This window comes from Sphaerotilus uruguayifluvii, assembly GCF_013294065.1.
GTDB lineage: Bacteria > Pseudomonadota > Gammaproteobacteria > Burkholderiales > Burkholderiaceae_C > Sphaerotilus > Sphaerotilus uruguayifluvii.
The window spans coordinates 1-57,334 of the sequence record NZ_JABSNM010000004.1 but is presented as its reverse complement, the minus strand read 5'-3'; the positions used below and the strand labels follow the sequence as shown (position 1 = coordinate 57,334).

The window sequence follows — 57,334 nt, the reverse complement described above, 5'->3', positions numbered from 1 at the left end:
GATGTGCGGCAGGCCGGCGGTGCCGAACATCAGCGCCATGCCGAAGCTGATCGCCGAGATCGGGTCCTTGATGAAGTTGCCCGGAGCCATCAGCGCCTGGCCGATCTTGGCCGGGTCCATGGCTTCGGCCTTCGAGGCGGCGGCAGCGGCAGCAGCGACGGCTTCCGGCGTCTGCGCGATGGCCGCGCTGGCGGCAGCGCCGGCGACGGCGGCGGCCTTGGCGTTGGCAGCGATCGCGGCCTTGACCTCGACCCCCTTGGCGAACAGCGCCTCCGGCGAGAAGCCGAACTGCGCCATCACCATGAAGGCCATGAAGGTCACGCCCGACAGCAGCAGCACGGCCTTGATGATCTGCACCCAGGTCGTCGCGGTCATGCCGCCGAACAGCACGTAGACCATCATCAGCGCGCCGACGATGACCACCGCCATCCAGTAGTCCAGACCGAACAGCAGCTTGATCAGCGAACCGGCGCCGACCATCTGCGCGATCAGGTAGAACGCGACCACCACCAGCGTGCCCGACGCGGCGAACGCGCGGATCGGGCCCTGCTGGAAGCGGTAGCCGGCGACGTCGGCGAAGGTGAACTTGCCGAGGTTGCGCAGGCGCTCGGCCATCAGGAAGGTGATGACCGGCCAGCCGACCAGGAAGCCGATCGAGTAGATCAGGCCGTCGTAGCCGTTGGCCATCACCGCGGCGGAGATGCCCAGGAAGGACGCGGCCGACATGTAGTCGCCGGCGATCGCCAGGCCGTTCTGGAAGCCGGTGATGCCGCCGCCGCCGGTGTAGAAGTCGGCGGCCGAGCGGGTCTTGGCCGCGGCCCACTTGGTGATGAACAGCGTGAAGGCGACGAAGACGGCGAACATGATGATCGCGGTCCAGTTCGTCTCCTGCTTCGCGGTGGTGCCGAGGTCGGCGCCGGCCGCCAGCGCGACACCGGCGCCGGCCACGCCGGCCACGGCCAGCAGAGTCTTCAAGGTACGGCTCACTTCGAGACCTCCTGCAGGATTTCCTTGGTCAGACGATCGAACTCGTCATTGGCACGGCGCACGTACACGCCGGTGATCACGATGGTGAAGAGGATGACGCCCATGCCGATCGGCACACCCAGCGTCGTGACGCCTTCGCCCATCTTCTGGCCCAGGAACTCCTTGTTGAACGCGATCAGCGCGATGTAGCCGTAATACACGACCATCATCAGCAGCGTCAGCAGCCAGCCGAAGCCGCTGCGCTTGCTCTTCAGTTCCGCATACTTGGGGTTTGCCCTGATGCGGGCGACCACAGGATCTGCCATTTGGTGCTCCGGATTGGAATGTTTGTCGAATATCCGGGGGGCAGTCTAGGAAGCGAGCCTGACCGAATACTGACCGTTTCAACATATTTCACGGAGATGACGGTTCAGGGTATTGGCCGGGTAATCCCTAATATTTGATGGCCATCAAATATTTGCCCGGACGCTTATCTGGCATGTCTCTGACGCCCGCCTGACGCAGCGCCGGACCCGCTCGGCGGCCCCGCCGACGCCCTGCGGGGAGCGCACCGTTCCGGGTCGTCCTCGCGCCTCCAGCCTGCCGTGATGGCCCTGTTTGCGTGCACATGTCACACCGGAAGGCGGCCGATCGGGGCTGTTCCCCCGTGGCTCGGGTATCGCCTGCGCGGCAGCGACTCGGATACAACCTGACGGCTTTTTCATTTCGAGTTCGACCCCTTCCGACGTCCGGCAGACCCGTGCCTGGCGCGCTGTCAGGAAGGATCGGCCGGGATGACCGCAGGAGGTCGGACCGCATGGCGCGGAAGCGGCCGTTGGGTTGGACGAACAAACAGGGTTTACCCGGATGAGTGCAATAAAGGTTTCCAGTGTGGCGGGGGTGATCACGGTGATATCGGGCAGCGACTCCGCAGAAACCCTGATCGGTGGTACCGGCGCGGACGAGATATTCGCCTACGCACGCAACGATTCGGTGCAGGGCGGCGACGGCGACGACACCTTGTGGGGCGGCTCGGGCAACGACACGCTCGAGGGTGGTGCGGGCGACGACCTGCTCGTGGGCGAGAGCAACGAGGACCTGCTCGACGGTGGTGCGGGCAGCGACACCTACCGGGTCAGCGGCACCTACGCCAGCGGCTTCAGCGGCTACGACAGCCTGCGCGACAGCGGCACGGCCGGCGTCGACCGGATCGTGGCGATCGGCAGCGGCGGCGTCGACATCGGCGTGCGCGGCGGCTTCGGCGCGGCGCTGACCGGCATCGAGCAGATCGACCTGAGCCAGGCCAGCGGCGAGGTGCGCCTGCTCGGCGAAGGCGCCTCGGAGACCTTCGACCTGCGCGATGTCGCGGTGCTCGGCGGCACGCTGGTGATCGATGCCGGCTACGGCAACGACACGGTGACCGGCTCGCGCGCGGCCGACATCCTGCAGGGCAACCAGGGCGACGACGTGCTCGACGGCAGCGACGGCGGCGATCTCTACCGCGCCGGCGGCACCAGCGCGCTGGGCTACCAGGGCAACGACATCTACCGCGACACCGGCACCGGCGGCGCCGACACGATCGCCGCCTATGGCGACGGCGACGTCGACATCGGCATCAAGGGCTTCGCCGACAGCGGCATCGAGGTGATCGACGGCCGCGGCGCCGCCGGCACGGTGCGCCTGATCGACAGCAGCGCCTCGAACCTGATCGACCTGCGCGCGACGACGCTGCTCGGCGACAACATCGTCATCGACGCCAGCCATGGCAACGACACCGTCTACGGCAGCCAGGGCGTCGACACGCTGGTGTCGAGCTGGGGCGAGGACGTGCTCGACGGCGCCGGCGGCGGCGACACCTTCCGGGTCACCGGCACGCAGGCCAGCGGCTTCCAGGGCTACGACAGCTGGCGCGACAGCGGCACCGACGGCGTCGACCGGATCGTGGCGATCGGCAGCGCCGGCGTCGACATCGGCACGCGCGGCGGCTTCGGCGCGGCGCTGACCGGCATCGAGCAGATCGACCTGTCGCAGGTCGGCGGCGGCGAGGCGCGGCTGCTCGGCGAGAACGCCGCCGAGCTCTTCGACCTGCGCGAGGTCGCGGTCACCGGCGGCACGCTGGTGATCGATGCCGGCGGCGGCCACGACACGATCACCGGATCGCGCGCGGCCGACATCCTGCAGGCGAACTCCGGCGACGACACCGTCGACGGCAGCGACGGCGGCGACCTGTACCGCGTCACCGGCAATGCCGCGTCCGGCTACCTCGGCCACGATGTCTACCGCGACAGCGGCAGCGGCGGCACCGACCGCATCGCCGCGATCGGCGCGGGCGACGTCGACATCGGCGTGAAGGGCTTCACCGGCAGCGGCATCGAGGTGATCGACGGCAGCGGCGCGGCCGGCACGGTGCGTCTGCTCGACACCGGCGACGCCAGCGTCATCGACCTGCGCGCGACGACGCTGGTCGGCGGCAACATCGTCATCGACGCCAGCTACGGCAACGACACGATCTGGGGCAGCGCCGGCGCCGACACCCTGGTGTCGGCCGGCGGCAACGACTGGGTCGACGGCGGCGAGGGCGGCGACACCTACCGCATCACCGGCAGCGAGGCCGGCGGCTGGTCGAGCTTCCAGAACCATGACATCTACCGCGACAGCGGCAGCAGCGGCGTCGACCGCATCGTCGCGGCGGGCGCGGGCGACGTCGACATCGGCGTGCTGGGCGACTTCAGCGCGGCGCTCTCCGGCATCGAGCAGATCGACGCGACCGGTGCCGCAGGCACGGTGCGCGTCTACGGCGACGGCAACGCCACGCAGCTCGACCTGCGCGGCGTGCAGCTGCTGGGCAGCAACCTGGTCATCGACTCGAACTACGGCAACGACACCGTCTATGGCAGCGCCGCGGCCGACACGCTGCTGGCGAGCTGGGGCGACGACACGCTCGACGGCGCCGGCGGCGGCGACACCTACCGCGTCACCGGCAGCACCGCCAGCGGCTTCCAGGGCTACGACACCTGGCGCGACAGCGGCGCGCCCGCCTCCGGCACCGACCGGGTGGTCGCGGTGGGCGGCGGCAATGTCGACATCGGCATCAAGGGCAGCTACGGCAGCTTCAGCGGCATCGAGGTGATCGACGGCAGCGGCGCGGCCGGCACGGTGCGCCTGCTCGGCGAGAGCGCCTCGCAGACGCTGGACTTCCGCACCACGACGATCCTCGGCACGAACGTGGTGATCGACGCGGGCAACGGCAACGACGTCGTCTACGGCAGCGCCGGCGCCGACACCTTCGTCAGCAACAACGGCGAGGACACGCTCGACGGCGCCGGCGGCGGCGACACCTACCGCGTCACCGGCAACACCACCAGCGGCTTCCACGGCTACGACACCTTCCGCGACAGCGGCAGCAGCGGCATCGACCGGGTGGTGGCGGTCGGCGGCGATGTCGACATCGGCATCCGCAGCTGGTCGGCCACCGGCATCGAGGAGATCGACGCCAGCGGCGCGACCGGCACGGTGCGGCTGCTGGCGCAGTCGAGCGCCGACCTGGTCGACCTGCGCGGCACCCGGCTGATCGGCTCGAACCTGGTCATCGACGCCGGCTGGGGCAACGACACGGTGCACGGCAGCGCCGGCGACGACCTGCTGCTGAACGGCTCGGGCGAGGACTTCTGGAACGGTGCCGGCGGCAGCGACACGGTGCGCATCAGCGGCACCGCCGCCAGCGGCTTCCAGGGCTACGACACCTATGCCGACGACGGCAGCAGCGGCACCGACCGCCTCGTCGCGGTCGGCTCGGGCGACGTCGACATCGGCGTGAAGGGCTTCGTCGGCACCGGCATCGAGGTGATCGACGGCAGTGGCGCGGCCGGCACGGTGCGCCTGCTCGACACCGGCGACGCCAACGTCATCGACCTGCGCGCGACGACGCTGGCCGGCGGCAACATCGTCATCGACGGTGCCTACGGCAACGACACGATCTGGGGCAGCGCCGCAGCCGACACGATCATCGGCGGCGCGAACAACGACGTGCTCGACGGCGGCGGGGGCGGCGACACCTACCGGGTCAGCGGCACCGAGTCCGGCGGCTGGGCCAGCTACCACGGCTGGGACACCTACCGCGACAGCGGCAGCAGCGGCGTCGACCGCATCGAGGCGGTGGGCAGCGGCGACGTCGACATCGGCCTGCTGGGCAGCTTCGTCGCCGCCAGCGCCGGCATCGAGGCGATCGACGCCACGAAGGCCGCCGGCACGGTGCGCATCTACGGCGACGGCAGCAGCTCGACGCTGGACCTGCGCGGGCTGACGGTCGTCGGCACGAACGTGGTGATCGACGCCAACTATGGCAACGACCTGGTCTACGGCAGCGCCGGCGCCGACACGCTCGTCGGCGGCCAGGGCGACGACACCCTGGACGGCGGCGAGGGCGGCGACACCTACCGCATCACCGGCAACACCGCCAATGTCGGCGCCGTCTTCCAGAACTACGACACCTGGCGCGACAGCGGCGGCAGCGGCGTCGACCGCATCGTCGCGCTCGGCGCCGGCGACGTGGACATCGGCTTCAAGGGCAGCTTCGGCGCGGCCAGCGGCATCGAGGTGATCGACGCCAGCGGCGCGGCCGGCACGGTGCGCCTGCTGGGCGAGAGCGGCGCGCAGACGCTGGACTTCCGCGGCACGACCCTCGTCGGCACGAACGTGGTGATCGATGCCGGCAACGGCAACGACCTCGTCTACGGCAGCGCCGGCGACGACACCTTCGTCAGCAACAACGGCGAGGACACGCTCGACGGCGCGGGCGGCAGCGACACCTACCGCGTCACCGGCAACACCACCACCGGCTTCCACGGCTATGACACCTGGCGCGACACCGGCGCCAGCGGCGTCGACCGCATCGTCGCGGTGGGCAGCGGCGACGTCGACATCGGCCTGCGCGGCGGCTTCAGCGCCGCGGCCAGCGGCATCGAGGTGATCGACGCCAGCGGCGCCGGCGGCACGGTGCGGCTGCTGGCCGAGGGCTGGATCAACGACACGCTGGACTTCCGCGGCGTGCAGCTGATCGGCGCGAACCTGGTCATCGACGCCGGCGGCGCCAACGACGTGGTGCACGGCAGCGCCGGCGACGACATCCTGCTCAACGGCTCCGGCGACGACCGCTGGAACGGCGCCGGCGGCAGCGACACGGTGCGCGTCAGCGGCTCGATCCCGAGCGGCTTCCAGGGCTACGACACCTATGCCGACGAGGGCGCCGGCGGCACCGACCGCATCGTCGCGGCGGGCAGCGGCGACGTCGACATCGGCGTGCGCGGCTTCACCGGCACCGGCATCGAGGTGATCGACGGCACGGGCGCGGCCGGCACGGTGCGCCTGCTCGACACCGGCGACGCCAACGTCATCGACCTGCGCGCGACGACGCTGGTCGGCGGCAACATCGTCATCGACGGCAACTACGGCAACGACACGATCTGGGGCAGCGCCGGCGACGACACCATCGTCGGCGGCATGAACACCGACTGGGTCGACGGCGGCGAGGGCAGCGACACCTACCGCATCACCGGCAACGAGGCCGGCGGCTGGTCGAGCTACCAGGGCAACGACACCTACCGCGACAGCGGCACCCGCGGCATCGACCGCATCGAGGCGGTGGGCGGCGGCGACGTCGACATCGGCCTGCAGGGCAGCTTCTCGGCGCTGGCCGCCGGCATCGAGGTGATCGACGGCACGAAGGCCGCCGGCACGGTGCGCATCTACGGCGACGGCAGCAGCTCGACGCTGGACCTGCGCGGCGCCACCCTGGTCGGCGCGAACCTGGTGATCGACGCCAACTACGGCAACGACGTCGTCTACGGCAGCGCCGGCGCCGACACCGTGGTCGGCGGCGGCGGCGACGACACGCTCGACGGCTGCGAGGGCGGCGACACCTTCGTCGTCACCGGCAACGAGGCCGGCGGCTGGTCGAGCTTCCGCAACCACGACACCTACCGGGACACCGGCAGCACCGGCATCGACCGCATCGTCGCGCAGGGCGCCGGCGCGGTCGACATCGGCCTGAAGGGCAGCTTCGGCGCGGCCAGCGGCATCGAGGTGATCGACGGCAGCGGCGCGGCCGGCACGGTGCGCCTGTTCGGCGAGAGCAGCGCGCAGCTGCTGGACTTCCGCGCCACGACGATCATCGGTGCGAACGTGGTGATCGACGCGGGCAACGGCAACGACACCGTCTACGGCAGCGCCGGCGACGACACCTTCGTCAGCAACAACGGCGAGGACCTGCTCGACGGCGCCGGCGGCGGCGACACCTACCGCGTCACCGGCAACACCGCCACCGGCTTCCACGGCTACGACACCTGGCGCGACAGCGGCAGCAGCGGCATCGACCGCATCGTCGCGCTCGGCGCCGGCAACGTCGACATCGGCATCCGCAACTGGCGCGACAGCGGCATCGAGATCGTCGACGGCAGCGGCGCGGCCGGCACGGTGCGCCTGCTGGCCGAATACACTTCGGACCTGATCGACCTGCGCGGCACGACGATCGTCGGCACGAACGTGGTGATCGACGCGAGCAGCGGCAACGACACCGTCATCGGCTCCGACGGCGCCGACACGATCCTCGCCAGCTCCGGCGAGGACCGCCTCGACGGCGGCGGCGGCGGCGACACCTTCCGCGTCACCGGCACCGAGTCGGCCTCGTTCTCCGGCTACGACACCTATGTCGACAGCGGCAGCAGCGGCACCGACCGCATCGAGGCGGTCGGCAGCGGCAATGTCGACATCGGCGTGCGCGGCGGGCTGGGCGCGGCCAGCGGCATCGAGGTGATCGACGGCCGCGGCGCGAGCGGCACGGTGCGCCTGCTCGGCGAGGGCGCGGCCGAGCGCTTCGACCTGTCGGGCATGACGATCCTGGGCAGCAACGTCGTCATCGACCAGGGCTGGGGCAACGACACGCTGATCGGCAGCGCCGGCAGCGACACCGTCATCGCCAGCTTCGGCGACGACTGGCTCGACGGCGGCAACGGCGGCGACGTCTACCGCGTCACCGGCAGCGAGGCGGCCGGCTGGTCGGTCTTCCGCGGCTACGACACCTTCCGCGACAGCGGAACCAGCGGCACCGACCGCATCGTCGCCACCGGGGGCGGCGCGGTCGACATCGGCGTGACCGACTGGGTCGGCACCGGCATCGAGCAGATCGACGGCCGCGAGGCCGCGGCGGTGCGGGTCGTCGGCAACGGTGCGGGCAACCGCATGGACTTCAGCACCACGACGCTGGTGGGCGGCAACATCACGCTCGACGGCGGCTACGGCACCGACACGCTGATCGGCAGCGCCGGCGACGACACGCTGGTCGGCGGCAACGGCGACGACTGGCTCGACGGCGGCGAAGGCAGCGACACCTACCGCGTCACCGGCAACAAGGCCGGGGGCTGGGGCGTCTACCAGGACCATGACCACCGCCAGGACAGCGGCACGACCGGCACCGACCGGCTGGCCGCCTACGGCAGCGGCGACGTCGACATCGGCACCTGGGGCTGGAGCAACACCGGCATCGAGGTCATCGACGGCCGCGGCGCGACCGGCACGGTGCGCCTGCTCGACACCGGCAACGCCAGCCTCATGGACCTGCGCGGCACCACGGTCCTGGGCGGCAATGTCGAGATCTGGGCCGACTACGGCGACGACACCGTCTACGGCAGCGCCGGCGCCGACCTGATCGTCGGCGGCGGCGGCAACGACACGCTCGACGGCGGAGAGGGCGGCGACACCTATCGCATCACCGGCAACGAGGCCGGCGGCTGGGGCAGCTTCCAGCGCTTCGACCTGTTCCACGACACCGGCGCCGGCGGCCTCGACCGGGTGGTGGCCTCGGGCAGCGGCGATGTCGACATCGGCCTGCAGTCCTGGGTCGACACCGGCATCGAGCAGGTCGACGCGACCGGCGCGGCCGGCACGGTGCGGCTGTACGGCGACAGCGGCCACAACCGGCTCGACTTCAGCGGCACGACGCTGACCGGCGCCAACATCGTCATCGACGGCAACTGGGGCAACGACACGATCATCGGCAGCGCCGGCGACGACACCCTCGTCGGCGGCTTCGGCGACGACGTGCTCGACGGCGGCGAGGGCAGCGACACCTACCGCGTCATCGGCGGCAGGTACGCGACCTCGACCTTCCAGGGCTGGGACACCTGGGCCGACACCGGCGTGCAGGGCGTCGACCGCATCGTCGCCAGCAGCACCGGCGACATGGACCTGGCGGTGAAGGACTTCTCCGCCAGCGGCATCGAGATCCTCGACGTGACCGGGGTGGCCGGCGTGGCGCGCCTGCTGGGCACCAGCTCCGACGACGTGATCGACCTCAGCGGCACGACGGTCGTCGGCGGCCTGGTGATCGACGCCGGCGGCGGCACCGACCTGGTGGTGGGCACGGCCGGCCGCGACACCCTCCTGGGCAGCGGCGGCGCCGACTCGCTCGCCGGCGGCGCCGGCGACGATGTCTACCGCGTCGGCCGCGGCACCAGCCTGGACGTGATCTGGGACTGGGACGACACCGAGGGCAACCACGATGTCGTCGAATTCGGGGCGGGCGTGGCGATCGACCAGCTCTGGTTCCAGCGCCTCGACGGCTTCCTGGAGGTCAGCATCGTCGGCACCTGGGACCGCATCTACCTGATGGACTGGGACAGCGATCCGGCTGCGCGCATCGAGGAGTTCCGCACCGCCGACGGTCATGTGCTGCAGGCCTCGCAGGTCGACACGCTGATCGAGGCGATGTCGGCCTTCGAGATGCCCTCGATCGGCACCAGCACGCTGCCGGCGGCCTATCAGGCGGCGCTGCAGCCGGTGATCGCAGGTACCTGGTCTTCATGAATGTAAAAACCATGTCCTGAGTGATGCATGTCAGGCAGATGTTCGCCGGGCGGGCCAAGATGTCCGTGACAAACGGACGCAAGGACCGGCCGCAGGCGGCATCTGACCGCTCTCCGCGCGCTGGCCGCAACCCCCTCGGGAGAGAAGGAGACAGGCATGGCAGCACTCGTGCATGACGAACCCTGGGCGGACTGGATGCAGTCCTGGTCGCCGGCCGCCAGCTGGCTGGCGATGACCGGACGGCCGCCCGCCGCCTCCGCCGACCTGGTGCGGCGGCGCCAGCGCGACCTCCTCGAGCATGCGCATGCGCGCAGCACCTTCTACCGCCGCCACCACGGCCGCCATCCCGGCGCGCTGATGCCGGCCTGGGAGGACGTGCCGCCGGTCGACAAGCCCACGCTGATGGCGAACTTCGACCACTGGGTCACCGATCCGGCGATCACCCGCGCCGGCGTCGAGGACTTCCTGGCCGACCGCTCGCGCATCGGCGAGGACTTCCTGCGCCGCTACGCGATCTGGACCAGCTCCGGCACCAGCGGCGAGCCGGGCATCTTCGTCCAGGACAGCGGCGCGCTGGCGGTCTACACCGCGATGCTCGAGAGCCGCATGGACCGCCGCTTCGCGACCCAGCGCTGGTGGCCGATGGCCGCCAGCGGCGCCTTCGGCCCGTGGGGGCTGCAGCCGCGCAGCGCGCTGGTGGCCGCACTCGACGGCCATTACGCCAGCGTCTCGTTCTGGCGCCGGCAGTGCCGCTTCAATCCGGTCTCCGGCAGCGCCTCGCGCGCCTTCTCGGTGACGCAGCCGATCGAGGAGATCTGCGCCGGCCTGCAGGAGTGGCGACCCGCCTTCCTGGCCAGCTACCCCAGCATGCTGGCCGAGCTGGCGCGCCAGCAGCAGGCCGGGCGGCTGCGGCTCACGCCGCTGGCGCTGTGGGCCGGCGGCGAGGGCCTGCCGGCGAGCACCCGCGACTGGATCGAGTCGGTCTTCGGCGCGCCGGTCATCAACGACTACGGCGCCTCCGAGTGCCTGAGCATCGCCTTCGAGTGCCCGCACGGGCGCATGCACCTGAACGACGACTGGGTCGTGATGGAGCCGGTCGACGCCGATGACCGGCCGGTCGAGCCGGGCACGCCGTCGAAGGCGGTGCTGCTGACCAATCTGGCCAACCGGGTGCAGCCGCTGATCCGCTACCGGCTGGGCGACAGCGTCACGATGCATCCGGACGACTGCCCCTGCGGCAACCACCGGCCGTCCTTCACCATCGAGGGCCGCGGCGACGACACGCTGCGGCTGCGCGACGCGCGCTCGGCCGAGGTGCGGCTGTCGCCGCTGGCGGTGACCACCGTGCTGGAGGAGGGCGCCGACCTGCACCGCTTCCAGCTGCTGCAGACTTCGCCGGACGCGCTGTCGCTGCGGCTCGACGACAGCCTGAGCAGCGATCCGGCGCGCCTGCGCGAGCGCGCGCTGACGGTGCTGCGCGACTACCTGCGCCGCCAGGGCCTGCCCGAGATCAAGCTCAGCGTCGATGCCGCGCCGCCCAGCGTCGACGCGGCCAGCGGCAAGCTGCGCCAGGTCATCGTGATGGCGGACTGATCAGTCGCCCTTGAAGCCGCTGCTGCGCACCACGCCTGCCCAGCGGCGCGCCTCGGCCACCAGCAGCCGCTCGGCCTCGGGCCGCGAGCTGCCGGTGATCGAGAAGCCCGCCTCGCCCAGCTTCGTGCGGGTCTCCGGATGCTGGAGCGCGCCGACCGTCTGGCGCTGCAGCAGGTCGAGCAGCGCGGCCGGCGTGCCGGCAGGCGCCATCAGCATGAACCAGGCCGAGACATCCAGCGCCGGCCAGCCGGCTTCAGCGAAGGTCTGCACCTCCGGCAGCGCGGCCAAGCGCGCGGGCGCGGTGGTGGCCAGCGCGCGCATGCGGCCGCCGCGGATCTGCGCCAGGCCCAGCGCGGTCGACACGAAGGCACCGGCCACATCCCCGGCGATGATCGCGGTCACCGCGTCGCCGGTGGCCCGGTAGTGGACCGGCTCGACCGTGAAGCCGGCGGCCTCGCCGAGCATGTCGGCGGCGAAATGGCCCGGCGTGCCGGCGCCGAAGGTCGCCAGGTTGGTGCGGTCGCCCCGCGAGCGCGCAGCCTTGACGAAGGCGGTCAGCGTGGCGTGCGGCGAGTTGGCCGGTACCACGAACAGGAAGTCCGAGCGCACCGCCTCGCTGATGCCCGCCAGCTCCCGGGCCGGCGCATAGGGCAGCTTCTCGAAGGCGGCCGGCGCGATCGCGATCGAGCCGACCTCGCCCAGCAGCAGCGTCGTGCCGTCGGGCGCTGCCCGCGCGACCGCCTGGGCGGCGATCTGGCCGCCGGCGCCGGCGCGGTTGTCGACGATCACCTGCTGACGCAGCTGCTCGGCCAGGCGCTGCGCCAGCAGGCGCGCGACCATGTCCGGGCCGGTGCCGGGCGGAAAGCCGACGATCAGCCGGATCGGCCGGTCCGGCAGACCCTGGGCCGAGGCGATCGGCCCCCAGGCGGCGAGCGGGGTCAGGGCTGCGGCCGCCAGCAGGCGGCGGCGGGCGAGAGCGGTCATGCGCGGGTCTCCTCGGTCTGGACAGGACCGGAGTCTGTGCGCCGTGCCGCCGTCCTCCTGTCGTCCGGGAGGTCGACAGGGTCAACCCGCAGCGGCCTGTGCGGGTTCAGTGCGGCGAGTGACCGAAGCGGGCGAACAGCTCGCTGCGGAAATGCAGCCCCAGCCGCTCGAAGGCTCGGGCCCGGTAGGTCTTGACGGTCGACAGCGTGAGCCCCAGGTCGGCTGCGATGCCGTCATGGCTCCAGCCACGCAGCAGCCGCTCGCAGACATCGAGTTCGCGCGGGGTCAGGGTCGCGCAGGCCTGCAGCAGCCGCTGGCGCGGATCGGCGGCCGGTGCCGGTGCATGGGTACGGCGCTCCAGCGCCAGATGGCGCTGCACGCTGGAGCGCACCAGCGGCGCCAGCACGGCTAGCGTGTCCTGCTCGGCCGGCGTGAAGCGGCCCTGGTGCTCGTGGTGATAGAGGTTGATCGCCAGCAGCGAGCCGTCGGGCTCGACGCTGGCCACCGACAGCCGCTCGACCACCTGGTGGCGGCGGTAGATCAGCTCGCGGTGGGCCGGGCTCGGGGCCTCGTCGCCATGCATGCGCAGCACCAGCGGTCCCGTGGGCGATCCGCCCGGTCGCAGCCGCGCGAAGCTGCGGTCCTGCCGGTACAGGCCGGCGTCCCGGTAGGCGCGGAAGCAGTCCTGCGTCGCGTCCGCCACGCCCCGGCTGGCCGAGAGGTGCAGTTCGGGCGGCAAGTCCTGCGGATGCAGACGGTAGACCGACCAGGAGGCTGCGCGGACCGTCTCGTTCAGGGCGGCCAGCGCGCGGGTGGCGAAGTCCTCGTGGCCGATCGCGTCGATCAGGCGGGTCAGTGCGGTCTGGACGTGTGGGACGGAGAGGTCGGTCAAGCGCTGTCATCCTCGGGGTGGACACCCGGCCGGGGGCGGTCGGTCGATGATCGGACCCCCTGCCCGGAACGGAGCCTGATGATGACATCCGCCCCCTTTGCCTGCCCACCCGGCCTGACCCCGATGGCGCACCTGCGCTGCGAGGTCGGTGCCCTGACCCGCCTGGGGGCCGCGCCGGCCGGCGAGCGGCGCTTCGTTCCGCTGGGCGCCGGCGAGGTCAGCGGGCCGGAGCTGTCGGGCACGCTGGTCGAGGGCGGCATCGACTGGCAATGGATGCGCAGCGACGGCGTGCTCGAGATCGCCGCGCACTACGTGATCCGCGCCGACGACGGCGCGCTGATCGAGGTCCGCAGCGAGGGCCTGCGCCACGGCCCCGCCGAGGTCATGGCCCGGCTGGCCGCCGGCGAGGCGGTGCCGCGCCAGGACTATTTCTTCCGCACCCTGGTGCGCTTCACCACCGGCGCGCCGGCCTGGGCGCATCTGAACCGGGTGATGGCGCTAGCCACCGGCGAGCGCCGCGCCCGCCAGGTGCTGCTGGACCTCTACCGCATCAGCTGAGCGGATCGAGGGGCTCCGGCCCGCCGACGATGCCCTCGGCGCGCAGCCGCGCGATCTCGTCCTCGCCGTAGCCCAGCTCGCGCAGCAGCGCCTGCCCGTGCTCGCCGATCGATGGCGGCGCGTGGCGCAGCGGCAGGCGCTGGCCGTCGAGCGCGAGCGGCAGCAGCGGCAGGCGTGTCTCCACCGGCTCGCCGGCGCCGCTGGCGTCGGCCGGCAGCGTGACCGGCGCCAGGCCGCCGGTGGCCGCCAGGTGCGGATCGTCGAAGAGCTCGTGCGGGCGCACGATCGGCGCGTAGGGCAGACCGATGCGCTCGAAGCGCGCCGACAGCTCGGCCGCCTCGAAGCCGCCGAAGCGCTCGCGCAGCAGCGGCAGCAGCCACTCGCGGGCGCGCACCCGGTCGTTGTTCGTCGCCAGGCGCACGTCGTCCTTCAGGTCGCTCCAGCCGAAGGCCTCGCACAGCAGCGTCCACTGGGTATCGCTGACCGCGGCCAGGAAGATCTGCTCGCCCCCGGCGACCTCGAACACGTCGTACAGCCCCCAGGCGCTGATGCGCGCGGGCATGGGCGCGGCCGGGCGGCCGGTCACCGCGAACTGCATCATGTGCTGCGCCATCAGCAGCACGTTGTTCTCGAACAGCGCGCTCTGCACTTGGCGGCCGCAGCCGGTGCGCTCGCGCTGGGCCAGCGCCGCCAGCACGCCGATGGCGCCGAACAGTCCGCCCATGATGTCGTTGACCGAGCTGCCCGCGCGCAGCGGCCGCCCCGGCGGGCCGGTCATGTAGGCCAGGCCGCCCATCATCTGCACCACCTCGTCGAGCGCGGTGCGGTGCTCGTAGGGGCCGGGCAGGAAGCCCTTGTGCGAGACATGGATCAGCCGCGGGTTGAGCCGCTCCAGCACCTCGAAGCCCAGGCCGAGCCGCTCCATCGTGCCGCTCTTGAAGTTCTCGCTGAAGACATCGGCGCCGGCGGCCAGCCGCAGCACGATCTCGCGGCCGCGCGCGCTCTTGATGTCGAGCGCGATGCTCTTCTTGTTGCGGTTGAACATGCCGAAGAAGCCCGCGCCCGAGCCCAGCAGCCGGCGGGTGTTGTCGCCGGCCAGCGGCTCGACCTTGATCACCTCGGCGCCGAGGTCGGCCAGCACCATGCCGCAGCTCGGGCCCATCACCATGTGCGTGAACTCGATGACCCGCACGCCGGCCAGCGGCAGCGCGTCGTCGTGGCCTGTGTCCGGGGTGGGGGCGGCGCTCATGCGGCCTCCGGTGCGGGGGTGACGCCGGCCGGCCGGCGGCCGTCGGCGTAGACGAAGCCCGGGGGCAGCCCGGCCTCGGGCGTCATGCCGTGCAGCGGCTCGCCCGGCAGGCCGGCGCGCAGCACCTCGCGCGCGGCCATCAGCCGCTCCAGGTCGATGCCGGTGTCCAGGCCCATGGCCTCGAGCATGAAGACCAGGTCTTCGGTGACCACGTTGCCCGAGGCGCCCGGCGCGTAGGGGCAGCCGCCCAGCCCGCCCTGCGAGCTGTCGAAGGTGCGCACGCCCGCGTCCAGCGCCGCCAGCACATTGGCCAGGCCCAGGCCGCGGGTGTTGTGCAGGTGCGCCGCACCCAGATGCCGGCCGATCGCCGCATGGACCTGGCGGAAGCGCCGGCGCACCTGTGCCGGGTCGGCCATGCCGGTGGTGTCGGACAGGCCGACCTCGTCGGCGCCGGCCTCGACCGCGGCGGCGGCCAGCCGCACCACCTCGTCCTCGGCCACCGGGCCCTGCAGCGTGCAGCCGAAGGCGGTCGACAGGCCGACCTCCAGCGCCACGCCGGGCGCGACGCGGTCGCGCAGCCGGTCGATGGCGCGCAGCTCGTCGAGCATCTGCGCGCGGCTGCGGCGCACGTTGGCCTGCGAATGCGCCTCGCTGGCCGACAGCGGCAGCGTCAGCTTGTGCACGCCGGCGGCCAGCGCCGCCTCGGCCCCGCGCAGGTTGGGCACCAGCGCCATCACCGTCCAGCCAGGCAGGGCGACGGCGTGGCGCACCACCTCGGCCACGTCGGCCATCTGCGGCAGGCGCGCGGCCGGCACGAAGGAGCCGACCTCGATCTCGCGCACCCCGGCGGCGTGCAGCGCGTCGATCCAGGCGAGCTTGGCTGCGGTCGGCATCACCGCGGCGACGCTCTGCAGGCCGTCGCGCGGGCCGACTTCGCTGATCAGCACCGCCGGAGCGGCCGGGGACGCAGGGGATGACGGCAAGGGCATCGGGAATCCTTAGATTGTTCTGTAGAATGAAACAAGCGTTTCAATGAACGATCAGGATCATAGCCGATGCCTCGCAAGTCCACGAATCCGTCGGTCGCCGACGAGGGTGCCGCACCCGGCGGCACCGCGGCGGTCGACCGCGCGCTCAGCCTGCTGTCGGCCTTCCGGCCGGGCGACCGCGCGCTGGGCGTGACCGAGCTGGCCGAGCGCACCCGGCTGCACAAGAGCACCGCGCTGCGGCTGCTGAACTCGCTGGCGCATGCCGGGCTGCTGGTGCGCGACGAGACGGGGGGCTGGTCGCCGGGGCCGGAGATCGACCGGCTGGCGCAGGTGCGCGCGGCGGCCTTTCCGCTGGAGGCGGTGGCGCTGCCGCTGATGCGCGCGCTGGTGGCCGCGACCCAGGAGAGCGTGGCGCTGCATGTGCGCTCCGGCGCGCAGCGGCTGTGCCTGCTGCGGGTGGATTCGCCGCATCTGCTGCGCGACCATGTGCGCGCCGGCGACCTGCTGCCGCTGGAGCGCGGCGCCGGCGGCCGGGTGCTGCTGGCCTTTGCCGGCGAACCCGGCGCACTGAGCGATCAGATCCGCCGGGAGGGCTATCTGCTGCGCACCGGCGACCGGGTGGCCGGGCTCACCGGCATCTCGGCGCCGGTGTGGCGCTCAGGCGGCGCGGCCGGCGCCGCGCCGGTGCTGGTGGGGGCGCTGACGCTGACGGTGCCCGAGCCGCGCATGCGGCCCGAGCTGGTCGGCGCGCTGCGCGAGACGGCCGCGCGCCTGAGCGCGGCGCTGGGCGCGGGCTGAGCTTGGGAGGTGGGCGTGCAGGGCCGGCCTCAGCCTGCCACGGCCGGCCGCACCTCGATCACCTTGCGCGCGGGGTGCTGCGGGCGCTCGGCGCGGGCGCGGGCGCGCAGCTGGCCGCAGCCGGCGTCCACGTCCTGGCCAGCGGAGCGGCGCAGGCGGGTGAGCACGCCGCGCTGGTTGAGCCAGCGCGCCATCTCGGCCGCGCGCTCCCAGCTCGGGCGGCGGAAGCCGCTGCCCTCGACGCTGTTGAACGGGATCAGGTTCATCATCGCGTACTTGCCCGCCAGCAGCTCGGCGATGCCTTCGAGCTCGTCGTCGCTGTCGTTGACGCCCTCGAGCAGCGTCCACTGGTACTGGATCGGGTACTGGGTGGCGCGCGCGTAGTCCTCGGCCAGGCGCACCAGCTCGGCCGGGGTCAGGGCCGGTGCGCGCGGCAGCAGCTCGGCGCGCAGCGCCGGCCGCGTGGTGTGCAGCGACAGCGCCAGCGCCGGCTTCACGCGCCCCTGCGGCAGGCGCTCGAACACCCGCAGGTCGCCGACGGTCGAGAACACCAGCTCCTTGTGGCCGATGTTGCCTGCGGTGCCGAGCAGCTCGATGGCGTCCATCACCTCGTCGAGGTTGTGCGCCGGCTCGCCCATGCCCATGAAGACCACGCGGCGCACGCCCTTCAGGCCGGGGCGCTGCTGCCGCGCCAGCGCCACCTGCGCGACGATCTCGGCGCTGCCGAGCTGGCGCACCAGGCCGCCCTGGCCGGTCATGCAGAAGCGGCAGCCCACCGCGCAGCCCACCTGGGTGGACACGCACACGCCCCCGCCCTTGGGCCCCGCCGGCAGCAGCACGCTCTCGACCATCTGCCCGTCGCCCAGCCGCACCAGCAGCCGCGCCGAGCCGTCCTCGCCCGGATGGCTGGCCTGCAGCCGCGCCAGCCCGGCCAGCTCCTCGCGCAGCGCGGGCAGCGCTTCGAGCAGCGGCTTCGGATAGAAATGCTCGGGCGCATGGGCGCCCCGGTCATGTGGGTGGGCCTGCGCCCAGTGGCGCAGCACGCGCTGCACATGGGACGGTCCGGCGCCCAGGGCGTGCAGTCGGGAGGTGAGGTCGGGGAGGCGCATGGGCGTGATTGTCGATGATGCCGGGCCGCCGCCGGACCGGCGGGGCACACCGGCATCAAGGACCGGTCTCAGAGACCTGACGAGGTCGCTTGGCGTTCTCGCATGTCACCATCGCGACCGTCGCTGGGTTGATGAAAATATCATTTTCGGGTTGCCGGATGATTTAATCTGTAGGATTGCTGGGTGTTGTGGCTGTTCTCCGACGTGATCTAGGACTGCGAGTTTGAAATATAGGCCACCACTGACCTAAGCGCTGCTTGATCGTGGCCAGTACTGATTCCTCGGTCTGTATTGCGTGAAGGATGTGTGCAGGCACCTCGGTGAAGGCGTGGTGCGCCAGCCTCTCTGGTGACATGCGAATGAAGTGTTTGATGGTGACTGGCGATACTGCACAGTCGCTGGCGGAGTCGAGGTCGAATACGCAGATGTATGCATTTAGCTGAGGTTCGGGAGGAGCATCCGCTGCTACACATAGCCGCTTGATGCCTGGTGCTTCGTCTTCGAGTTCAGGCGCACCAAGAAACGGTTGCCAAGAATCCCACACCGACTGTGGGATTGCGAGCACTGTGCCTGCTGCGGCAGAGCCCTCGCCAGCCAGCCGGAACTTCAACAGCATTTGATAAAATGTTCGTTTGAAGACATTAGCGATGTTCGGCCCTTCAACGTCTTGGCCGGACCACCGGCCTAGGTTTTTCCTCAGCGCTGCAGCGAAGGTGTCTTCATGCAAGCGCAGCGCGTCGCGCAGGTTTGACACAGCATGCTTATAAGTGCCGTGGTAATCCATGGTCTGCAATTCAAGGATTCCATAGCGTGACACCATGAAGCCACCGGTACCGTCTGGTTTGATCTCGACGATTGTGATATCAAAACTCATTTCCGGCGATCGGTTCGTACCTATCACCGAGATCTCGCCGCCAAGTTTGTCTTGGAAAAATACGTAGCCCGCGCCGCGGGCGTTCACCGTCTCGATAAATCGTGCGAGTTCTTCGCCTGTATTGAGAATTGGAACAGGAACAGGCTCGACCGGTTCAGTCAATCCGAAGATTAACTGACAGCCTCGAGTGACGATCGACGAGCTGATCACACGGTAGGGGCAAACCAGCCAATCTTGGCGATGACCGTTACTCGAGCTGCTGATAGTGCAAACGCCTTTACTGTTTTCGTTTTTGACACAGTTCGTCTGGTGGTGTAATACCTCTGAAAGAAAAGGGCATTTTCCTGCATTGGTGCCGGATATTGCGGTGTAGTCGAGCCTTACTTCAGGGTGTATGCGCTGCCCGAACCACTCACTGACGTAGTTCCCGCGTCCGCTGTTTGAGGTTGCCATTGAGCTTGGTTTTTTGTAGTTGCACGAACGTGGCTTGAGCATCAAAGCCCAGCGCACTTCTTCCATGTTCGAGCGCTACCTCTAGCGCTCGACCTGTACCTGAAAACGGATCCAGCACTGTGCCACCTGGTGGAGACGATGTCAGGATGCGTGGCTCGATGAGGGCGTGCGGGAATGTCGCACTGTGGCCAGCTTCGCCGGGCGCTACGTTAACCGTTACCACATCACTGGCACGTGCCTCAGCTTGCTCTAGGTCGTAGTAATAGCTGGCACGTCCCGCTGATGGCTTCTTGACAAAGTGAAAGAAGTGCTCGTGGGAATTTTTTAACCGATCGGCTTCAGGGCGTGGTACCGCATTCGGTTTGTGCCATATCACATCGTTGCGAAGAATCCAGCCGCGCTCTTGCATCGCAATAGCGAAGCGAGAAGGGATTAGCAACAGATTTTTTTCTGCACGTATGCCGCCTAGCGGCGTCTTTCTTCTGTAACGTTCTTCTGAACCAAGGCCTTGTCGCCCTTGTTCACGGATGCTCGCCCATCGTGCGAAATATGTGTCACCGATGTTGATCCACATGCTGCCAGTCGCTTTGAGGCTACGTTTACCCTTGTCAAGAATCTCAGCCAGATGATGTACAAACCACTCGGGGTACGGCTCAAGGCCAAGCAGTCCGCCGTGGAGTCGATACCATTCATAGCCTGGACTTACAGGGCCAATTTCTCGAACTGTCGGAATGTCGTTGAAGAAATCCCAGTTATGAGGCAAGCCGTAGTCGCGGTGGCCCCAGTACGGGGGGGACGTGATGATCAAGTCGATCGAACTTTTCGGCAGTTCGTCGAAAAGGTCGAATGCATCTCCATGGCGCACCTCGACCGAGGGTGCTCCCTGAGTCGCACGCTTCTGCGTAGATGGTGTGGCTGGTACATGTTCTTTCATTCAGTTATTCTATGGCAGTATTCGATCGAAGAGAAATTTGTCAGCAGCGACGCCCGGCTGGCGGTCGGGCGATCAGCGAAAACTCACAACTTCATCTCCAGCCTCACCGCCCACGCCGTGCTGCTGCGGCCCCAGGTGGTCGCGGTCTGGCGGGTGGTGGCGCCGTCCACCGTGGTGGTCGAGACGCTGTCGCGGGCTGCGAGGTTGCTGGCGGAGACGCGCAGCTTCAGGTCCGGCGCGAAGGTCCACAGCGCGTAGGCGTCGATGACCTGGCGGGTGTCGACGGTGGCGGTGCGGCTGGTGTCGAGCTGCACCGCGTAGCCGGGCGTGAAGCTCACGCTCGCGCCCAGCGTCAGTGGCAGGCCGCGCACCCGCCAGTCGGCGCCGGCGCCGGCGCTCCAGCCGGGCTGGCTGTCGAGGCGGTTGTCGGGGCCGGAGAGCGATTCCACCCGCGAGCGGTAGACGCTGAGGTTGGCGCGCAGGTCGACGGCGGGCAGGGGCGGGGCGTCCTCGGCGCGCGGGCCGAGGAGGGCGGCCAGCTCGGCGGCGCGGCCCTTGGCCTCCAGCTCCAAGCCGGTGGTGCGGGCGCGGCCGATGTTCTGCGGGCGCGACACCCAGCGCGTCTCGCCGCCGACGTTCTCCTGCGCGATGCGGTTGCGGATCAGATCCTCGATGCGGCGGGTGAAGGCGCCGACGCTGAACACGCCGCCCTGCGCCAGATGCCGCTCCCAGGCCAGATCGAGCCCGGTGGCCAGCTCGGGGCGCAGGTCGGGGTTGCCGCCGCGGTCGGGGTTGGTCTCGAGGTTGGTGCCGCTGGCGCGCGTGCCGCTGGCGATGAGCTGGGCCAGCGTCGGCGCCTTGTAGCTGCGCGTCAGCCCGGCGCGCAGCAGCTGGCGGCCGTCCTCGTCGAGGCGGTGCACCGCGTGCAGCATCGGCGAGGTCACGCGGCTGCGGTTGATCGCCTCGGTGCCGGTGCCGCCGGTGCTGCCGCGGCTGTCGATGCGCTCGTGGCGCAGGCCGGCCTGGATCGACCACTGCGGCGCGGGCGTCCACTCGTCCTGGATCCACAGCGCGCCGCGGCGGCTGTGCGCCTGCAGCGCGTCGCCGAAGTCGCCGTCGAGCGAGGTGACGCTGCCGTCGGCGGCGGTCTGGCGCTGCGTGCGCGTCTCGTCGCGACGGCCCTGTTCAATTTCCCAGCCGAGCGAGAGCTGGTGCTGCCCGTCGACCAGCGCGCGCGAGAGCTTGCCGCCGGTGCTGAGCCAGCGGTCCAGGCCGTCGCGTTCGTCGTCGATGCGGCGCAGCTGCGCGCCGGTGCCGTCGAACTCGTCGCGCCAGCCGCTGCCGTCCGAGCGCGAGGCGGTGGTGCCGGCCTTCAGCTCCAGCCGCGTGCCGCCCTCCAGCCGCGTCTGCCACTGGCCGTTGAGCCGCAGCATCGAGAAGCGGCTGCTGCCCTCGGAGGTGGCGTGGTCGTAGTCGGCGTCGCCGGCGCGGGTGACGAGCGTGCGCCGGGTGCTGCTGCGGCTTTCCGACAGGATCACGAAGGGCATCAGCGCCAGGCTCTCGCCCGCGCCGAGCTTCCACTGCAGCCGCCCGCCCGCATGCAGCGCGCGGCGCCGGCCGTGCACCTCGTCGAGGCGGTCCTGGTCGCGCAGCAGCGCGCCGTCGGCCTGCGCGGTCTCGACGGTGCGCAGGCGCACGCTGTCGTCGCTCAGGCTCTCGCCCAGGTGCATCGACAGGTTGTAGTTCAGGTCCTCGATCTGGCCGGCGCGGGTCCAGCTCAGGTCGCTCTGCCAGCGGCCGTCGTCGCGGCCCAGGCGCAGATGCACGTCGTTCAGGCGCTGGCGCACGTCCTCGCGCAGCACGATGTTGATGGTGCCGGCCACTGCCTGCGCTCCGGTCTCGGCGGTCGGGCCGCGGGTGATCTCGATGCGCTCGACCTGCTCGGGCGTCAGCGCGTCCAGGCTCATGCCCATCGGCATGCGCTCGCCGTTGATCAGGATCTGCGTGTAGCCGCTGCCCAGGCCGCGCAGGCGCGGATTGCCGCCGCGCCCCGGGCGGCCGTCGAGGGTCACGCCGGGCTGGCGCTTGAGCACCTCGGTCACGGTGGCGTCGCCGTTGCGGTCGAGCTCCTCGCGGCCGATGACGGTCTTGGCGGCGGTGGACTGGCGGCGCTCGCGGCTTTCGTCGGGCCGGCTGGCGCGGATCTCGACCCGCTCCAGCGTCGCCTGCGGCGGCGAGGGCGGCGCGGCCGGCGCCGGGGCTTCCTGCGCCAGCACCGGTGCGGCCAGCACCGGCAGCAGCAGTCGCGCCGCCTGGCGCACGGGACGGAGGTTTCTACGGGTGGGGGTAGTGTTTCTGGACATGGCGAGCCATTGTCTGTCGCGTTGCTCACCCGTATAGACTCCCGGCCCATGACCGAATCCACGCTCGTGCCCACCGCCCCGTCCGCCCGTCCCGATCTCGCCGGCCGCCGCATCGTGCTCGGCCTGAGCGGCGGCATCGCCTGCTACAAGAGCGCGGAGCTCGCGCGCCTGCTGGTCAAGGCCGGCGCCGAGGTGCGGGTCGCGATGACCGCCGGGGCGCTGCGTTTCATGACGGCCGAGACGATGCAGGCGCTCTCCGGCCACCCGGTCGCGCTGGAGACCTGGGATGCGCGCGAGCCCAACGGCATGCCGCACATCAACCTGACCCGCGGCGCCGACGCGGTGCTGATCGCGCCGGCCAGCGCCGACTTCATCGCCCGCCTGGCCCAGGGCCGTGCCGAGGACCTGCTGAGTCTCGCCTGCCTGGCGCGCCCGCTGGCCAGCGGCGCGGCGGACGCGCGTCCGGTGCCGCTGATCGTCGCGCCCGCGATGAACCGCGAGATGTGGGCGCATCCGGCCACGCAGCGCAACCTGCGCCAGATCGCCGCCGACGGCGCGCTGGTGCTGGGCGTCGACGTCGGCGCGCAGGCCTGCGGCGAGATCGGCGACGGTCGCATGATCGAGCCCGAGGCGATCGTCGAGGAACTGGTGGCTGCGCTGTCGCCGAAGCCGCTGGCCGGTCGGCGCCTGCTGATCACCGCCGGCCCCACCTTCGAGGCCATCGACCCGGTGCGCGGCATCACCAATCTGTCCAGCGGCAAGATGGGCTTCGCGATCGCGCGCGCCGCCCGCGAAGCCGGCGCCGACGTGACGCTGGTGGCCGGCCCGGTGCACCTGCCCACGCCGCGCGGCGTGACCCGCGTCGACGTGCGCTCGGCCCAGCAGATGCTCGATGCGGTGATGCCGCGCGCGCCGCTGCACGACCTCTTCGTCGCCACCGCCGCGGTGGCCGACTGGCGCCCGGCTTCGCTGTCCGAGCACAAGATCAAGAAGGACGGCAAGAAGGTCGCGCCGAGCTTCGAGCTGGCCGAGAACCCCGACATCCTGGCCGCGGTGGCGCGCCTGCCGGCGGCGCAGCGCCCGTTCTGCGTCGGCTTCGCCGCCGAGAGCGAGAAGCTCGAGCAGCACGCCCGCGAGAAGCTCGCGCGCAAGGGCGTGCCGCTGATCGTCGGCAACCTCGGGCCGGCCACCTTCGGCCGCGACGACAACGCGCTGCTGCTGGTCGACGCCGAGCACAGCCGCCCGCTGCCTGAGGACGGCCGCGCCTGCGACAAGCAGACGCTGGCGCGCGCGCTGGTGGCTGAGATCGCGCGGCGTCTGGCGTGATTATTCACTTTCAATAGTTTATTGCTATCGTTTCGTTAAGATTTGTCATGCTGGGGAATACAGATGACATGTCATGAACGACACGAGCCTGCGCACGAAGAACGGTGCGCATAAGGAGCCGGCGCGGCACGCGCTGATGGCCGCCGCGGCGGTGCTGGCGCTGTCGCCGGCGCTGCCGGTCCGCGCCGCGGAGGTGCTGGAGCGCGTCGAGGTGACCGGCAGCCGCCTGCCGCAGCGCGACGGCGAGGGCAGCGCGCCGCTGCGGGTGCTGATCCGCGCCGAGATCGAGCGCAGCGGGGCCACGACGCTGGCCGAGCTGCTCGAGCGGCTGCCGATGATGCAGGGCATGCAGGCGCTGTCCGACAGCGTCGGCAACGATGGCAACGGCGTCACCGCCGCGTCGATCCACGGGCTGGGCGCGCGCTACACGCTGGTGCTGCTCGACGGCCAGCGCCTGGCGCCGGCCGATTCCGGCTCCCTGGTCGATCTGGGCACGCTGCCGCTGGCGGCGCTCGAGCGCGTCGAGATCCTCGGCGACGGTGCTGCGGCGCTGTATGGCGCCGACGCGATCGGCGGCGTGGTCAACCTGATCCTGCGCCGCGGCGAGCAGCCGGTGCAGCTCTCGGCCCGCGCGATCCGGCCCGAGCACGCCGGCGGCCGCGGCTGGAGCGTCGCGCTGTCGCAAGGCCTGGGCGACGAGCTGCGCGACGGCGCCAGCCTGTCATGGACGCTGGAGCTGGCGCGCACGCAGGCGATCCGCGCCTCGCAGCGGGCCTTCGCCTCGACCGGCCTGATCCGCCTGCGCGACGCGCAGGGGCGCGACCTGCTGTTCTTCAACGGCTCGCTGCGCAGCGCGCCGGCCAACGCGGCGGTCGACTACACCGACGCCGCCGGCCAGACGCAGACCGTCTGGCTGAACCCGGGCGTGCAGGCGGGGGCGGGCTGCGGCGCCGCGGCGCTCGAGGTCGGCGGGCTCTGCTATCACGACTACGCGGCGGCGGTCGACGTGGCGCCGCAGACGCAGCGCGCCAGCCTGGTGCTCGACGGCGCGCATCGGCTCGACGCGCCCGGCTGGGCGCTGCGCGGCACCGCGCTGTGGAGCGACACGCTGACGCGCGCGACGGTCGCGCCGTATCCGGCCGACGTCGCCGTCGACGCGGGCTCGCCCGCCTTCGCGAGCCTGTCGCGCTGGCTGACGCCGGAGCAGATCGAGGGCTTCGGCGGTGCGCTGGCCTACTGGCGGCTGCAGCAGGCCGGCCCGCGCCAGGTGGACTACCGCAACCGCCGCCTGCATCTGGCCACCGGCGTCGACGGCGAGGCCGGCGGCTGGCGGCTGCAGGCGCGTGCGCTGCTGTCGACGCACGAGCAGCGCCAGGACCTGCGTTCGGGCTGGCTGCTCGAGGCGCCGCTGCAGTCGGCGCTGGCCGACGGCCGGATCGATCCGTTCGCGACCGGCCCCGGCGGCGCGGCCGGGCTGTCGGCCCTGTCGGACGCCGGCTGGCGCGGCCGCTACGACACCGCGCGCAGCCGCATCGCCGGCCTGGAGACCGGCGCGACGACGACGCTGGCCGAGCTGCCCGGCGGCGCGGCCGAGCTGGCCGTCGGCGCCGAGTGGCGCCGCAGCGGCTGGAGCCGCACGCTGTCGGACATCGCGCGCGGCGGGGCGCTGCTGTCCGGCGAGGTGCAGACCCCGGCCGAGCTGAGCCGCGACAGCGCGGCGGCCCGCGGCGAGCTGCGCCTGCCGCTGACGCCGGCCGTGCGCGTCGATGCCTCGGTGCGGCTCGACCAGGTCGGCCCGGTGGCCGATCGGCTCGCCGGCACCCGGGTCGGCACGTCGGCGCGTCAGACCACCGGCCGGCTGGGCTGGCGCTGGCAGCCCTCGGCGGCGCTGGCGTGGCGGGCCTCGGCCGGCACGGGTTTCCGCGCGCCGGACCTGCTGCAGATCGCCCGCGCCGAGCAGGACTACGGCATGAGCGCCGGCAGCTACGCCTGCCCGTTCTCGTCCGCCAACGGCCTGGAGTCGCACCCCTACGCCGCGCTGTGCTGGCCCGGCACCAACCAGATCGGCCTGCTCAAGGGCGGCAATCCGGACCTGAAGCCGGAGCGCTCGACCCATGCCTCGCTGGGGCTGCAGCTCGGGGCGGCGCCGGACGCCGGCCTCGGCCTGGACCTGTGGGCGGTGCGGGTGCACGACGCGGTGCAGGAGATCGGCGAGCAGCAGATCATCGCCGACCCGGTGCGCTACGCCAGCCTCTACGCCGCCCGCACCCAGGCCTCGAGCGGCACGTCGTCGCTGGCCCTGCGGCTGCTGCCGGTCAACATCGGCCAGGTCGAGCAGCGCGGGCTGGACTGGCACGCGCATCTGCGCGGGGCCTCGCCCTGGGGCCGGCTGACCGGCCGGGTCGAGGGCACCTGGCTGCTGCGCTCGCGCTACACCGTGCCGGGCACCGAGGGCGAATGGGCCTCGAGCCTGGGCCGCTTCGGCATCGACGACCGGGTCGCCTTCCGCCATGTGATCGCCGCGTCGCTGGCGCTCGACCGCGGCGGGTGGTCGCACCAGGCGCGGGTGAACTGGCGCAGCGGCTACCGCGACATGATCCACACCGAGGCCGAATGCGGCGTCACCAGCGCCGACGGGCTCGAATGCGTCGGCCTCGAGCGCCGCGTGGCCTCGCACTGGACGCTGGACTGGACCAGTCGCTGGCAGCCGCGGCGCGACCTGACGCTGACGCTGGCGGTGCTGAACCTGCTCGACCGGGACCCGCCGCTGACGCTGCGCAGCACCGGCGCGCACATGCTCGGCTTCGACCCGCGCTACGCCAGCGGCCAGGGCCGCACGCTGCAGCTCGGGCTGGACTGGCGGTTCTGAGCGGCCGGTTCCGCAGCGTTTTCGGTGCCGGGTATAGTTCGCGCGAACATTTCCGGAGCGGATCTCTCGTGGACGCAAGCAATCCCTACGGTCTGGCCGCGCTGTGGTCCGGATCGGACCTGGTGGCCAAGGCGGTGCTGGTGATGATGGTGACGATGTCGGCGGCGAGCTGGTATGTCATCGTCGTCAAGTGGCTGGAGCAGCAGCGCATGCTGCGTCAGGCGCGCGCGGCCGAGGCCTTCTGGCAGGCCGCCAGCATCGCCCAGGGCGCCGAGCAGCTCGAGCGCGGCAGCCCCTTGCGCTTCATCGCCCAGGCCGGCGTCGAGGCCAGCGGCAAGCACGCCGGCCTGCTCGGCCGCATCGACCTGCACACCTGGATCACGATGTCGATCCAGCGCGCCATCGAGCGGGTGCAGGGCCGGCTGCAGAACGGACTGGCGCTGCTGGCCACCGTCGGCTCGACGGCGCCCTTCGTCGGCCTCTTCGGCACCGTCTGGGGCATCTACCACGCGCTGACCGCGATCGGCATCGCCGGCCAGGCCTCGATCGACAAGGTCGCCGGCCCGGTGGGCGAGGCGCTGATCATGACCGCCATCGGCCTGGCGGTGGCGGTGCCGGCGGTGCTGGGCTACAACTGGCTGGTGCGCCGCAACAAGGCGGTGATGGACGAGGTGCGCGGCTTCGCCGCCGACCTGCACGCGGTGCTGCTGGCCGAGCCGCGATGACGCTGCCGCGCGGCCCCTTCGACGCGCCGCCCGACGAGGACGCGGTGATGGCCACCATCAACACCACGCCGCTGGTCGACGTGATGCTGGTGCTGCTCATCATCTTCCTGATCACCATCCCGGTGGTGGCGACCTCGGTGCCGGTGGAGCTCCCGAAGGAGCGGCTGCAGCCGCGCGAGACCCGGCCCGACAGCATCGTCATCTCGGTCGACGCGGCCGGGCGCCTGTTCTGGCACGACCTGCCGCTGGCCGGGCCCGAGGCGCTCAAGGCCCGGCTGCAGGAGGCGGTGCATGCCGCGCCGCCGGGCCAGGCGCCGGAGGTGCAGGTGCGCGGCGACCGCCGCGGCGCCTTCGACCCGGTCGCGCAGGTGGTGCTGGCCTGCCAGCGTGCCGGCATCGCGCGCATCTCCTTCGTCACCGAGCCGCCGCCGCTGCACTGAAAGGACGTTCCCGATGGCGATGAACCTCGGCCCCGGCGACACCGCCGGCGGCGACGACGAGCCGCTGATGGAGATCAACACCACGCCGCTGATCGACGTGATGCTGGTGCTGCTGGTGATGCTGATCATCACGATCCCGATCCAGCTGCATTCGGCCGATCTCGACCTGCCGGTGGCGAAGGCCGTGCCGCCGGCCGAGCCGCCGCCGGTGGTGCGCATCGACATCGCGCCCGACGGCGCGCTGCGCTGGCAGGACGAGCCGCTGGCCGACCGCGCCGCGCTGGTGGCGCGGCTGCAGGCCGAGGCCGCGCAGCCGCGCCCGGCCGAGCTGCACATCCGTCCGGCGCCGGGCTCGGCCTATGCGGTCTTCGCCGAGGTGATGGTCGAGGCGCAGCGCGCAGGGCTGAAGCGCCTGGGCGTGGCCGGCCTCGAGCGCTTCGAGCCGGCGCGCTGAGCCGCGGAGGGTCCACACGATGCCGATGCCCGAATTCGAGATCCCGTCGCGTTCGCCGCGCTGGGCGGGGGCGGCCGCGGTGGTCGGCCTGCACCTGCTGGCGGGCTGGGCGCTGATGTCCGGCCTGGCGCGCCAGACGGTCGAGTCGGTGCGCCAGACGGTGGAGATGGCGATCATCGACGCGCCCGCGCCCGCGCCGCCGCCTCCTCCGCCCCCCCGGCCGCAGGAAGCGCCACCCCCGCCGGCCCCGGTCCCGAAGACGCCCCAGCCCTCGGCCGCCCCCCCGCCGCCGCCTGCGCCCAGGGCCTGGGCGCCGCAGCCCGAGATCGCGCCGCCGCCCGCGCCTGCCGCGACGCCGGCGCAGGCCGTCCAGTCCGAGCCGCCTCGCCCCGCGCCGCCGGCTCCCGCGCCCGCGCCTGCCGCCCCGGCTCCGGCGGCGCCAGCGGCCCCGGCCGCTCCTGCCGCGCCGGCGCGCGCCGAGGTCGGTCTGGCCTGCCCGGGCTATGCGCAGATCATCCAGGACACGATGGCCGGCGCCTTCGAGCGCTACGGCGTGACCGGCGTGGTGCGGGTACGCATGCTGGTGCGCGGCGGGCAGGTGGTGGAGGCCGCGGCGCTGTCCGGGCCGCGCGAATATCACCGGCTGGCGGTCAGCGCGGCGCGCCGGATGCGCTGCCAGGCCAGCGGCGCCGACGAGGTGCAGGTGAGCTTCGAGATCAGCATCCGCGAGGAATGACGGGGCGAGGGGCGCGGCGCGCGCTCAGCGCGCCTTGGCCAGGTCCATGACCCAGTAGTTCGACTGGTTCGAGGGGTTGTAGCTGCAGGCGACAGCGAACTCGTTGACGCTGGCGTTCATCACGTTGGCGCAGTGGCTGTCGCTGCTCATCCAGGCGTCGACCACCCGTGCGACCGTCGGCTGGCCGGCGGCGATGTTCTCGGCCACGGTCGACCAGGCATAGCCCGCCGCGGTGACCCGGTCGCCGACGCTGCTGCCGCTCGAGCCGGTGTGGCCGAAGAAGCCGTGCGCGATCATGTCCTGCGCATGCACGGCGGCCGCCGCCAGCAGCCGCTCGTTCCAGCGCAGCGCGCCGACCGCGGGAAAGCTGCCGCGGCTGCCGCAGGTCTGTGCGCTGGCCCGGCGGCGGTTGATCTCCGCGATCAGGTCGGCCTGCAGGTTGCCCAGACCGCAGCTGATGCCGCTGCTGGCGTTCGCGCTCGTGCCGGTCGCCGACAGGGGGGTGCCGGCTGCGGCGACCGCCGAGGTGCCGGAGCCCGTGTCGCTGCCGCCGGAGCCGCCGCAGCCGGTCAGCAGGGCCGAAAGAGCAGCGGCCAGGACGAGCAGCGGACGCAGGGGGCGGTTACAGGTTCGGAGCATGGCGGTGACCGGTGGCAGGAAGATTCGGTTTATCGGGTCGGGCCAGTCCATTCTGGAGATCGGCCCCGGGGCGGCAAGGGCCGACACACCGCCTTCTTGCGGGGGTCGTGGCATCTACACGCATCAACCTGCGCGATCTTCACGGAACGTGTCGTTCATGCCCGCGTTCGAGGGGGCCGCGTCGATGGCGTCGACGCGCCGGCTCGATCAGACTGGCGTCGCCGGATCTGAAATAACCTGCATCACCTGGTTGGTGACTTGTTCGGATCCGCTACAGGAGTCAGCATGTCTTTCGTCGCCAACTCGAAGCATTTCGCCGCCACCGGGACGCCTGCGGTCGTCGCCGTCCGGCCGAATGTCTGGCGCCTCACCTTCACCGCGGCCGACCGGCCTTCGCGCCGTCCTCCGCACGGCCGGGCCCGCTGGAGCCTGAGCGCGGGCTCGCGCCGCCAGCCCGGCCGTCGCCCGGGCCTGTCGCTGCGCCGCCATCCCTGAAGGGGATTGAAAGGATCACCGGGTAGGATCCGGTGATGTCAAGTCCCGTTTGCCCTGATGTTTCCTCTCTGTCCGGCCAGGACGGTGCCCGCAGTGCGGCACCGCGGGCCGCCTCCCGGAAGGCCGGGAATTCTCTGCAGCTGGTCGACCTGGGCAAGGCGCTGGCGTCGCAGCTGATCGTCTGGCATCACCTCGCGCTGTACGGCCCGATGTGCGAGGTGGCCGAGACGCTGGCGCCCGAGCTGCGCGCCTGGCTGGTCGACAACGGCCGGCTCGCGGTGCAGGTCTTCCTGGTGATGGCCGGCTTCCTGGCCGCGCGCTCGATGGTGCCGCATCCCGGCGCGGCGCCGCGCGGCGGCTCCGGCAACCGCTGGACCGACTTCGTCTCGTCGATCGGCCGGCGCTTCTGGCGCCTGGCCGAGCCCTACTGGGTCGCGCTGCTGGCGGCGCTGCTGGCCGCCCGGGCCGCGCGCTCGCTGATCGAGCATCCGACGATCCCCGCCGAGCCGACGCTGCTGCAATGGGTCGCCAACGTGCTGATGGTGCAGGACATCGCCGGACTGGGCGCGCTGTCGGCCGGGGTCTGGTATGTGGCGATCGACCTGCAGCTGTTCGCGATGGTGGCGCTGCTGGGGCTGCTGCGCCAGGGCTGGGAAGGGCGGGGGCGCACGCTGCTGACCGCCTGCCTGGTGCTGGCCGCGGTGCTGTCGTCGCTGCTGGTGTTCAACCTCGACAGCAGCTTCGACGTCTGGGCGATCTATTTCGCCGGCTCCTACGGCATGGGCATGCTGGCGCAGTGGGCGGTGGCCTCGCGGCCGGGCGCGCGCGTGGGCTGGCTGCTGGTGCTGCTGGCGCTGACCGGCTCGGCGCTGCTGGCCGAGTGGCGGGTGCGCATCCTGCTGGCGGGCCTGTGCGCGCTGATGCTGGCGCTGCTGGTGCCGCTGCAGCTGCAGCTGCCGCGCCGGCTGGCGGCGCTGTCGAGCTGGCTGTCGCGCATCTCGTACGCGGTCTTCCTGCTGCACTATCCGGTGCTGCTGCTGACCGGTGCGATGGTCGGCGCCTGGCTGCCCGAGACCCCGGCCGTGCATGCGGCGGGGCTGGGGCTGGCCTGGAGCCTGAGCCTGCTGGCCGGCTGGGGCCTGCAGGCGGGTCTGGAGGCCTGGGCGCGCTGGCGCCGGCAGGCCTCGTCCGACGACGCCGATCAGCGCGCCGCGGTGCCGGGCTGAGCGGCGATCTCGTCGCCGTGCGGCAGCGCGGCGTCGATCGCGTGCGACAGCGTCTCTTCGGCCGGCATCGGCGAGCGGCCGTGCAGCGCGTCGTTCATCTGGTGATTGTCGAGCTGGCCGCACCACTTGGCCACGACCAGCGTGGCCACGCCGTTGCCGATCAGGTTGGTCAGCGCGCGGGCTTCCGACATGAAGCGGTCGATGCCCAGGATCAGCGCCAGGCCGGCCACCGGCACGCCGCCCACCGCCGACAGCGTCGCCGCCAGCACGATGAAGCCCGAGCCGGTCACGCCGGCCGCGCCCTTGGAGGTCAGCAGCAGCACCGCCAGCAGCGTGATCTGCTGCATCAGCGTCATCGGCGTGTCGGTGGCCTGCGCGATGAAGACCGCGGCCATCGTCAGGTAGATCGAGGTGCCGTCCAGGTTGAAGGAGTAGCCGGTCGGGATGACCAGGCCGACGACCGACTTCTCGGCACCGGCGTGCTCGAGCTTGCGCATCATGCGCGGCAGCACCGACTCGCTCGACGAGGTGCCCAGCACGATCAGCAGCTCTTCCTTGATGAAGGCGATGAACTTCAGGATCGAGAAGCCGTGCACCTTGGCGATCGTGCCCAGCACGCCCAGGATGAAGATCAGGCAGGTGGCGTAGAAGGTGGCCATCAGCTGCGCGAGCTGCATCAGCGTGCCCACGCCGTACTTGCCGATGGTGAAGGCCATCGCGCCGAAGGCGCCGATCGGGGCGACCTTCATGATGATGCCGACGATCGCGAACAGGACGTGCGAGAACTTGTCGATGAAGGTGAAGACGAGGTTGCGGCGGCCGCCGAACTTCTGCAGGCCGAAGCCGAACATCACCGAGAACAGCAGCACCTGCAGGATCTCGCCCTTGGCGAAGGCGTCGACGACGCTGGTCGGGATGATGTTGAGCAGGAAGTCGACCGTGGTCGTCATCTTGCCCGGGCCGACGTAGTTCTGCAGGCCCTTGGTGTCGAGCGAGTTCGGGTCGACATGCATGCCGGCGCCTGGCTGCACGACGTTGACGATCACCAGGCCGATGACCAGCGCCAGCGTCGAGACGACCTCGAAATAGAGCAGCGCCAGGCCGCCGGTGCGGCCGACCTTCTTCATGTCGTCCATGCCGGCGATGCCCAGCACGACGGTGCAGAAGATGATCGGCGCGATGATCATCTTGATCAGCTTGATGAAGCCGTCGCCGAGCGGCTTCATCTGCGCGCCCAGCGCCGGCGCGAAGTGACCCAGCGCGATGCCGATGGCGATCGCCGCCAGCACCTGGACGTAGAGGGAGCGGTAGAACGGCGTCTTGTTCGCCGCGGACGTGGGACGTGTCATCGGGAGCCTTCTGGGGTTTTCCTTGATAGGGTTACCACCAGTCTAGAAAGCCGATCCGTCTTGTCTGTCGTGGGTTCCACGTAGCGCCGGATCAAGCCCGCCGGCTGCGCTCGAGCGCCTGGCCGATCTCGTCGCGCAGCCGGCGCAGCGCCGCCAGCTCGGTCTCGGGCGCCCGCAGCGCCGTCCACAGCATCTCGACCAGATCCTGCGCGACCGCGTCGAGGTCGACCGGGCGGTCCTGTGCGACCACCTCCCACAGGATGTGCTCCATCGGGCCGAGCACCAGCGAGCGCAGCAGCCGCAGCGGCATGTCGGCGCGGATCTCGCCGCGCGCCTGGCCGCGCGCAAGCAGCTCCATCAGCGGCGCGGTGTAGCGCTTCTGCAGCGGCAGGAAGCTCTCGCCGAGCTCCTGGCCCTTGGAGCGGCCCTCGGAGAGCACCAGCGCGCACAGCCCGGTGCCCTGGATCAGGAACAGGCGCAGATGCGTGCGCACCAGATGGTCGAGCTGCTCGCGCGCCGAGGCCTCGCGCGGCAGGCCGGCCTCCATCGCCGCGACGATCTCGTCGTACCAGTCCTCGATGACCCGCACGCACAGCTCGCGCTTGCCGCGGAAGTAGGTGAAGACGGTGGCCTCGCTGATGCCCAGGCGCTGCGCGATCTCGGTGGTGGTGGCGCGCTCGTAGCCCTTCTCGGCGAAGACCTCGCGGCCGACGCGCAGCAGGTCGCGGATGCGCTGCTCGGACTTGGCGCTGGCCGGGCTGCGGCGCTGCGGCGACCGGGCCGGGCCGCCGGCGTCGTCGGGGGGGAGGGCGGTGCGGGTGCTCATGGGCGGCATTGTCCGGCAGCGGAAGGGTCGGCAGGTCCTGAAAGATGAGCCTTGCTCAATTCTTGATGCCATGACGCAGACTGCAACCCGGGTTCACCCTCGGTGCAAAGGAAACAACATGGTGCAGAATGAAAATGAGTGGAGCTCAATAAATATCGGCAAGGCTCAGCAAGGAGTGGCGCCTCATGTCTGGTTCGTCTGATTCGTCCGGTTCTTTCGGCATCGTCCCGGTCGACGGCCTGTCCCATGTGCAGGGCGAGTGTTCCCGGCCGCTGTCCGCGCTGACCTTGCCGGCGCTGCTGGCGGCCACCGTCGCGCGCTGGCCGCAGCGCGACGCGGTGGTGCTGCGCGAGCAGGGCCTGCGCTGGAGCTGGGCGCAGTTCGCGCTCGAGATCGACCGGCTCGCCGACGGCCTGCGCCGGCTGGGCCTGGTGGCCGGCGACCGCGTCGGCATCTGGTCGCCCAACCGGGCCGAGTGGCTGGTCACGCAGTTCGCCACCGCGCGGCTGGGCCTCATCCTGGTCAACATCAACCCGGCCTACCGGCTGGCGGAGCTGGAATACGCGCTGCGGCTGGCCGGCTGCCGTGCGGTGATCGCCGCCGAGCGGCTGCGCGGAGCCGACTACCTGGCGATGCTGGCCGAGGTCGCGCCGCGGCTGCCGGCGCTGCAATGCGTGATCCGGCTCGGCGAGGGCGAGACGCCGGGCATGCGCCGCTACGCCGACGTGCTCGTGCCCGCGGACGAGGTCGACCGGGCCGCGCTCGACGCGATCTCGGCCGGCCTGGGCTGCCATGACCCGATCAACATCCAGTTCACCAGCGGCACCACCGGCCACCCCAAGGGCGCGACGCTGACGCACCACAACATCGTCAACAACGCGATCGCGGTGGCGGCGGCGATGCGCTTCAGCGAGGCCGACCGGCTGTGCATTCCGGTGCCGCTGTACCACTGCTTCGGCATGGTGCTGGCGGTGCTGGCCTGCGTGGCCAGCGGCGCGGCGATGGTGTTCCCGGGCGAGGTCTTCGATGCCGGCGCCACGCTGGCGGCGGTGTCGGATGAGCGCTGCACCGCGCTGCACGGCGTGCCGACGATGTTCATCGCCGAGCTGGACCACCCCGAGTTCGAGCGCTTCGACCTCTCGCGCCTGCGCACCGGCATCATGGCCGGCTCGCCGTGCCCGATCGAGACGATGCGCAAGGTGGTCGCGCGCATGAACCTGCGCGAGATCACCATCGCCTACGGCATGACCGAGACCAGCCCGGTCTCCTTCCAGAGCAGCTTTGATGACCCGCTGGAGCGCCGCGTCACCACGGTCGGCCGGGTGCAGCCGCATGTCGAGGCCCGGGTGGTCGACGCCGACGGCCGCACCGTGCCGGTCGGCACGCCGGGCGAGCTGTGGACCCGCGGCTATCTGGTGATGCAGGGCTACTGGGGCGACGAGGCCAAGACTCGCGAGGCCATCGTCGAAGGTGGCTGGATGCGCACCGGCGACCTGGCCACGATCGATGCCGAGGGCTACTGCAACATCGTCGGCCGGGTGAAGGACATGCTGATCCGCGGCGGCGAGAACATCTACCCGCGCGAGATCGAGGAATTCCTGTTCCGCCACCCGAAGGTGCAGTCGGTGCAGGTCTTCGGCGTGCCCGACCCGAAATATGGCGAGGAGGTCTGTGCCTGGATCATGCTGCGCCCCGGCGAGACAGCGACCGCCGAGGAGATCCAGGCCTTCTGCCGCGACCAGATCGCCCACTACAAGATCCCGCGCCACATCCGCTTCGTCACCGAGATGCCGATGACGATCACCGGCAAGGTGCAGAAATTCATGATGCGCCGCGCGATGGCCGAGGAGCTGGCGCGCGACGAGGACCGGACCGCCTGAGCGGTCCGAGCCGCCTTTTCCCCCGTTTTTCCCCCGTTTTCCGTCATCCCCGCGCAGGCGGGGATCCACGCCAGAGGCCCCCCATGTTCGAATCCACCTTCCAGTTCCCCCTCGGCGACGACATCGCCGCGCTGCGCGAGGCGGTGCGCGACTTCGCGCAGGCCGAGATCGCGCCGCGCGCGGCCGACATCGACCGCGACAACCTCTTCCCGCACGCCCTGTGGAGACAGCTCGGCGACCTCGGCGTCAACGGCCTGACGGTGCCCGAGGAGTACGGCGGCACCAACCTGGGCTATGTGGCGCACATGGTGGCGATGGAGGAGATCAGCCGCGCCAGCGCCTCGGTGGGCCTGAGCTACGGCGCGCATTCCAACCTCTGCATCAACCAGATCAAGCGCAACGGCACCGAAGCGCAGAAGCAGAAATACCTGCCCCGCCTCATCAGCGGCGAGCACATCGGCGCGTTGGCGATGAGCGAGCCCGGCGCCGGCTCGGATGTGGTCAGCATGAAGCTGCGCGCCGAGAAGAAGGGCGATCGCTATGTCCTGAACGGCTCGAAGATGTGGATCACCAACGGCGGCGACGCCGACACGCTGGTGGTCTACGCCAAGACCGAGCCGGAGATGGGCGCGCGCGGCATGACCGCCTTCATCATCGAGAAGGGCTTCAAGGGCTTCAGCCACGGCCACCATCTCGACAAGCTCGGCATGCGCGGCTCCAACACCTGGCCGCTGTTCTTCGACAACTGCGAGGTGCCGGAAGAGAACGTGCTCGGCGGCGAGGGCAACGGCGCCAAGGTGCTGATGTCGGGCCTGGACTACGAGCGCATCGTGCTGTCGGGCGGGCCGCTCGGGATCATGGCGGCGTGCCTGGACGTGGTCGTGCCCTTCGTGCACGAGCGCAAGCAGTTCGGCCAGAGCATCGGCGAGTTCCAGCTGATGCAGGGCAAGCTGGCCGACATGTACTCGACCTTCCAGGCCTGCCGCGCCTACGGCTACGCGGTGGCGCAGGCCTGCGACCGCGGCGACCACAGCCGCACCCTGCGCAAGGACGCCGCCGGCGTGATCCTCTACACCGCCGAGAAGGCGACCTGGATGGCCGGCGAGGCGATCCAGGCCCTCGGCGGCGTCGGCTACACCAACGAATACCCGACCGGCCGCCTCTGGCGCGACGCCAAGCTCTACGAGATCGGCGCCGGCACCTCCGAGATCCGTCGCATGCTGATCGGCCGCGAGCTGTTCAGCGAGACCTGCTGAGGACGCCGCCATGCAGGTGCTGCAGAGCAAGATCAATCCGCGCTCGGAAGACTTCCGGGCCAATGCGGCGCAGATGCGCGCGCTGGTCGAGGACCTGCGCGCGAAGGCGGCGCAGGTGGCGCTGGGCGGCGGCGAGGCCGCGCGCGCGAAGCACGTGGCCCGCGGCAAGCTGCTGCCGCGCGAGCGCATCGACCACCTGCTCGACCCGGGCACGCCCTTCCTGGAGATCGGCCAGATGGCCGCCTTCGGGATGTACGGCGACGAGGCGCCCTCGGCCGGCATGATCGCCGGCGTCGGCCGGGTCGAGGGCGTGGAGTGCCTGATCGTCGCCAACGACGCGACCGTCAAGGGCGGCACCTACTATCCCGTGACGGTCAAGAAGCACCTGCGCGCGCAGGAGATCGCGCTGCAGAACCACCTGCCGTGCATCTACCTGGTCGACTCCGGCGGCGCCTTCCTGCCGCTGCAGGACGAGGTCTTCCCGGACCGCGACCACTTCGGCCGCATCTTCTACAACCAGGCGACGATGTCGTCGATGGGCATTCCGCAGATCGCGGTGGTGATGGGCTCGTGCACCGCGGGCGGCGCCTACGTGCCGGCGATGAGCGACGAGACCATCATCGTGCGCGAGCAGGGCACCATCTTCCTGGGCGGCCCGCCGCTGGTGAAGGCCGCCACCGGCGAGGTGGTCTCGGCCGAGGACCTGGGCGGCGGCGACGTGCACACCCGCCTCTCGGGCGTGGCCGACCACCTGGCCGAGAACGACAGCCATGCGCTGTTTCTGTGCCGGCGCATCGTCGCGAACCTGAACCGCAGGAAGCCCGACCCGCTCAGGCTCGCTGCCGTGGAGGCGCCGCTCTACGATCCCGAGGAGATCCACGGCATCGTGCCGCTGGACACCCGCAAGCCCTGGGACGTGCGCGAGGTGATCGCGCGTGTCGTCGACGGCTCGCGCTTCGACGAGTTCAAGGCCCGCTACGGCGCGACGCTGGTGACCGGCTTCGCGCATCTGCACGGCATGCCGGTGGGCCTGATCGCCAACAACGGCATCCTGTTCGGCGAATCGGCGCAGAAGGGCGCGCACTTCATCGAGCTGTGCGCGCAGCGCGGCATTCCGCTCGTCTTCCTGCAGAACATCACCGGCTTCATGGTCGGCCAGAAATACGAGAGCGGCGGCATCGCCAAGGACGGCGCCAAGATGGTGACGGCGGTGGCGACCGCGCAGGTGCCCAAGGTGACGATGCTGATCGGCGGCAGCTTCGGCGCCGGCAACTACGGCATGTGCGGTCGAGCCTACAGCCCGCGCTTCCTGTGGATGTGGCCGAACTCGCGCATCAGCGTGATGGGCGGCGAGCAGGCCGCCAGCGTGCTGGCCACCGTGCGGCGTGACGGCATCGAGGCCCGGGGCGGCGCCTGGTCGGCCGACGACGAGGCGGCGTTCAAGGCGCCGATCCGTGCGCAGTACGAGGCCCAGGGCCACCCGTACTACGCCACCGCGCGGCTCTGGGACGACGGGCTGGTCGATCCGGCGCAGACCCGCCGGGTGCTGGCGCTGTCGCTGTCGGCGGCGCTGAACGCGCCGGTGGCGCCGACGAAGTTCGGCGTGTTCCGCATGTGAGGGGGGCTGACCGATGACGATCTCCACGACGACGTCCCTGGCGACGCTGCGCATCGAGCGCCGCGGCCCGGCGGCCTGGATCTGGATGGCCCGGCCTGCGGTGCACAACGCCTTCGACGAGACGCTGATCGCCGAGCTGACCGACACGCTGCTCCAGCTCGACGCCGACCCGGCGGTGCGCGCCATCGTGCTGGCCGGCGAGGGCCGCAGCTTCTCGGCCGGCGCCGACCTGAACTGGATGCGCCGCCAGGGGGAGGCCTCGGTCGAGGACAACCTCGCCGACGCGCGCCGGCTCGCCGGGCTGTTCCGCACGCTGTCGACCTGCGTGACGCCGACGCTCGCCCGGGTGCAGGGCGCCGCGCTCGGCGGCGGCATGGGGCTGGCGGCCGCCTGCGACCTCTGCATCGCCGCCGAGCGGGCGGTGTTCGCGACCTCCGAGGTGCGCTTCGGCATCATTCCGTCGGCGATCAGCCCCTATGTGATCCGCGCGATCGGCGAGCGCCAGGCCTACCGCTATTTCCAGACCGCCGAGCGCATCCCGGCCGCGCGGGCCCGCGAGCTGGGGCTGGTGCATGAGGTGACGACCGACGACGGGCTCGACACCCAGGTCGACGCGCTGATCGAGGCGCTGCTGACCGGCGGCCCGCAGGCGCAGGCCGCGGCGACCGACCTGATCCGCGCCGTCGCCAACCGGCCGATCACCGACGCGCTGGTCGAGGACACCGCGCGGCGCATCGCCACGCTGCGCGCCACCGACGAGGCCCGCGAAGGGCTGGCCGCCTTCCTGGACAAGCGGCCGGCGGCCTGGACGCTGCCCTCATCCCCCGATTCCGGAGCCTGAGCCATGTTCACGAAGATCCTGATCGCCAACCGCGGCGAGATCGCCTGCCGGGTCATCCGCACCGCGCGGCGCCTGGGCATCGCCACGGTGGCGGTGCATTCCGAGGCCGACGCGAACGCGCGCCATGTGCGGCTGGCCGACGAGGCGGTCTGCATCGGTGCGGCCGCCGCGCGCGAGAGCTATCTGCGCGGCGACCGCATCCTGGAGGCGGCCCGCGCCACCGGCGCGCAGGCGATCCACCCCGGCTACGGCTTCCTGTCCGAGAACGAGGACTTCGCCGAGGCCTGCGCCGCCGCCGGCGTGGTCTTCATCGGCCCGCCGGCCGGTGCGATCCGCGCGATGGGCAGCAAGTCGGCCGCCAAGGCGCTGATGGCCGAGGCCGGCGTGCCGCTGACGCCCGGCTACCACGGCGATCGCCAGGAACCGGACTTCCTGGCCGAGCGCGCCGCCGAGATCGGCTATCCGGTGCTGATCAAGGCCAGCGCCGGCGGCGGCGGCAAGGGCATGCGCCGGGTCGACCGGCCGGAGGACTTCGCCGCCGCGCTGGCCTCCTGCCAGCGCGAGGCGCTGAACGCCTTCGGCGACCCGCATGTGCTGGTCGAGAAGTATGTGCTGCGCCCGCGCCACATCGAGATCCAGGTCTTCGGCGACACCCTGGGCGGCTGCGTGTTTCTCTTCGAGCGCGACTGCTCGGTGCAGCGCCGCCACCAGAAGGTGCTGGAAGAGGCACCCGCGCCCGGCATGACGCCGGAGCGCCGGGCCGCGATGGGCCGCGCGGCGGTCGATGCCGCGCGGGCGGTCGGCTATGTCGGCGCCGGCACGGTGGAGTTCATCGTCCAGCCCGACGGCGCCTTCTACTTCATGGAGATGAACACCCGGCTGCAGGTCGAGCACCCGGTCACCGAGATGATCACCGGCCTCGATCTGGTCGAGTGGCAGCTGCGGGTGGCCGCCGGCGAGCCGCTGCCGCTGACGCAGGAGGCGCTGGCCATCGACGGCCACGCGATCGAGGCGCGCATCTACGCCGAGGACGCGGACAAGGGCTTCCTGCCCTCGACCGGGCGGCTGCTGCACCTGGCGCCGCCGTTGGAGGGCCCGCATGTGCGCGTCGACACCGGGGTGGAGCAGGGCGACGAGATCACCCCGCACTACGACCCGATGATCGCCAAGCTGATCGTGCACGACCGCGACCGCCCGCGGGCGCTGGCGCGCCTGCGCGCGGCCCTGGCGCAGTACCGCATCGCCGGCGTGACCAGCAATGTCGAGTTCCTGCAGCGCCTGGTGGCCACGCCCGCCTTCGCGCAGGCCGATCTCGACACCGCGCTGATCGAGCGCGAGCAGGCGCTGCTGTTCCCGGCGCCGCAGCCGGTGCCCGACGAGGTCTGGGCGCTGGCGGCGCTGGCCGAGCTGCAGCGCGAGGCGGCCGAGGCCGCGGCCGGCGACGCCGCCTCGCCGTGGAGCGTGGCCGACGGCTGGCGGCTCAACCTCGCGCCCGAGCGCCGTCTCGCGCTGCGCTGCGGCGAGCAGGCGCTGACGGTCGGCGCGCAGCCCGATGCGGCCGGCGGCTGGTGGCTGTCGATCGGCGACACGCGGCTGCAGGCCAGCGGCCGGCTCGGCCCCGACGGCACGCTGGCCGCGCGGCTGGGCGAGCGCCGGGTGCAGGCGGCGGTGGTGGTCAGCGCCGAGCGCCGCCAGGTCTTTCTCGACGGCCGCACCTGGCCGGTGGTGCGGGTGGCGCGGCTGCAGGCCGGCGGGCGCGGCGACGAGCACGGCGGCGGCCTGAAGGCGCCGATGCCGGGCAAGGTCATCGCGCTGCTGGCCACGCCGGGCACGGTGGTCGAGGCCGGCACGCCGCTGCTGGTGATGGAGGCGATGAAGATGGAGCACACGCTGACCGCGCCGGCACGCGGCCGGCTGCAGGCCTTCCGCTTCGCCGTCGGCGATCAGGTGAGCGACGGCGCCGAGCTGGTGGACTTCGCCGCGGAGGCGGCCGAGGCCGCGGGCACGGGCGCTGCGGCATGATGGGCGCCATGAGCATGTCTTCCCGCCCTCCTGCGCCCCCTGCATCTCCCGCGGCCCCGACGGTGCGCCTGGTCGAGGTCGGCCCGCGCGACGGCCTGCAGAACGAGCGCCAGGCCATTGCGACCGCGACCAAGCTCGCGCTGATCCGCCGCCTGGCCGCCGCCGGCCTGAAGGACATCGAGGCCACCGCCTTCGTCTCGCCGAAGTGGGTGCCGCAGATGGCCGACCATGCCGAGGTGATGGCCGGTCTGCCGTCGGCGGCCGAGTTTCCCGGCGTGAACTACCCCGTGCTGACGCCCAACCTCAAGGGCTTCGAGGCGGCGCTGGCGGCCGGCGCCCGCGAGGTCGCGGTCTTCGCCGCCGCCTCCGAGGCCTTCTCGCAGAAGAACATCAACTGCACGGTGGCCGAGTCGATCGCGCGCTTCGAGCCGATCCTGGCGGCGGCGCAGACCGCCGGCGTGCGGGTGCGCGGCTACATCTCCTGCGTGCTCGGCTGCCCCTACCAGGGCGAGGTCGCGCCCGAGGCGGTGGCCGCGATCGCGCGCGAGCTGCTGCAGATGGGCTGCTTCGAGGTCTCGCTGGGCGACACCATCGGCATCGGCACGCCGGCGGGCGTGCAGCGCCTGATCGGCACGGTGGGCGAACAGGTGCCGGTGGCGCGTCTGGCCGGCCATTTCCACGACACCTGGGGCATGGGCGTGGCCAACGTGGCCGAGGCCTGGCGCCAGGGCGTGCGGGTGTTCGACAGCTCGGTGGCCGGCCTGGGCGGTTGCCCCTACGCGAAGGGCGCCACCGGCAACGTGGCGACCGAGGACCTGGTCTGGCTGCTGCACGGCCTGGGCGAGTCCACCGGCGTGGACCTGGAGGCGCTGGCCGCCTGCGGCGAATGGATCTGCGCCGAGCTGGGCCGGCCGAACGGCTCGCGCGCCGGACGGGCGCTGCGGGCGCGCTGCGCAGCTTGAGATCGCGCCGGCGGGCGCGACGCGTTCAGCGGATCGTCGGCAGCTTGGCCGCGCCGCGCTCGTCCTTGTCGGCGGCGTTCGTCGCGCTCGGCGGCAGGATGTGCAGCGCGACCTGCGCAAAGCCCTGGCGGATCATGTTGAGCTTCTCGGCCGCGGCACGCGACAGGTCGGCCACGCGGCCGCTGGAGTAGGGGCCGCGATCGTTGACGCGCACCACCACGCTGGTGTTGTTGGCCAGGTTGGTCACCTTCACCAGCGTGCCCAGCGGCAGCGTGCGGTGCGCCATCGTCAGCTCGGTGTTGTCGAAGTTCTCGCCGCTGGCGGTCTTGCGGCCGTGGAACTTGTCGGCGTAGTAGGACGCGTTGCCGGTCTGGTGCGGCTGGCCGGTCACCAGCGCGGTGGTCGTGGCCGCGGCATTGCGGATGCGCTGCACCGGTTCGGTGATCGCGCTGGTGACGGCGCTCACCGCGCTGACGGCGGCGCTGACCGGTGCGGAGGCCGCCTCGGCCACCGCGCTGACCGCGGCGCTGGTCGTGCTGGCCAGCGCGGAGACCGACAGCAGCGCAGGACGATCCCCTTCATCGCTCGCAGCCGTTTCCTGGGCCGCCATCGTCATGCCTGCACCTGCGAGCAGCAGCGTGCAGAAGGTGGTGCGAAGAGCGACAGAGCGGACAGTCCGTGCATTCATCTGGGGGGTCTCCTTGCCTGAGTTGCGTGGGCTTCCGATCGGGTGATCGAAAAGTGGGCGCAGTCTAGCGAGCATGCCAACTGCTGTGAATCGGGCCACCCCACCGCCGTCGTGTCATGATTTTTCAGATGTGGCCGCGATCGGGGGTGGCGGGTGGCTCATCGACGGAGCCTGCGGTACCGCTTTGCATCGGTTGCCGACAAGCCCGAGCATAGCGAGGATTGCCGCCAATTCTGTCGACAATTCACATCATCGCCTTGAATCTGATGCATGAAGCCCGGTGAAGGGCCCGTTGACCGACCCAGATCAAGGCAAGAAAGCCTGCTGCAGGGCCTGCATTCGTGTCACAAATGAAAGAACAGGGCACGTCCGCCTGAAGATTCTTTCACCGGCAGACCCCCCGATCTGCGTGGAACCGTATGGTATCAGGTCGTGAACAGCCTTTTCCATCCCGCGTGACCGAGCCGCTGCAGCGTCTCGATGTTGCGCTCGTAGATGTCGGCGGCGTCGGGGAAGGCCTCGACCGCCGCGTCGATGCTGGCCTCGCGGATCAGGTGCAGCGTCGGCCAGGGCGAGCGGTTGCTGAAGTTCTCGATGTCGTCGGCGTGCGTCTCGTCGAACTGGTAGTCGGGGTGGAAGCTGGCGACCTGCAGGATGCCGTCGAGCTGCAGCGCCTCCACCGCTGCGTCGGCGACCTCGAGAAAGTCGTTGAAGTCCATGAAGTCGGTCAGGGCCTGCGGATGGATCAGCAGCGTCGTCTCGATCTTCTCGGGCGAGGTCTCGGCCAGCAGCTCGAGCTCGCTCACCAGCTCCTGCAGCAGGCCCTCGGCGTCGGTGGCGTGGCTGACCTGGTAGCGGATCTGCTGCTTGACATGCACCGCCTTGGCGAAGGGGCACAGGTTCAGGCCGATGACGGCCTTCTCCAGCCACTCGACGGTGTCGGCGACGGCCTGCGCGTCGGACGGGACGGTCTTCGGGGTGTCGTTCATCGGGGTGTTCATGCGTCGATCTCCACGCCGCGCTCGCGCAGCAGCTCCTTCAGCGCCGGCAGCAGGCCGCCGAGCCGCTCGTCGACCGCCGCGCGCACGGTGTCGACCATCACCTGGGTCTGGCGCTCGATCTCGATGTTGAGCGCATCGCCGGGCCGCTTGTCGCCGAAGGTGGTCTGGCGCAGCGTCTCCGGGATCAGCCAGACCTCGAAGCAGCCGGCCGCGCGGTCGACCTCGGCGATCGTCAGGCTGGCGCCGTTGATGGCGATGTAGCCCTTCGGGAAGACGTAGCGCATCCACTGCGGCGGCACCTGGATGCGCAGCACATGGTTGTTCTCGGGGTGGCGCACCTCGACCAGCGTGGCCTGGAAGTCGATGTGGCCGGAGAGCGGGTGGCCGCCGATCTCGACGCCGTCGCGCGCGGCGCGCTCGACGTTGAGGCGGCTGCCGACCTGCAGCGTGCCCAGCGTCGTGAGCGCCAGGCTCTGCTGCATCACGTCGAAGTCGGCGCGGTCGCCGTCATGGTGCCGGACGACGGTCAGGCAGGTGCCGTCGCAGGCGACGCTGGCGCCGATCTCCTGGCCGGCGAGAAAGCCGGGCGGGAACTGCAGCGTGAAGCTGCGCAGGCCGGGGCGGTCGGAGAGGGCCGCCACGGTGGCGACGGCCTGGACGATGCCGGTGAACATGGGTGCGGTCTCTGGAAACGAACAACGGTGCCGAGCCTATCAGCCTCGGCACCGTCGCGGGTCCGACCGGGTCAAGCCGGCGCGATGGACACGCTCAGTTCGATTCCTTGATCATGCGGCCGCTGACCTGCTGGATCGGGCGCGCGTTCATCGGATAGAGCTTGGCGAACACGGCGATCTGGTCGGGCGACATCTGCGCCGGCTGCTTGAGCACCAGCCACAGCACGCCCTCGCTGCACGGCGGCGTGGTCAGCGAGCCCATGTAGGTGTAGTAGCGGCGGTCCTCCGGCAGCATCAGGTTCATGTCGATCGGCACCGGCGACATCGTCTCTTCCTTCTTCTCCAGCGGCAGGCTGTTCCAGACCAGCTGGACCATCGGATGCTGCTTGCCCTGGTCCATCAGCACCGCCACCACCGCCAGGCGGCCCTCCGGATCCTTGTGCACCAGGTGGGCGACCATCTCGTACTGGCGGCCGTTGATGCGCTCCTCCGACGGGCGGTGGAAGTGGAACTGCACCAGCTCGTAGCGGCGGCCGGCGACCTCGATCGAGTTGCCGCCGCCGAGGTTGGCCTGCACGGTGTGGCCGTTGTCGACGACGTTGAAGCCGGTGGGCCGGTAGTCGAAGCGGATCGGCTCGAGATCGACCTTGACGCCGCCGCGGATGTCGATCGGGCTCTGGCGCTTGCCGATCGAGCAGCTCGAGAACTCGGGCTTGAGCTTGCCCCATTCGGCCGGGCCGCCATCGCCGGCATAGGACCAGTGCGCGGCATGCGGGGCCGGCGCGGCTCCGCCCGCCGGCGCATGCGGATCGGCCGCGGCGACGACATGCTCGGTGATCGGCGTGGCCGGCGCGGCATGGGCGACCGCGGGGCGCGGGCGGGGGCGCGGCCGCGGCGCCTCCTCCTTCTGCGCGGCGCGCACCGCGGCGATGCGCTCCTCCAGGCGTCGGCGCAGCTCCTCGTCGCCGACGCGGGCCGGCGCGGCCGCCGCCGGGGCCGGCGCCTCCTTGCTTTCGGCGGCAGCGGCCGCCTTGGCCGCCGCCTTGGCCGCCGCCTTGGCCGGCGGCTCGTGCGCCGGTGCGGCATGGTCGTCGCCGGCCTGAGCGCCCGTGCCGATCATCAGCAGGGCACCCAGCAGCAGGCCGGGAATCGGGCGGTTCATCGTGCGGTTCGGTCGGGTCATCTCGGGTCTCCGGCGCAAGGGCGTTCAATCGGCATGACTGTCGATTTCGGCACTTTCAGGCCGCGACTTGACCCGATCCGGCGCGGCCGGCCGCGGATTGCTCACTGCAGCGTCATGATCGAACCGCAGATTTGCGTGTTGCCCCGCTCGTAGGCGCTGATGGCGATCTGGTTGCCGGCCTGAACGGCGCTGACGATGTGACCGGTGCCCAGGCACGCCCAGTTCCACCATTGTGCAAAGAGCGCCTTGCCCCAGGCGTACTGGGCGTAGCCGGTGATGTCGCCGATCTTCGCGGCGGTCAGGTCGGTCTGGTAGGGATGACCTGCAATCAGTCCTGTCGCCAGACTCATGGTCAACGCGTCATTGCTGGTGGTCGGGTTGTTGCAGCTGATGTTGAGCTGCTGGCGGCCACCGCTCAGCACCGCGGTCGTGACCTGACAGATGCGACCTTCTGGTGTCTTGTACTTTCCGGCGATGAACGTGGTGCCCTGCGTGGTCGGCGAAACCGCCGTGGTGAACTTCGAGAAGCTCGGCACGCCGGCGGTGCTGACGGCCAGCACGAAGGACATGTCGTAGTACTTGACCGCGCCGGTGCTGCTGACCACCGGCACGCGGTAGGCGGTGACGACATTGCCGCCGGCGAGCACCTGCGACTTCTCGAGCTGGGCCGCGGGCGTGGTCTGGGCTGCGGCGCCCAGGGTGGTGGCGGCCAGTGCCAGCGCAAGGGCCTGGCGTGCGAAGGGTGGACGGTTCATCTGACTCTCCCGAAAAAGACATGCCGGCCGCGTGACAGCCTGCGACCTTGGCGAGGCACGAGGCCCTGCCGGGAGAGTAGATTTATTTTCAGATCGGGATGTGGCGAGCGGGTAACGACATGACCAAAGTCATGTTCGATGCGTCAAGCGGGGGTGGCGCCGCTCAGATCACCAGAATCGCCCGGAAATCGTTCACGTTCGTGCGCGTCGGGCCGGTGACGAGCGACTGGCCGAGCGCCTGGAAGAAGCCGTGGCCGTCGTTGTCGTCGAGGTGCGCGCGGGGCTTCAGGCCGGCGGCCGCGGCGCGGGCGATCGTGCCCGGCGTCCACAGCGCGCCGGCGATCTCCTCGCGGCCGTCGACGCCGTCGGTGTCGGCCATCAGCGCGTGGATGCGCGGGTGCTCGCCCAGCGCCACGCCGAAGCCGAGCAGGCATTCCACATTGCGCCCGCCGCGGCCCTGGCCGCGCACCGTCACCGTGGTCTCGCCGCCCGACAGCAGCACGCACGGCGCCGGGAAGGGCTGACCTCGCCCGGCGACCTGCCGCGCCAGCCCGGCCAGCACCCGGCCGACCTCGCGCGCCTCGCCCTCGATCGCGTCGCCGAGGAGGTGGGCCGGCAGGCCGGCGGCCTCGGCCACGCGGGCGGCGGCCTCCAGCGCCATCTGTGGCGCGGCGATCATGCGCACCTCGTTGGCCGCCAGGCGCGGGTCGCCCGGCTTGACCGATTCGCCCGCGCCGGACTCGAGCAGCCGCCGCGCCGCCTCGGGCAGCGCGATGCGGTGGCGGGCGACGATCTCGAGCGCGTCGGCGCAGGTGCTCGGATCGGCCACCGTCGGGCCGGAGGCGATGTCTACGGGATCGTCGCCGGGCACGTCCGACAGCAGCAGCGTGAGCATGCGCGCCGGATGGAAGGCCGCGGCCAGCCGCCCGCCCTTGATCGCCGACAGGTGCCGGCGCACGGTGTTCATCTCCGAGATGGTCGCACCCGACGCCAGCAGCGCGCGGTTGATCGCCTGCTTGTCCTCCAGCGTGAGCGCGCCCGCCGGCAGCGGCAGCAGCGCCGAGCCGCCGCCCGAGATCAGGCACAGCACCAGGTCGTCGGCGGTGATGGCGAGCGTCTCGGGCAGCGCGAGCAGCCGCTGCGCCGCGGCCAGACCGGCGGCATCGGGAACCGGGTGCGCAGCCTCGACGATCTCGATGCGCTCGCAGGGGGCGCCGTAGCCGTGGCGGGTGACGACCAGCCCGGCCAGCGGCCCCGGCCAGTGGTTTTCCACCGCCTGCGCCATCGCCGCCGAGGCCTTGCCGGCACCGATGACGATCAGCCGGCCGCGCACGCGGGCCGGATCGGGCAGGTGCGGCGGCACGCACAGCGCGGGCTGCGCGCTGGCCACGGCGGCATCGAAGAGCTGGCGCAGCAGCGCGGCGGGGTCGGGGAAGATCATGGCGTCTCGGGGCATTCGGTGGCGGGGACGAGGCTGGCATTGGACATCGTCTTCAACCGAATTCGGCGGCCAGACGACGCACGACGAACTGGCGCAGCTCCTCGTCGTCCTCGAACTTCAGATCGTGCATGCCGAGCAGCAGCGTGCCGCCGGCGCGCAGCAGCGGTCGCTGCACGACGCCGCCGCACAGGCTCACCAGTTCGTGGAGGGCCTGCCGGTCGGGCGGGCCGTCGCCCTGGTGCGCGATGCGGGCGTACAGGGCGCGCTTGCGCAGGCTGTCGACGGTGCGGGGAAAGCGCTGCGAGACCTTCTCGCGCACGCTGTCGGCATCGACGCTGCGTCCGAGCACCGAGACGATCTGGCTGACGAAGCGCACCGCATCGACCTCCCGCGCCAGCAGCAGCTGCTCCGCGTAGGCGAGCACGGCTTCGTCGGTGCCGAAGTGGCGTCCGAGAAACTCGACGCGCAGACGATCGGCGATCGCTGCCGCGTCGGCGTACTGCCGGCGCTGGAGCAGGTGCAGCTGGAACTCGTCGGCCAGGTGCGCCGACAGCCGTTCCAGCCGGGCACGGTGCCGGTCGATCTCCGGGAAGAAGCCCGCGGCGATCTGCCAGCGTTCGGCGATCGTGTCGGGGCCGGCGTCCGCGTCCGTGTCCGCGTCCGCCTCGGGCGGGGGCGGGGGCGGTGTGTCGGCCAGCGTGGCGTCGTAGGCGAGCCGGCGGGCCGGATCCGAGAGCACATCGTGGGCGATGTTGATGCGCTGGATCCGCTCGATCGCGTCCGGGGCCGGGTTGCGGTCCGGGTGGTAGAGCGACACCAGCGCCCGGTAGGCCGCCTTGACGACGACGGCCTCGGCGTGGCGCGCCAGACCCAGGACCTGGTAGTGGTCAGGCACGGCGGTTCATGGCGCCGTGGGCGCGCCCGCCTCGAACCAGCGCCCCAGCAGCGCGCGCTCGGCCTCGGTGATCTGCGTGGCGTTGTTCATCGGCATGAGTTTCAGCACGACGGCCTGCTGGTGCAGCGCCTGGGCGTTCTGGCGGATCAGCTCAGGGGTGTGCAGCGCGATGCCCTTGTTCTGCAGCTGCGCGTTGTGGCACATCACGCAGCGCTGGTCGATGATCGCCTTGACCTCGGCGAAGCTCACCGGCCGGGCCGCGGCGGCCTGCGCGGCGGCGCTGGGCGGCGGCGGCGCCAGCCAGATCGCCAGGCCCAGCAGCACCAGCGTGCCGGCCACCGCGTGCTCCCAGGGCGTGCGCCGGCCCAGCACATGCGCCTTGTGGCGCGCGACGAAGCTGTGGCGGATCAGCGCGCCGGCCAGCATCAGCAGCACCAGCACCAGCCAGTTGTGCGGGCCCTGGTAGAGCCAGCCGTAGTGGTTGGAGATCATCGCGACCAGCACCGGCAGCGTGAAGTAGGTGTTGTGCACGCTGCGCTGCTTGCCTCGCCGGCCGTGGACCGGGTCGGGCGTCTGGCCGGCGCGCAGCGAGGCCACCACCTTGCGCTGGCCCGGAATGATCCAGAAGAAGACGTTGGCGCTCATCGAGGTGGCCAGCATCGCGCCGACCAGCAGGAAGGCCGCGCGCCCCGCGAAGAGCTGGCAGGCCAGCCACGACGCGAACACCACGAAGACGAAGACGCAGGCGCCGACGACGAGGTCGCCGTTCTTCCTCTGGCCGAGCGTGCGGCAGATGCCGTCGTAGATCAGCCAGAACGCCGCCAGGAAGCCCAGCGCGGCGGAGATGGCCATGCCCGGCGTCCAGTCGAACACCGTCCGGTCGACCAGGAAGGTGCCGGCGTTGAACAGGTAGAGCGCGGTGAACAGGCCGAAGCCGGTCAGCCAGGTCGAGTAGCTCTCCCAGTACGACCAGTGCAGGTTCTCGGGCAGCGGCAGCCAGCGCGGCGCCACCATGTACTTGTTGGAATGGTAGAAGCCGCCGCCGTGCACCGCCCACATCTCGCCGTCGACGCCCTTCTTCTTCAGGTCGTCATGGGTGGGCGGCGAGAGGCTGTTGTCCAGCATCACGAAATAGAACGACGCGCCGATCCAGGCGACCGCCGTGATGACATGGGCCCAGCGCAGCAGCAGGTTGAGCCAGTCGAAGAGGTAGGCGGTGTCCATCGCTCAGGAGCCCCGGTAGGTCGAGTAGGCCCAGGGGCTGACCAGCAGCGGGACGTGGTAGTGGCCCTCGGGCTCGGCGATGCCGAACTCGATCGGCACCTCGTTGAGGAAGGCCGGCTCGGGCAGCGCCACGCCGCGGGCACGGAAATAGCTGGCGACCGAGAAGGTCAGCCGGTAGCGGCCGGTCGGCAGCGGGCCGGGGCCCAGCAGCGGGCCGTCCGGGTTGCGGCCGTCGTCGTTGAGCACGATCGAATGCACCAGCTCGGTGCCCTGATCGCCGAGGCGTTCGAGGCGCACCGTCATGCCGGCCGCCGGGCCGCCGTGCATCGTGTCGAGCACATGGGTGCTGAGGCGTCCCATGGAGGTCCTTTCGTCGTCGAGGGGGAGGGGGCTGCGCGGGAATTGCAGGATGAGGGAAAGTGTATACACTTCGAGATGCACGTCAATCTTCTCTCCTTGCCGCGAGCCGATGCCATGACCGATCCGCAGCCTGTCCGCTATCCCCGCGACCTGAGAGGCCACGGCCGCAATCCGCCCCAGGCGCAGTGGCCGGGGCAGGCGCGGGTGGCCGTGCAGTTCGTGCTGAACTTCGAGGAGGGCGGCGAGAACTCGGTGCTGCACGGCGACGCCGGCAGCGAGCAGTTCCTCTCCGAGATGTTCAACCCGGCCAGCTACCCGGCGCGGCATCTCTCGATGGAGGGCATCTACGAGTACGGCAGCCGCGTGGGCGTCTGGCGCATCCTGCGCGAGTTCGAGCGCCGCGGCCTGCCGCTGACCATCTTCGGCGTGTCGACGGCGCTCGAGCGTGCGCCCGAGGTGACGGCCGCCTTCCGCGAGCTGGGCCACGAGATCGCCTGCCACGGGCTGAAGTGGATCCACTACCAGAACGTCGACGAGGCCACCGAGCGCGCCCACCTGGCCGAGGCGATGGACATCATCGAGCGGCTGACCGGCGAGCGCGCCGCCGGCTGGTACACCGGCCGCGACAGCCCCAACACCCGCCGCCTGGTGGCCGACTTCGGCGGCTTCGCCTACGACAGCGACTACTACGGCGACGACCTGCCGTTCTGGCTGCAGGTGAGGAAGACCGACGGCCAGCTTGCGCCCCACCTGGTCGTGCCCTACACGCTGGACTGCAACGACATGCGCTTCGCGCTGCCGCAGGGCTACAGCCACGGCGACGAGTTCTTCCAGTACCTGAAGGATGCCTTCGACGTGCACTATGCCGAGGGCGACGAGCGCCCGTCGATGATGTCGATCGGCATGCACTGCCGGCTGCTCGGCCGCCCCGGGCGCATGCGCGCGCTGCAGCGCTTCCTGGACCATGTGCAGGCGCATGAGCGTGTCTGGGTCTGTCGCCGCATCGACATCGCCCGCCACTGGCGGCAGGTGCATCCCTTCGACGCCGACACCGCCTTCGTCTGGGAATGAGCGCCATGCCGTTGACGATCGACCAGATCAATGCCGCTCCGCCCGCCGAGTTCGTGGCGCTGCTGGACGGCACCTACGAGCATTCGCCGTGGATCGCCGAGCGGGCCGCGCCCGGCCGGCCCTTCGCCACGCTGGCGCAGCTGCGCCAGGCGCTGATCGCGGTGGTGCGCGGGGCCTCGCTCGACGAGCAGCTCGGCCTGATCCGCGCCCACCCGGAGCTGGCCGGCAAGGCGATGGTGGCCAAGGCGCTCACCGCCGAGTCGACGAACGAGCAGGGCCGTGCGGGCCTGACCGACTGCACGCCCGAGGAGTTCGCGCGGCTGCAGCAGCTCAACGCCGACTACAACGCGAAGTTCGGCTTCCCCTTCATCCTGGCGGTGCGCGGGCCGCGCGGGCAGGGCCTGGGGCGGCACGAGATCATCGCCACCTTCGCGCGCCGGCTGGGCCACCCGGTCGACGTCGAGCGCGAGGAGTGCCTGCGCAACATCCACCGCATCGCCGAGATCCGCCTGAACGACAAGTTCGGCGTCTCGCCCGAGCGGGGCAACCGGGTCTGGGACTGGTCCGAGCAGCTCGCGCAGCACAGCGACCCCGGCTTCGCCGAGCGCGGCGAGCTGACCGTGACCTACCTCACCGATGCGCACCGCGCCTGCGCGCGGCAGCTGGCGCAGTGGATGCGCCAGGACTGCGGCTTCGACGAGGTGAGGATCGACGCGGTCGGCAACGTCGTCGGCGTCTATCACGGGCAGGATCGCACGGCGCCGCGCCTGCTCACCGGCAGCCACTTCGACACGGTGCGCAACGGCGGCAAGTACGACGGCCGCCTGGGCATCCTGGTGCCGATGGCGGCGGTGGCCGAGCTGCACCGCGCCGGCCGCCGGCTGCCCTTCGGCATCGAGGTGGTCGGCTTCGCGGAAGAGGAAGGCCAGCGCTACAAGGCGACCTTCCTGGGCTCGAGCGCGCTGGTCGGGCAGTTCGACCCGGCCTGGCTGGACCAGCTGGATGCCGACGGCGTGACGATGCGCGCGGCGATGCAGCACGCCGGGCTGTGCCCCGACGACATCCCTGCGCTGGCGCGCGACCCGGCGAACTACCTCGGCTTCGTCGAGGTGCACATCGAGCAGGGGCCGGTGCTGGCCGAGCTGGATCTGCCGCTGGGCGTGGTCACCTCGATCAACGGCAGCGTGCGCTTCCTGGGCGAGGTCACCGGCCTGGCCAGCCACGCCGGCACCACGCCGATGGGGCGCCGCCGCGACGCGGCGCTGGCGGTGGCCGAGCTGGCGCTGTTCGTCGAGCGGCGCGCGGCGGCCGTGCCGGACGTGGTCGGCACGGTGGGCATCGTGGAGGTGCCGGCCGGCTCGATCAATGTCGTGCCCGGCCGCTGCCGCTTCAGCCTCGACCTCCGTGCCACCACCGACGCGGCGCGCGACGCCTGCCTGCACGACGTGCGCACCGAGCTGGCGGCGATCTGCCAGCGGCGCGGCGTGACGGCGACGCTCGACGAGACGATGCGCGCCGCGGCCGCGCCGAGCGACGCGGCTTGGCAGGCGCGCTGGGAGCGGGCGGTGGCGGCCCTGGGCCTGCCGGTGCACCGCCTGCCCAGCGGCGCCGGCCACGACGCGATGAAGCTGCACGAGGTGATGCCGCAGGCCATGCTCTTCGTGCGCGGCCTGAACGCCGGCATCAGCCACAACCCGCTCGAAGCGAGCACGAACGAGGACATCGAGCTGTCGGTGTGCGCCTTCGCCCATCTGCTCGAGCAGCTCGCCACCGAATCCCTGGAATCCCGCGCATGACCCCCGACCGTTCCCCTGAGTTTTTTGCCCGGCTCGACGCCTGGATCGACGCCCATTTCGACGAGGAGGTCGCCTTCCTGCAGAAGCTGGTGCAGGTGCCGACCGACACGCCGCCCGGCAACAACGCGCCGCACGCCGAGCGCACCGCCGAGCTGCTCGCCGGCTTCGGCTTCGACGCGGAAAAGCACGCCGTGCCGGCGCAGGCGGTGCGCGACTACGGGCTGGAGTCGATCACCAACCTGATCGTGCGCCGCGCCTATGACGCGGGCGGCCCGGTCATCGCGCTCAACGCCCACGGCGACGTGGTGCCGCCCGGCGAGGGCTGGACGCACGACCCCTACGGCGGCGAGATCGTCGACGGCCGGCTCTACGGCCGCGCCGCCGCGGTCAGCAAGAGCGACTTCGCCACCTTCACCTTCGCCACCCGTGCGGTGGAGGCACTGCGCTCCGCGGGCGTGGCCCTGAAGGGCGGCATCGAGCTGCATTTCACCTACGACGAGGAGTTCGGCGGCGAGCTGGGCCCCGGCTGGCTGCTGAAGCAGGGCCTGACGAAGCCCGACTACCTGATCGCCGCCGGCTTCGGCCACGAGGTCATCACCGCGCACAACGGCTGCCTGCAGCTGGAGGTGACGGTGCACGGCGTGATGGCGCACGCCGCGATTCCCGACAGCGGCGTCGACGCGCTGCAGGGCGCGGTGGCGATCATGAACGCGCTCTACGCCGAGAACGCGCGCTACCGCGCCGAGATCCGCTCGCAGGTGCCGGGCATCGACCACCCCTACATCAACGTCGGCTGGATCCAGGGCGGCACCAACACCAACGTCGTGCCGGGCAAGGTGGTGATGAAGATCGACCGCCGGATGATTCCCGAGGAGGACCCGGTGCAGGTCGAGGCCGCGATCCGCCGCCTCATCACCGAGGCCGCGGCCAGCCGGCCGGGCGTGAGCGTCGACATCCGCCGGCTGCTGCTGGCCGAGTCGCTCAAGCCGCTGCCGGGCAACCGGCCGCTGGTCGAGGCGATCTGCCGCCACGGCGCCGAGGTCTTCGGCGAGGCCATCCCCGTGTCGGGCACGCCGCTCTACACCGACGTGCGGCTGTACTGCGCGCAGGGCATCCCGGCGGTGATCTACGGCGCCGGCCCTCGCACCGTGCGCGAGTCCAACGCCAAGCGCGCCGACGAGCATCTGGTGCTCGACGATCTGCGCCGTGCGACGAAGGTCGTGGCGCGCACGCTGCTCGAGATGCTCGGCTGACGCCGGGCGTACCGTGAAGGAATGAGGCCCGCAAGGGCCTTTTTCATTTCTGGCCGAGGCTGCGCAAGCCAGCGGTGGGGGGCGGGCACTAAGGTGAGGGGGCGAATCCACGAATCCACAACACCGATCCCCGGAGATCAGACCATGTTCCCGCGCATTTCCGATTCCATCCGGCCCGTCCTGTGGGGCGGCGCCGCCCTGCTGGGCCTGGGGCTCGCCGCCTGCGGCGGCGGCGAAGGCAGCGACGCGACGTCGGCCACGCTGGCGGCCGCCACGCCGTCGGCCCAGGCGCAGCGCGCCATCCGCGACGTCGGCAGCCTCCAGCCCTATCTCGGCATCGGCATCAACCAGCTCAGCTACTACGACGGCTCGCACGCGATGGCCGACGTGGTGCGCCACAGCCAGTTCCGCTCCAACAGCTGGGGCGATGCCAGCGTCGACGTCAACGGGGCGCCGACCAGCGACTTCCTGATGATCTTCTCGTCGCTGCGCATGGCCGCGGGCACCTACGCGCTGAGCTTCCGCGGTCAGGCCGAGGTCGGCGCGGCCGGCATTCCCGAGGACGGCTCGGGCGACCGGCCCTACATCCGCAACCAGAAATACGACAGCGCCACCAACCTGACGACGGCCGAGCTGGTCATCCCGACCATCATCCGCGACAACGCCTGGCTGGCCTTCTCCGGCACACGGCGCAGCGCCGGCGCGGCCCTGGACACGGGGGTGACCGAGGTGCATCTGTGGCGCCCGGGCTACCCGACCGACGGCTCGGTGCAGTTCACCAGCGAGTTCGTCGCCGCGATGCAGAAGTTCCATGTCATCCGTGGCATGGACTTCGTCGCGGCCAACAGCAATCCGAGCGTGAAGTGGTCCGACCGCACGACGATGCGCCACATCGGCATGGTCGGATCGACCGGCCAGCCCTGGGAGCTGCTGGTGGCGCTGGCCAACGCGACCGGACGCGACCTGTGGATCAACGTGCCGGTCAAGGCCAACGACGACTATCTGCAGAAGCTGGCGCAGCTGCTGCGCTATGGCTCCGACGGCGTCAATCCCTATACCAGCGCGCAGGCCAGCCCGGTGCATCCGCCGCTGGCGCCCGGACTGCGGGTCTATGTCGAGTACGGCAACGAGCTGTGGAACAGCGGTCCCGGCTTCTGGGGCTTCGGCTGGGCGCTCGACCTGGCGCGCGCGGTGGCGGGCGACACCACCCATCCGATCGCCTATGACGGCTCGCTGGCCAGCGATCCCTATCTGGCGCTGCGCCGCTGGATCGCCTTCCGCTCCGCCGCGATCAGCCTGACGTTCCGGCGCGTCTTCGGCGACAGCGCGATGATGACGACGGTGCGCCCGGTGCTGGCCAGCCAGGTCGGCGATGCCAACGTGTTCTTCAGCGAGGCGCTGCGCTGGGCCGACGGCTTCTACGGCCAGGTGCGCACGACGCCGCCGATCAACCGCACCGCCCGCGCGATCAGCGACCTGTGGTGGGGCGGCGGCGGCGCGGCCTACTACGATTCGGACACCCCGCCGACCGACACCAACGAGGCGACGATGAGCGCCTATTTCGCCGGCCTGCCGAGCGCGCAGTTCGGCCGCGACACCGCCACCGACGCGATCTGGTCGCGCGGCTACGGCCTGAAGTCGGTCGCCTACGAGGGCGGGCCCGGCCCGGGCGGCACGCCGACCGGCGCGGGCGTCGCGCCGCCGCAGCTCGCGGCCCTCTACAACGCCGATCCGCGCATGACCGAGCGCATGATCGCCGCGCACCGCGTCTACGAGGCCAACGGCGGCCAGATGCTGAACTACTACGTCTACAGCAGCTCGCCGCCGTGGGACTTCGTCAACGACCTGACGCCGGGCGTGGTGTCGAGCACCAGCTCGCCCAAGCTGAGCGCCATCGACACGCTGCGCGTCGGCGAGCGCGGCCCGGTCACGCTCGGCACGGCGGTGCCCGGCACCGTCTGGCTGCAGGATCCGGCCGCGTCGATCCGCACCTACGGCGGCGGCGCCTGGTCCTATGGCGGCCAGGCGATCCGCTTCAACATCGGCACGCGCGGCAAGGCCTTCGCCGAGTCGGCGCTGATCCCGATCCGCAGCGACCTGGGCGGCACCTACAGCTTCTCGATCAACACCATCGACGCGCCGTCCGGCGGCCAGATGGAGCTGCTGGTCAACGGCCAGTCGGTCGGCATCTGGAAGCTGGTGGCCAGCACCAGCGGCCAGCCGCAGGCCAGCGTCTCGCTGAAGGCGACGCTGCCGTCCGGCCTGAGCGTGGTGCGCATTCGCCCGCTGAACAACGCGATCTGGGTGCGGGACCTGGTCGTGAAGTGATCTGAATCCGGACGAAAGAAGGGCCGGCCCCCTCGTGGGGGCCGGCCCTTTCGCTTGTGCGGGCCGGACCAGGGTCCGTTCAGTTCCAGGCGGCGGCGATGACCGGGGCGAGTGCGGTCAGCAGGTTCTGGGGCAGGGAGGTCTGCCCGGAGGCCGGAGCGGAGAAGGCGGCCATGGCGTTGACCAGGGCGTCGACATCGGCGGCGAGCAGGGTCTGGCCGTCGCTGGTGCGCATCTGCTCGATCTGGTGCTGGGCGCCGAGGTACCAGTCCTTGACGGTGGCCTTGTCGCTGGTGCCGATGATGGAGACCTCCAGGTCGTTGCCGAGGTGGCGGAACCAGAGCTGCTCGGTGGCGATGCCCGAGGAGAAGGCGAGCAGG

General features: G+C 71.2%; 45 protein-coding genes (1 of these 45 cut by a window edge). 22 read left to right on the top strand and 23 right to left on the bottom strand.

Features of this window, described 5'->3' with window-relative positions; genetic code table 11:
* Nucleotides 1-987, bottom strand: partial view of a cation acetate symporter gene (locus HNQ01_RS05775; protein WP_173804425.1) — the 5' portion only. 828 nt of this gene lie to the left of the window's left edge; only the first 987 of its 1,815 coding nucleotides appear in the window; its start codon is at nt 985-987; its stop codon lies off the left edge, out of view.
* Nucleotides 984-1,292, bottom strand: a complete 309-nt coding sequence (locus HNQ01_RS05770) for a DUF485 domain-containing protein (RefSeq protein WP_173804424.1) — start codon at nt 1,290-1,292, stop codon at nt 984-986. Before HNQ01_RS05770 ends, HNQ01_RS05775 begins: the two co-directional genes overlap by 4 nt.
* Before the next feature lie 574 nt (nt 1,293-1,866).
* Between HNQ01_RS05770 and HNQ01_RS05765 the strand changes: the two genes are divergently transcribed.
* Nucleotides 1,867-9,825, top strand: coding sequence for a calcium-binding protein (locus HNQ01_RS05765; RefSeq protein WP_173804423.1), 7,959 nt, complete (start codon nt 1,867-1,869; stop codon nt 9,823-9,825).
* 156 nt (nt 9,826-9,981) lie between these two features.
* Nucleotides 9,982-11,418, top strand: coding sequence for a phenylacetate--CoA ligase family protein (locus tag HNQ01_RS05760; protein WP_173804422.1), 1,437 nt, complete (start codon nt 9,982-9,984; stop codon nt 11,416-11,418).
* Here HNQ01_RS05760 and HNQ01_RS05755 read toward each other — a convergent pair whose 3' ends face one another.
* Both HNQ01_RS05755 and HNQ01_RS05750 read right to left on the bottom strand, forming a co-directional pair.
* Nucleotides 11,419-12,402, bottom strand: a complete 984-nt coding sequence (locus HNQ01_RS05755) for a Bug family tripartite tricarboxylate transporter substrate binding protein (protein ID WP_173804421.1) — start codon at nt 12,400-12,402, stop codon at nt 11,419-11,421.
* Between the two features lie 106 nt (nt 12,403-12,508).
* Nucleotides 12,509-13,294: a LuxR C-terminal-related transcriptional regulator gene (locus HNQ01_RS05750; protein WP_173804420.1), complete on the bottom strand. Its 786-nt coding sequence runs from the start codon at nt 13,292-13,294 to the stop codon at nt 12,509-12,511.
* Nucleotides 13,295-13,375: 81 nt separating this feature from the next.
* Here HNQ01_RS05750 and HNQ01_RS05745 point away from each other — a divergent pair, with 81 nt between their 5' ends.
* On the top strand, nt 13,376-13,852 hold the full coding sequence (locus tag HNQ01_RS05745) for a DUF3237 domain-containing protein (protein ID WP_286180511.1): 477 nt from the start codon (nt 13,376-13,378) through the stop codon (nt 13,850-13,852).
* Here the strand turns inward: HNQ01_RS05745 and HNQ01_RS05740 are convergent.
* Entirely contained in the window at nt 13,845-15,101 is a 1,257-nt protein-coding gene (locus HNQ01_RS05740; RefSeq protein ID WP_173804418.1) for a CaiB/BaiF CoA transferase family protein, read from the bottom strand. The two genes, HNQ01_RS05745 and HNQ01_RS05740, sit on opposite strands and share 8 nt — an antisense overlap.
* The gene (locus HNQ01_RS05735) at nt 15,098-16,090 is read right to left on the bottom strand and encodes a hydroxymethylglutaryl-CoA lyase (RefSeq protein WP_173804417.1); all 993 of its coding nucleotides are present in this window, start codon (nt 16,088-16,090) and stop codon (nt 15,098-15,100) included. The genes HNQ01_RS05740 and HNQ01_RS05735 overlap by 4 nt, the downstream gene beginning before the upstream one ends.
* Nucleotides 16,091-16,156: 66 nt before the next feature.
* Here HNQ01_RS05735 and HNQ01_RS05730 point away from each other — a divergent pair, with 66 nt between their 5' ends.
* The gene (locus HNQ01_RS05730) at nt 16,157-16,888 is read left to right on the top strand and encodes an IclR family transcriptional regulator (protein ID WP_173804416.1); all 732 of its coding nucleotides are present in this window, start codon (nt 16,157-16,159) and stop codon (nt 16,886-16,888) included.
* A 29-nt stretch (nt 16,889-16,917) separates the two neighbouring features.
* Here HNQ01_RS05730 and HNQ01_RS05725 read toward each other — a convergent pair whose 3' ends face one another.
* From HNQ01_RS05725 to HNQ01_RS05710, 4 genes are all read right to left on the bottom strand, one after another.
* Nucleotides 16,918-17,997, bottom strand: a complete 1,080-nt coding sequence (locus HNQ01_RS05725; protein ID WP_173804415.1) for an RNA methyltransferase — start codon at nt 17,995-17,997, stop codon at nt 16,918-16,920.
* Between the two features lie 163 nt (nt 17,998-18,160).
* Entirely contained in the window at nt 18,161-19,390 is a 1,230-nt protein-coding gene (locus HNQ01_RS05720) for a PDDEXK family nuclease (protein ID WP_173804414.1), read from the bottom strand.
* Nucleotides 19,284-20,258 (bottom strand): DNA-methyltransferase, encoded by a 975-nt coding sequence (locus tag HNQ01_RS05715; RefSeq protein ID WP_173804413.1) that lies wholly within the window; start codon nt 20,256-20,258, stop codon nt 19,284-19,286. The genes HNQ01_RS05720 and HNQ01_RS05715 overlap by 107 nt, the downstream gene beginning before the upstream one ends.
* Before the next feature lie 83 nt (nt 20,259-20,341).
* Nucleotides 20,342-22,621: a TonB-dependent receptor plug domain-containing protein gene (locus HNQ01_RS05710; protein ID WP_173804412.1), complete on the bottom strand. Its 2,280-nt coding sequence runs from the start codon at nt 22,619-22,621 to the stop codon at nt 20,342-20,344.
* Between the two features lie 48 nt (nt 22,622-22,669).
* Between HNQ01_RS05710 and coaBC the strand changes: the two genes are divergently transcribed.
* The 6 genes from coaBC (at nt 22,670) to HNQ01_RS22340 (ending at nt 29,171) form a co-directional block, all read left to right on the top strand.
* Nucleotides 22,670-23,947 (top strand): bifunctional phosphopantothenoylcysteine decarboxylase/phosphopantothenate--cysteine ligase CoaBC, encoded by a 1,278-nt coding sequence (coaBC, locus tag HNQ01_RS05705; RefSeq protein WP_173804411.1) that lies wholly within the window; start codon nt 22,670-22,672, stop codon nt 23,945-23,947.
* Between the two features lie 73 nt (nt 23,948-24,020).
* Nucleotides 24,021-26,816, top strand: a complete 2,796-nt coding sequence (locus HNQ01_RS22345; RefSeq protein WP_173804410.1) for a TonB-dependent receptor domain-containing protein — start codon at nt 24,021-24,023, stop codon at nt 26,814-26,816.
* Entirely contained in the window at nt 26,804-27,541 is a 738-nt protein-coding gene (locus tag HNQ01_RS22165; RefSeq protein WP_286180544.1) for a MotA/TolQ/ExbB proton channel family protein, read from the top strand. Before HNQ01_RS22345 ends, HNQ01_RS22165 begins: the two co-directional genes overlap by 13 nt.
* Nucleotides 27,538-27,981, top strand: a complete 444-nt coding sequence (locus tag HNQ01_RS05690; RefSeq protein WP_173804409.1) for an ExbD/TolR family protein — start codon at nt 27,538-27,540, stop codon at nt 27,979-27,981. Before HNQ01_RS22165 ends, HNQ01_RS05690 begins: the two co-directional genes overlap by 4 nt.
* A gap of 13 nt (nt 27,982-27,994) precedes the next feature.
* On the top strand, nt 27,995-28,435 hold the full coding sequence (locus HNQ01_RS05685) for an ExbD/TolR family protein (protein ID WP_173804408.1): 441 nt from the start codon (nt 27,995-27,997) through the stop codon (nt 28,433-28,435).
* Between the two features lie 19 nt (nt 28,436-28,454).
* Complete coding sequence (locus tag HNQ01_RS22340) at nt 28,455-29,171, top strand: energy transducer TonB (protein ID WP_173804407.1); 717 nt, start codon at nt 28,455-28,457, stop codon at nt 29,169-29,171.
* A gap of 24 nt (nt 29,172-29,195) precedes the next feature.
* Here HNQ01_RS22340 and HNQ01_RS05675 read toward each other — a convergent pair whose 3' ends face one another.
* Nucleotides 29,196-29,810 (bottom strand): CAP domain-containing protein, encoded by a 615-nt coding sequence (locus tag HNQ01_RS05675; protein WP_173804406.1) that lies wholly within the window; start codon nt 29,808-29,810, stop codon nt 29,196-29,198.
* A gap of 285 nt (nt 29,811-30,095) precedes the next feature.
* Between HNQ01_RS05675 and HNQ01_RS05670 the strand changes: the two genes are divergently transcribed.
* Entirely contained in the window at nt 30,096-30,305 is a 210-nt protein-coding gene (locus HNQ01_RS05670; protein WP_173804405.1) for a hypothetical protein, read from the top strand.
* A 35-nt stretch (nt 30,306-30,340) separates the two neighbouring features.
* A complete protein-coding gene (locus HNQ01_RS05665; protein ID WP_173804404.1) occupies nt 30,341-31,531 on the top strand; it encodes an acyltransferase family protein in 1,191 nt (396 codons plus the stop codon).
* Here HNQ01_RS05665 and HNQ01_RS05660 read toward each other — a convergent pair.
* Together HNQ01_RS05660 and HNQ01_RS05655 are read right to left on the bottom strand one after the other, a co-directional pair.
* Nucleotides 31,507-32,880, bottom strand: a complete 1,374-nt coding sequence (locus HNQ01_RS05660; RefSeq protein WP_173804403.1) for a dicarboxylate/amino acid:cation symporter — start codon at nt 32,878-32,880, stop codon at nt 31,507-31,509. The genes HNQ01_RS05665 and HNQ01_RS05660 overlap by 25 nt on opposite strands.
* Before the next feature lie 91 nt (nt 32,881-32,971).
* On the bottom strand, nt 32,972-33,706 hold the full coding sequence (locus HNQ01_RS05655) for a TetR/AcrR family transcriptional regulator (protein WP_173804402.1): 735 nt from the start codon (nt 33,704-33,706) through the stop codon (nt 32,972-32,974).
* 185 nt (nt 33,707-33,891) lie between these two features.
* On the opposite strand from HNQ01_RS05655, the gene HNQ01_RS05650 reads away from it, so the two are divergent.
* The 6 genes from HNQ01_RS05650 (at nt 33,892) to HNQ01_RS05625 (ending at nt 42,285) form a co-directional block, all read left to right on the top strand.
* A complete protein-coding gene (locus HNQ01_RS05650; RefSeq protein ID WP_173804401.1) occupies nt 33,892-35,586 on the top strand; it encodes an AMP-binding protein in 1,695 nt (564 codons plus the stop codon).
* An 83-nt stretch (nt 35,587-35,669) separates the two neighbouring features.
* Nucleotides 35,670-36,842, top strand: a complete 1,173-nt coding sequence (locus HNQ01_RS05645) for an isovaleryl-CoA dehydrogenase (protein ID WP_173804400.1) — start codon at nt 35,670-35,672, stop codon at nt 36,840-36,842.
* Between the two features lie 10 nt (nt 36,843-36,852).
* The gene (locus HNQ01_RS05640; protein ID WP_173804399.1) at nt 36,853-38,460 is read left to right on the top strand and encodes a carboxyl transferase domain-containing protein; all 1,608 of its coding nucleotides are present in this window, start codon (nt 36,853-36,855) and stop codon (nt 38,458-38,460) included.
* A gap of 13 nt (nt 38,461-38,473) precedes the next feature.
* Nucleotides 38,474-39,301 carry an enoyl-CoA hydratase/isomerase family protein gene (locus tag HNQ01_RS05635; protein WP_173804398.1) on the top strand — a complete coding sequence of 276 codons (828 nt, stop codon included), beginning with the start codon at nt 38,474-38,476 and terminating at the stop codon, nt 39,299-39,301.
* Between the two features lie 3 nt (nt 39,302-39,304).
* Nucleotides 39,305-41,323 carry an acetyl/propionyl/methylcrotonyl-CoA carboxylase subunit alpha gene (locus HNQ01_RS05630; protein WP_173804397.1) on the top strand — a complete coding sequence of 673 codons (2,019 nt, stop codon included), beginning with the start codon at nt 39,305-39,307 and terminating at the stop codon, nt 41,321-41,323.
* Nucleotides 41,324-41,331: 8 nt separating this feature from the next.
* Nucleotides 41,332-42,285: a hydroxymethylglutaryl-CoA lyase gene (locus HNQ01_RS05625; RefSeq protein WP_286180506.1), complete on the top strand. Its 954-nt coding sequence runs from the start codon at nt 41,332-41,334 to the stop codon at nt 42,283-42,285.
* A gap of 25 nt (nt 42,286-42,310) precedes the next feature.
* Here HNQ01_RS05625 and HNQ01_RS05620 read toward each other — a convergent pair whose 3' ends face one another.
* The 9 genes from HNQ01_RS05620 to uraH all read right to left on the bottom strand — a co-directional run bounded on the left by HNQ01_RS05620 (nt 42,311) and on the right by uraH (nt 50,506).
* Entirely contained in the window at nt 42,311-42,973 is a 663-nt protein-coding gene (locus tag HNQ01_RS05620; RefSeq protein WP_286180505.1) for a septal ring lytic transglycosylase RlpA family protein, read from the bottom strand.
* Between the two features lie 425 nt (nt 42,974-43,398).
* On the bottom strand, nt 43,399-43,974 hold the full coding sequence (locus HNQ01_RS05615; RefSeq protein ID WP_286180504.1) for a DUF1415 domain-containing protein: 576 nt from the start codon (nt 43,972-43,974) through the stop codon (nt 43,399-43,401).
* On the bottom strand, nt 43,971-44,648 hold the full coding sequence (locus HNQ01_RS05610) for a riboflavin synthase subunit alpha (protein WP_173804395.1): 678 nt from the start codon (nt 44,646-44,648) through the stop codon (nt 43,971-43,973). The genes HNQ01_RS05615 and HNQ01_RS05610 overlap by 4 nt, the downstream gene beginning before the upstream one ends.
* Before the next feature lie 94 nt (nt 44,649-44,742).
* On the bottom strand, nt 44,743-45,831 hold the full coding sequence (locus HNQ01_RS05605; protein ID WP_286180503.1) for a carbonic anhydrase: 1,089 nt from the start codon (nt 45,829-45,831) through the stop codon (nt 44,743-44,745).
* 101 nt (nt 45,832-45,932) lie between these two features.
* Nucleotides 45,933-46,586, bottom strand: coding sequence for a hypothetical protein (locus HNQ01_RS05600; protein ID WP_173804394.1), 654 nt, complete (start codon nt 46,584-46,586; stop codon nt 45,933-45,935).
* Between the two features lie 163 nt (nt 46,587-46,749).
* Nucleotides 46,750-48,027, bottom strand: a complete 1,278-nt coding sequence (locus tag HNQ01_RS05595; protein ID WP_173804393.1) for a glycerate kinase type-2 family protein — start codon at nt 48,025-48,027, stop codon at nt 46,750-46,752.
* Between the two features lie 52 nt (nt 48,028-48,079).
* Nucleotides 48,080-48,922 (bottom strand): J domain-containing protein, encoded by an 843-nt coding sequence (locus tag HNQ01_RS05590; RefSeq protein WP_173804392.1) that lies wholly within the window; start codon nt 48,920-48,922, stop codon nt 48,080-48,082.
* 6 nt (nt 48,923-48,928) lie between these two features.
* A complete protein-coding gene (locus HNQ01_RS05585) occupies nt 48,929-50,146 on the bottom strand; it encodes a urate hydroxylase PuuD (protein ID WP_173804391.1) in 1,218 nt (405 codons plus the stop codon).
* A 3-nt stretch (nt 50,147-50,149) separates the two neighbouring features.
* Nucleotides 50,150-50,506, bottom strand: a complete 357-nt coding sequence (gene uraH, locus HNQ01_RS05580; protein WP_173804390.1) for a hydroxyisourate hydrolase — start codon at nt 50,504-50,506, stop codon at nt 50,150-50,152.
* Nucleotides 50,507-50,620: 114 nt separating this feature from the next.
* Between uraH and puuE the strand changes: the two genes are divergently transcribed.
* The 4 genes from puuE (at nt 50,621) to HNQ01_RS05560 (ending at nt 56,954) form a co-directional block, all read left to right on the top strand.
* Nucleotides 50,621-51,577, top strand: coding sequence for an allantoinase PuuE (gene puuE / locus HNQ01_RS05575; RefSeq protein WP_173804389.1), 957 nt, complete (start codon nt 50,621-50,623; stop codon nt 51,575-51,577).
* A gap of 5 nt (nt 51,578-51,582) precedes the next feature.
* A complete protein-coding gene (gene uraD, locus HNQ01_RS05570) occupies nt 51,583-53,373 on the top strand; it encodes a 2-oxo-4-hydroxy-4-carboxy-5-ureidoimidazoline decarboxylase (protein WP_173804388.1) in 1,791 nt (596 codons plus the stop codon).
* Nucleotides 53,370-54,626 carry a M20 family metallopeptidase gene (locus HNQ01_RS05565; RefSeq protein WP_173804387.1) on the top strand — a complete coding sequence of 419 codons (1,257 nt, stop codon included), beginning with the start codon at nt 53,370-53,372 and terminating at the stop codon, nt 54,624-54,626. Before uraD ends, HNQ01_RS05565 begins: the two co-directional genes overlap by 4 nt.
* Before the next feature lie 144 nt (nt 54,627-54,770).
* Nucleotides 54,771-56,954 carry a hypothetical protein gene (locus HNQ01_RS05560; RefSeq protein WP_173804386.1) on the top strand — a complete coding sequence of 728 codons (2,184 nt, stop codon included), beginning with the start codon at nt 54,771-54,773 and terminating at the stop codon, nt 56,952-56,954.
* A 79-nt stretch (nt 56,955-57,033) separates the two neighbouring features.
* Here HNQ01_RS05560 and HNQ01_RS05555 read toward each other — a convergent pair.
* Nucleotides 57,034-57,334, bottom strand: a 301-nt coding sequence (locus HNQ01_RS05555) for a calcium-binding protein (RefSeq protein ID WP_217427418.1), incomplete at its 5' end; no start/stop codon positions are given.

Excerpts from the sequence above, each read along its gene's own strand:
- HNQ01_RS05595 (WP_173804393.1), bottom strand. The coding sequence starts at position 48,027 with ATGATCTTCCCCGACCCCGCCGCGCTGCTGCGCCAGCTCTTCGATGCC.
- HNQ01_RS05600 (WP_173804394.1), bottom strand. The coding sequence starts at position 46,586 with ATGAACCGTCCACCCTTCGCACGCCAGGCCCTTGCGCTGGCACTGGCC.
- HNQ01_RS05640 (WP_173804399.1), top strand. The coding sequence starts at position 36,853 with ATGCAGGTGCTGCAGAGCAAGATCAATCCGCGCTCGGAAGACTTCCGG.
- HNQ01_RS05605 (WP_286180503.1), bottom strand. The coding sequence starts at position 45,831 with ATGACCCGACCGAACCGCACGATGAACCGCCCGATTCCCGGCCTGCTG.
- puuE (WP_173804389.1), top strand. The coding sequence starts at position 50,621 with ATGACCGATCCGCAGCCTGTCCGCTATCCCCGCGACCTGAGAGGCCAC.
- HNQ01_RS05760 (WP_173804422.1), top strand. The coding sequence starts at position 9,982 with ATGGCAGCACTCGTGCATGACGAACCCTGGGCGGACTGGATGCAGTCC.
- HNQ01_RS05685 (WP_173804408.1), top strand. The coding sequence starts at position 27,995 with ATGGCGATGAACCTCGGCCCCGGCGACACCGCCGGCGGCGACGACGAG.
- HNQ01_RS05635 (WP_173804398.1), top strand. The coding sequence starts at position 38,474 with ATGACGATCTCCACGACGACGTCCCTGGCGACGCTGCGCATCGAGCGC.
- HNQ01_RS05720 (WP_173804414.1), bottom strand. The coding sequence starts at position 19,390 with ATGGAAGAAGTGCGCTGGGCTTTGATGCTCAAGCCACGTTCGTGCAAC.
- HNQ01_RS05625 (WP_286180506.1), top strand. The coding sequence starts at position 41,332 with ATGAGCATGTCTTCCCGCCCTCCTGCGCCCCCTGCATCTCCCGCGGCC.
- HNQ01_RS05740 (WP_173804418.1), bottom strand. The coding sequence starts at position 15,101 with ATGAGCGCCGCCCCCACCCCGGACACAGGCCACGACGACGCGCTGCCG.
- HNQ01_RS05650 (WP_173804401.1), top strand. The coding sequence starts at position 33,892 with ATGTCTGGTTCGTCTGATTCGTCCGGTTCTTTCGGCATCGTCCCGGTC.
- HNQ01_RS05730 (WP_173804416.1), top strand. The coding sequence starts at position 16,157 with ATGCCTCGCAAGTCCACGAATCCGTCGGTCGCCGACGAGGGTGCCGCA.
- HNQ01_RS05725 (WP_173804415.1), bottom strand. The coding sequence starts at position 17,997 with ATGCGCCTCCCCGACCTCACCTCCCGACTGCACGCCCTGGGCGCCGGA.
- HNQ01_RS05670 (WP_173804405.1), top strand. The coding sequence starts at position 30,096 with ATGTCTTTCGTCGCCAACTCGAAGCATTTCGCCGCCACCGGGACGCCT.
- HNQ01_RS05560 (WP_173804386.1), top strand. The coding sequence starts at position 54,771 with ATGTTCCCGCGCATTTCCGATTCCATCCGGCCCGTCCTGTGGGGCGGC.
- HNQ01_RS05735 (WP_173804417.1), bottom strand. The coding sequence starts at position 16,090 with ATGCCCTTGCCGTCATCCCCTGCGTCCCCGGCCGCTCCGGCGGTGCTG.
- HNQ01_RS05620 (WP_286180505.1), bottom strand. The coding sequence starts at position 42,973 with ATGAATGCACGGACTGTCCGCTCTGTCGCTCTTCGCACCACCTTCTGC.
- HNQ01_RS05655 (WP_173804402.1), bottom strand. The coding sequence starts at position 33,706 with ATGAGCACCCGCACCGCCCTCCCCCCCGACGACGCCGGCGGCCCGGCC.
- HNQ01_RS05690 (WP_173804409.1), top strand. The coding sequence starts at position 27,538 with ATGACGCTGCCGCGCGGCCCCTTCGACGCGCCGCCCGACGAGGACGCG.
- HNQ01_RS05645 (WP_173804400.1), top strand. The coding sequence starts at position 35,670 with ATGTTCGAATCCACCTTCCAGTTCCCCCTCGGCGACGACATCGCCGCG.
- uraD (WP_173804388.1), top strand. The coding sequence starts at position 51,583 with ATGCCGTTGACGATCGACCAGATCAATGCCGCTCCGCCCGCCGAGTTC.
- HNQ01_RS05630 (WP_173804397.1), top strand. The coding sequence starts at position 39,305 with ATGTTCACGAAGATCCTGATCGCCAACCGCGGCGAGATCGCCTGCCGG.
- HNQ01_RS22345 (WP_173804410.1), top strand. The coding sequence starts at position 24,021 with ATGAACGACACGAGCCTGCGCACGAAGAACGGTGCGCATAAGGAGCCG.
- uraH (WP_173804390.1), bottom strand. The coding sequence starts at position 50,506 with ATGGGACGCCTCAGCACCCATGTGCTCGACACGATGCACGGCGGCCCG.
- HNQ01_RS05745 (WP_286180511.1), top strand. The coding sequence starts at position 13,376 with ATGACATCCGCCCCCTTTGCCTGCCCACCCGGCCTGACCCCGATGGCG.
- HNQ01_RS05710 (WP_173804412.1), bottom strand. The coding sequence starts at position 22,621 with ATGTCCAGAAACACTACCCCCACCCGTAGAAACCTCCGTCCCGTGCGC.
- HNQ01_RS05610 (WP_173804395.1), bottom strand. The coding sequence starts at position 44,648 with ATGTTCACCGGCATCGTCCAGGCCGTCGCCACCGTGGCGGCCCTCTCC.
- HNQ01_RS05665 (WP_173804404.1), top strand. The coding sequence starts at position 30,341 with ATGTCAAGTCCCGTTTGCCCTGATGTTTCCTCTCTGTCCGGCCAGGAC.
- HNQ01_RS05615 (WP_286180504.1), bottom strand. The coding sequence starts at position 43,974 with ATGAACACCCCGATGAACGACACCCCGAAGACCGTCCCGTCCGACGCG.
- HNQ01_RS05770 (WP_173804424.1), bottom strand. The coding sequence starts at position 1,292 with ATGGCAGATCCTGTGGTCGCCCGCATCAGGGCAAACCCCAAGTATGCG.
- HNQ01_RS05585 (WP_173804391.1), bottom strand. The coding sequence starts at position 50,146 with ATGGACACCGCCTACCTCTTCGACTGGCTCAACCTGCTGCTGCGCTGG.
- coaBC (WP_173804411.1), top strand. The coding sequence starts at position 22,670 with ATGACCGAATCCACGCTCGTGCCCACCGCCCCGTCCGCCCGTCCCGAT.
- HNQ01_RS22340 (WP_173804407.1), top strand. The coding sequence starts at position 28,455 with ATGCCGATGCCCGAATTCGAGATCCCGTCGCGTTCGCCGCGCTGGGCG.
- HNQ01_RS05715 (WP_173804413.1), bottom strand. The coding sequence starts at position 20,258 with ATGAAAGAACATGTACCAGCCACACCATCTACGCAGAAGCGTGCGACT.
- HNQ01_RS05755 (WP_173804421.1), bottom strand. The coding sequence starts at position 12,402 with ATGACCGCTCTCGCCCGCCGCCGCCTGCTGGCGGCCGCAGCCCTGACC.
- HNQ01_RS05675 (WP_173804406.1), bottom strand. The coding sequence starts at position 29,810 with ATGCTCCGAACCTGTAACCGCCCCCTGCGTCCGCTGCTCGTCCTGGCC.
- HNQ01_RS05565 (WP_173804387.1), top strand. The coding sequence starts at position 53,370 with ATGACCCCCGACCGTTCCCCTGAGTTTTTTGCCCGGCTCGACGCCTGG.
- HNQ01_RS05660 (WP_173804403.1), bottom strand. The coding sequence starts at position 32,880 with ATGACACGTCCCACGTCCGCGGCGAACAAGACGCCGTTCTACCGCTCC.